Origin of the sequence: Arthrobacter sp. Soil736 (assembly GCF_001428005.1) — a bacterium.
Taxonomy (GTDB): Bacteria; Actinomycetota; Actinomycetes; order Actinomycetales; family Micrococcaceae; genus Arthrobacter.
Genome location: NZ_LMSB01000020.1, coordinates 1 through 57671 on the forward strand (window position 1 = coordinate 1; position 57671 = coordinate 57671).

Consider the following 57671-nt stretch of genomic DNA (forward strand, 5'->3'; position numbering starts at 1 on the left):
GTGAACATGAAAACCGTCGCAACACTTCATGATCTAGGAAAGGCAAGCATGGATCAGCTCACTGGATTATGCCGACCTCACCAGCGCCAAACCCATGCCCTGCAAAGGATCCCGCGGCCACATCGGCATAATCCGAAGGTCGGCATAATGCACGATGCAGGTCTGAACGACGGTCTGCGGCCACACCGCCGCGACCGCGTCCGGCAGCCCCTTCAGTCCGTCGCAGACCACGATGCAGCAGTTGGCCACGCCGCGGTTCTTGATCTCGGTCAGCACCCGCAGCCAGTACTTCGCGCCCTCGCCGTCGCCATGCTCGCCGGCCCACAGCCCGAGGATCTCCCGGGTCCCGTCGACGGTCACCGCCAGGGCGACGTAGATCGGGCGGTTCGCGACCTGGCCGTCGCGGATCTTCATGTTCACACAGTCGATGAAGATCACCGGGTATACCGGATCCAGCGGCCGGTTCTGCCACTCTCCCATCCCCTCCAGCACCCGGTCGGTGATCGTGGAGATGGTCTGCTTGGACACCTCGGCCCCGTACACCTCGGCCAGGTGCGCGGCGATCTCGCCATGGGTCAGGCCCTTGGCCGAGAGCGAGATGACCAGGTCATCCACCCCGGTCAGTCGCCGCTGCCGCTTGGCCACGATCCGCGGCTCGAACGATCCGTCCCGGTCGCGGGGCACCGAGATCTCCACCGGCCCGGTCTCGGTCAGCACCGTCTTGGACCGCCGGCCGTTGCGCGAGTTACCTCCGTTGCGCCCGGCCGGATCGTGCTTGTCATAGCCGAGATGATCATCCAGTTCGCCATCGAGCGCGGACTCCATCACCAGCTTGGTCAGCTTCTGCAGCAGCCCGCCCTCCCCGGCCAGCTGCAGCCCCTCGGCCCGAGCACGCTCGGTCAGCTGCCGAACCAGTTCCTCGTCCACCGCACCCATCGCAGCGGCTGTCACATCTGTCACAGGTGTCTCCTCTCCATCAGGAGTTACACCAGAAAACTTACAGTCCCCCGGGGGGTGCCTCTATGGTTTTGGTCAAGTCGCTGAGGGCGTTCGTGGTTCGTAGAACGTACCGTCTCGGAGCATGGCGAAGAGCGTGTCGCAGCTGCGGCGGGCGAGGGCGATGAGGGCCTGGTTGTGGCGTTTGCCTTCGGCTCGTTTCCGGTCGTAGTAGGCCCTCGATGGCGGGACCTTCAGCGCGGCGAAGGAGGAGAGGAACAGGACTCTTTTGAGGATCTTGTTTCCTTTTCGGGATGGGTGGTCGCCGCGGATGGATGTCCCGGATCGCCAGGTCAAGGGGGCGAGGCCTGCGTAGGAGGCCATGTGCCCTGCGGAGGCGAAGTCTTTGCCGACGATCTCGGTGAGGATCCGTGCTGCGGTCCTGACGCCGACCGCCGGGAGTGACGTCAGGACTGGGTGAAGAGGGTGGGCTTCCACGAGGGCTTCGACCTGCGTGAAGACGGTGTCCCGTGATTCGCGGATGTCGGCGAGCATCCGGGCGAGCTGGGGCAGCACGATCGTGGCCGCGTTCGTCCCGATGACTGTGACCGTTTGCTGGTCCAGGGCGGCGATGATCTCGTCGGCGAGGCGTTCGCCCATCCGGGGTGCGAGCTTCTTGAGCCTGTTCCCGATCCGGCTCCGGCCGGCATGGCGGAGGGCTTCAGGGGTCGGCCAGGTTCGCAGCAGATCCACACGGCCGGGTGGTCCAGATGCGGCCAAGGACACGTTCCAGGGCCGGGTGGATCTGGGTGAGCAGGCCGCGGATCCTGTTCGAGGTTGCCGTGGCCTGTTTGGCCAGGTCGTCATCGAAGCCGCAGAGCATGGCCAGTTCCGCGAGCTGTTCGTCGGCGACCTGGATGGAGCGCAGTGTGTGGGGCATGGTCCGGGCCGCTTCGGCGATCATGAACGCGTCCCTTGCGTCGGTTTTCGCCTCGCCTGGGTGCAGGTCCGCGATCCGGCGCATCGCCAGTCCGGGCAGGTACCCGACGGTGACACCGTCGGCCTGCGCAACCGCGACCGGTAACGCACCGATCGTCGCGGGCTGGTCAACCACGAGTGGCGGGCAAGCCGCGCCCCAGCCGATTCCGGTGAGAGCGGTTTGCGTCCGCCCGAAGGGCCCCGCAGCCCGGTGATATCCGGGACATAGCCGCCGGGAATGGGAGCAAGGGCAACCAGCATCCGCACCTCTTCGACGGGCCCCCGGTTCTTGCGGCCGGCGGCAGGGGGGCTCCGGCGGGCTCATTCCATGCCGCCGGGAAGAACCGTGCCGATGACCGCCCCCGACCGAAGGCGTTGCAGAATGTCCGGCTCGTCACGATCCGTTGACAGGGCCAGGTCCACAATGGCGGCGGCATTCTCTGGAGAGAGAACAAGGACACCATTGTCATCGGCCATCACTACGTCGCCAGGGTTCACCGTTACCCCGCCGCACAGCACAGGAACATTCACAGCACTGTTAGCATCGAACGTCCGCTTAGCCGTAAGGACACTGGTTCCGCGAGCGAAAACCGGAAGCCCCGCGCTCCGGAGCTCCACGATGTCGGTCACGACTCCGTCCACGACAATCCCTGCGGCTCCGGCGCATTGGGCTGCACACGCCGTGACAGCACCCACAGGCGCATGAGCGGTGTCATGCCCGGTTTCGATGACAAGAACGTCGCCAGGTTCCAGAAGCGCCAGCGCCCGGTTCGTGGCGAAGGCATCTGCAGAGGCAACGCGAGCGGTCACCGCGCGGCCAACAATGTGAACGTTCGGGAGCATCGACCGGACGCCCGAGTCGAGGAAACCCTCCTCCAGGAAATGCCCGATGGTGGGAAAGCTCACGGCCTGAAGCCGGCTAACCAGATCAGGATCCAGTGCCTGGGTCAAACGAACTGTGCCGGTCATGAGCTGCTGCCCTCCTTCACGACAGCTATGCACTGAATCTCGAAGGAGAAATCCCAGATCCCTACGCAGATACCCATTTGACGTTATTCGGGTCGCCGTCCACGGCCAGCGGGAAAAGATCCGGGCATTCCCAGAGTCCGCCCGTGGCGTTGGCCGGGCCGAATTCGCTGAGGGCGGTCCAGTCCTTGAGGTTGGTGGATTTGTAGATCAGCACCTTGTGGTCGGTGGCTTCGACGGCGGCCATCACCCAGTAGCCGCCGCCTGCCGGCGAGCTGTACCAGAAGACCTTGGGGTCACGGAAGTTGGCGGAATTGCGGTTCAGGACGGGATTGCCGCTGTACTTAGTCCAGGTCTGGCCGTCGTCGAGGCTATACGCGAGCGACTGCGCTTGCAATCCGCGGTGCGGCGAGGCGTCCTTGTAGGCGCTGGTGTAGATGGCCACCATCGGTGGGTTCTCCGCCGTGCCGAAGCCTGAGGAATTGTCTTTGTCCACCACAACGCTTCCCGAGAAGACGTCCTCCTCCTCGTCCGTCGAGATGGCCAGCGGCTGCTCCTTCCATTGGACCAGGTCCGGGGACGTGGCGTGCCCCCAGGACATGTTCCCCCACGTGTTTCCCGTGGGGTTGTGCTGGTAGTACAGGTGGTAAACGCCCTTGTGGTAGACCATGCCGTTGGGGTCGTTCATCCAGTTCTTCGCGGGCGAGAAATGGATCGCCGGACGGTACTGTTCGGCACCGGGTGCGGTGTCTGCTCCCGCCGGCGCGGCTCCGGCCCAGGCGCCGGCGAGCGTGAGCCCGGCCAGCATCAGGACGGAAATCGCCCGCCGCCGGGTGTTACCTCTCGTATTCATGTGGTGTCGCCCTTCATCGCGCGTGCCTATTCTCTGCATAGACAACGTTGTCAACGACGGGAACGTTAAGTTATGTCCAGCGGACAAGTCAACGGTCTCACCCCTGCTCAAAGTCAACTACCGCGAAGCCCGCAGCCCTGCCGCTGAAGTCGTTGACAGCTGCGAGGTAACGCGGGTAACCTAGCTCACAGTGTTATCAGGTAACCCGCGTTACTTGATAACGAAAACGCGGAACACACTCAAAACAGAACCCTGGCACCACGCACAGCATCAACGAAGACCACCGGAGTATTCAATGGCGAAAAGCACGACCCCCACCAAAGCCGCGGCTGTGCGGCAGCGGGGTGTCACCATGAGTGATGTCGCCAAGTACGCCGGTGTCTCCCGGACAGCGGTCTCGTTCGTGCTGAGCAACCGCGAAAACGCCAGCATTTCCGAGGAAACGCGCACCCGCATCAACGACGCCGTGCAGGCATTGGGTTACCGCCCGAATGCCGGAGCACGCGCACTGGCTTCCCAGCGCAGTGATTGGTACGGAATCGTCACCGAGATCGTGACGGCCCCGTTCGCGGTGGACATCATCAAGGGTGCCCAGGACCAAGCCTGGCTTGACCGCCGGTTCCTGCTCATCGCGCCTTCCGACCAGGCCGATGCCGTAGGACCCAACCAAGGCCTGGAAGATGCAGCCATTGAAAAGCTTCTGGAACAACGAGTGGAAGGACTTCTCTACGCGGCCACGTACCACCGCGCCGTGCATGTTCCGGAAAGCGCCCACGAGGTGCCCACGGTCCTCATCAACTGTTTCGACGCGGACGGGAAGCTGCCCTCGATCGTCCCGGACGAGCGCGCCGGCGGCCGGATCGCCGTCGAGCGTTTGCTCCAAGCCGGCCACAGCAGGATCGGAGTCATCAACCTGGACCCGCACATTCCCGCGGCCGTCGGGCGTTTGAAGGGTGCACGCGAAGCACTCGCCGGCGCCGGGCTGGAACTGGATCCGGAGCTGGTAGTGTCCGGGCATGCGACGGCGGACGGCGGCTACGAGGCGGCGTGCGAAATCCTGGACCGTTACCCCAAGCAGGACAGGCCAACCGCACTGTTCTGCCTCAACGACCGCATGGCGATGGGCGCTTACGACGCCATCAAGGAACGGGGACTGACCATCCCCGGAGACATCGCCGTGATCGGCTTCGACAACCAGGAACTGATTGCGGCCTACCTCAGGCCAAAGCTGACCACGGTTGCGTTGCCATTCGAAAAAATGGGCGCTCTGGGAGTCCAGACGCTCGCCGCTCTTACAGCAGGACAGCCGATCACTGCCGACCAGCAATTGGTCGACTGTCCGCTGCTAGAACGCTCTTCGGTCTGACCGCGAAATCAATTTCGAAGAGCTAACCCCTTACCCACCCCTTCACCTTGCTGATGAAGATAGGAAAGAGATAACCATCATGACACAACCCCGATACTTGAGGTCTGCCCGCATTGCAGCGGCCGGACTGGCGGTAGGCGCAATGCTGCTGACTGGCTGCGCTGCCACCGTCAACAAGTCCGCCGGCACCGACGCCGGAGCGAACGCGAGCGCCTTCCTGACCATCCCGCGTGAGGACATGGGTACGTTCGTGCAGAACTTCAACCCGTTCGCGCCCACCGTGAACCCGATGGTCCAGCAGTCGATCTACGAATCCTTGCTGATCTTCAACCCGGCCAAGGGAAATACGACGCCGTGGCTCGCCACAGAGTGGAAGGCCGCCGAAGACGGCAAGTCCATCACCTTCACCTTGCGTGACGGTGTGAAGTGGTCCGACGGTCAGCCCCTGGTGGCCGACGACGTCGCCTACACCTTCGAACTCCAGAAGAAGATTAAGGGCGGCTTCGACTACCTGGAGACGGTGACCGCTGAAGGCACAAACAAGGTCACGTTAAACTTCAACAAGCCGTGGTCGCCGGCCCTTTACGAGGTCGGCCAGCTCAGCATCCTGCCGAAGCACATTTGGTCAGCGCCGGCCGACCCGGAGAAGGACGCCAACGCCACGCCGGTCGGCACCGGCCCGTACACCGAGGTGGACAGCTTCCAGGCCCAGTCCTTCGTGCTGAAGAAGAACCCCAACTACTGGCAGCCGGAAAAGCAGAGGATCGCCGGTATCAAGATGCTCGCCTTTGCGGGGAACGACGGCGCCAACCTCGCCGCTGCTAACGGCGACGTCGACTGGGCTCCGCAGTACATCCCGAACATTGAAAAGACGTTCGTCTCCAAGGACAAGGAACACCGCCAGTACTGGTTCCCTCCCACGGGTGCCATGATCAACTGGCAGCTCAACACCACCAAGGCGCCGTTCAACGATGTTGACGTCCGCAAGGCGCTCAGCATGGCTGTTGACCGCGATCAGGTGACCAAAATCGGCATGAGCGGCTACGCCCAGCCCGCCGACTGCACGGGACTCTCCGGCAACTACGAAACCTGGAAGAACAACGAGGTCAAGGACAACTGCACCTGGACCAAGCTTGATGTGCAGGCAGCCAACGACCTCCTGGACAAGGCCGGCTACCCCAAGGGTGCGGACGGCAAGCGCACGCTCAAGGATGGCAAGCCGTTTGAGTTCAAGATCTCAGTGGGTGCGACGTCGTCTGACTGGCTGTCCGTGGCCAACGTGATCTCACAGAACCTCGCCGAGGTTGGCGTGACGGTCAAGGTGGACTCGCCGGACTGGGCCGCCGTGGTGGCTGGCTACGAGACCGGCGATTTTGACTCCGGCATTGTGTGGAGTGCCAACGACCCCAGCCCGTACAAGTACTTCGCAGGCATGATGGGCACGTCCACGGTCAAGCCGGTAGGCGCCAAGACGTTCGACAACTACCACCGCTTCGGCGACACCAAGGCTGATGCCCTGCTGGCCGAGTTCGCGGCCGAGTCCGACGAGTCCAAGCAGAAGGACATCGCCAACAGGCTGCAGGAAGAGTACAGCGACGCCGCTCCGCTGGTCCCGCTCTTCTCCGGCCCCGAATGGGGTGCCTTCAACGACACCCGCTTCACCGGCTGGCCCACGGAAGAGAACCCCTACGCCACCCTCTCAGTGAAGGCTCCCACCACTGTCCTGGTGCTGACCTCGCTGGAACCGCGCAAGTAGTCGCACCCAGTGCGCTGGTCGCCGGCATCCCCGGCGACCGGCCCTGAACTGCATGCCCGGCGGGCGAACAACCCCGCCGGGCGTGCCCCCAAACTTTCCGCAATTCCCGAAATGGAGGGAAACCGTGCGCTTCATCCTGCGCCGCCTGGGTTTCTACCTGATCGCCTTCTGGGCATCCATCACCCTGAATTTCCTGCTGCCGCGCTTCATGCCCGGCGATCCCGTCTCCCGCATGTTCGCCCGCTCCCAGGACAGAATGCAGCCCGAACAGATCGAGGCCCTGCGCAAGCTGCTCGGCGTGGATGATCGGCCCCTGTGGGAGCAGTACATCGGCTATCTGCACAACGTCTTCACCGGGCAGATGGGAGTCTCGATTTCCCGTTTCCCCACACCGGTCACGGAGGTCATTTCGTCCCAGATCGGTTGGACCCTCCTGCTCGGCGGGACCTCATTGGTGATTGCCGCCGTCGTGGGCAACCTGCTCGGCATCCTCGCCGCCTGGCGACGCGGCGGAGCGATCGATTCGGCGCTGCCGCCGGTGCTGGTGTTCATCGGTTCGTTCCCGTACTTCTGGCTCGCGATGGGTGCACTGTACCTGTTCGGCGTGGTGCTGGGCTGGTTCCCGATCCGCCACGCGTTCACTGACGGACTGGAGCCCGGGTTCACGTGGGAGTTCATCGGCGACGTCGGTGCGCACCTTGTGCTGCCAGCGCTCACGATCGTGCTGGTCTCCATCGGCGGCTGGATGCTGGGCATGCGCAATACCATGATCGCCACCAACTCCGAGGACTACATCACCATGGCTGAAGCCAAGGGACTCCGCCCGGGCCGCATCATGCTCCGCTACGCAGCCCGGAACGCCATGCTCCCGTCGGTCACGAGCTTCGGCATGGGCCTGGGCTTCGTGGTGGGTGGCGCACTCCTCACCGAAGTGGTGTTCGCGTACCCCGGCGTCGGCTACCAGCTCCTCAACGCCGTCCAAGGCCTCGACTACCCGCTCATGCAAGGCCTGTTCCTGACCATCACCGCCGCCGTGCTGCTGGCGAACTTCCTGGTGGACATCCTCTACGTCCGCCTCGACCCGCGCGTGCGCAGCAACTGAGGGACCCATCATGACAACCGCAATTCTGAAGCAGCCCACTGAGCCCACTGAGCCCACAGCTGCCCGCAAGCCCAACCGCAGTTTCGTCCACGGACTTATCACCAACAAGAAGGCCCTGGTGGGCATGATCGTGATGCTCGTGTTCATCGCGCTTGCGTTGCTGGCCCCCGTGCTGTTCCCCGGAGACCCGTCGCGGATCACCGCGATGGCCTCGCTTGAACCGGACGCCGAACACTGGCTGGGCACCACGGCCAAAGGTCAGGACGTGCTTGCCCTGACTGTCCACGGCTCCCGCAGTTCCCTGTTCGTCGGGTTGACTGTGGGCTTCGCATCCACCTTCATCGGCATTTTGGTGGGCCTGGCCTCGGCGTACTTTGGCAAGTTCATTGACGAAGCACTGTCCCTGGTGACCAACGTCTTCCTGCTCCTTCCCGGCCTGCCGCTCCTTGTCATCCTGGCAGCGTTCCTGCCGCCGGGTTTGGGAACCGTGATCCTGGTCCTCGTGGTCACCGGCTGGGCTGGGTCGGCTCGTGTATTGCGCTCTCAGGCGCAGTCCATCCGTTCCAAAGATTTTGTGGCCGCGGCCGTGGTGTCCGGCGAACGGGCGGGCCGGATCATGTTCCGCGAGATCCTGCCTAACATGGCCTCGATCGTCATGGGGACCCTGCTGGCCTGCGTGATCTACGGCATCGGCGCCCAGGCCGGCCTGGAGTTCCTTGGACTGGGCGACGTCAGCACCGTCTCCTGGGGCAACAACCTCTTCTGGGCCGGCAACGAGGGCGCCCTACTGACCGGCAGCTGGTGGGTCTTTGTTCCCTCGGGTGTCTGCATCGCGCTGGTCGCGTTCGCACTGGCGCTCATCAACTACGCCGTGGACGAGGTCACGAATCCACGGCTGCGGAAGATCAAAACCCCAAAAATTACCGAAAGGGGCGCCGCCAAGTGACAGTCTCCCAAGTTTCCTTCGGCTCCCACGAGCCCGTCCTGGACGTCAAGAACCTCACCGTCAAGTACATCGGCGACACCCGCTCCACCACCGCCGTCGACAACGTTTCCTTCAGCATCGGCACCGGTGAGGTGTTCGGGCTGGCGGGCGAGTCCGGCTGCGGGAAGTCCACCATCGCCAACTCGATCATGCGGCTCCTGAAGGATCCCGCGAAGATCGCCGGCGGCAGCATCTCCTTCGGCGGCAAGGACGTCCTGGCCATGAGCCCGGAGGAGCTGCGGCGCTTCCGCTGGCAGGACGTGGCCATGGTGTTCCAGTCGGCCATGAACTCGCTCAACCCGGTGCTGACCATCGGCGAGCAGATCGTGGACATCTTCACCACTCATGCGGGCTACTCGCGCAAGGAATCGCTGCGGCGTGCCGGTGAGTTGCTTGAATTGGTGAGGATCGACCCCGCACGCCTCAAGTCCTACCCGCACCAGCTCTCGGGCGGCATGCGCCAGCGCGCCGTGATCGCGATGGCCGTGGCGCTCAAGCCGTCCCTGTTGATCCTCGACGAACCCACCACCGCGCTGGACGTGGTGGTGCAGCAGGAAATCATGGCCCAAATCAAGGAACTCCAACGCGAACTGGGCTTCTCCGTCCTCTTCATCACCCACGACATGTCCCTCATGGTGGAACTCTCGCACCGCATGGCCGTAATGTACGGAGGCCGGATCGTGGAGACCGCAACAGCCCAGGACGTCTACGCCAACCCCCGCCACCCCTACACTCAGGCGCTGATGGGCGCGTTCCCGCCGCTCACCGGTCCGCGGGTTCCGCTGACGGGACTGCCCGACGGCGTGAAGTTCCGGAACATCCCGGACCTCACCGAGGTGGCACCCGGCCACCTTGTGGCACCGTTTGGCGCTGACGCTGAAGCAGCCGTCCTTGAAGCAGCCGTCCTTGAAGCAGCCGTCCTTGAAGGAGCCGCACGATGAGCCACTCAGTACAGTCTTCATCACGTCCAGCCGTTTCCACTCAGACCCCCGCCCTCGAGGTCCGCGGACTGGGTAAATCGTTCCCCATCGGCGGCCTTTTCTCCCGTCAGTCGGTTCGCGCTCTGCACGGCGTCGACCTGACCATTGGCCGCGGCGAAATCGTGGCCCTCGTGGGAGAGTCTGGGTCGGGTAAGAGCACCCTGGCCCGTTGTGTTGCCCGGCTGGAAAAGCCGAGCTCCGGCGAGATCCTGATCGACGGCGTCGACGTCCTCAAGCGCGACCGCTTCCAAGCATCGCGGGCCTTCCGCTCCCAACTGCAGATGGTCTTCCAGGATCCCTTCGGCTCGCTGAATCCTGCCCACAGAGTGGAGCACTTCCTGCGGCGGTCCCTGGCGATCCACCGGAAGGGCGGCAGCTCCGAGACAGAGACGCAGCAGCGACTCGAGGAGCTCATGACCACCGTGGGCCTGCAGGCCGACATGCTGAACTCCTACCCGCACGAGCTCTCCGGCGGGCAGCGCCAGCGAGTCGCGATTGCCCGGGCCCTTGCCGTGGAACCACAGGTCATCCTCGCCGACGAGCCCACGTCCATGCTGGATGTTTCGGTCCGGATCGGCGTGCTGAACCTGATGCGGAAGCTCCGCGATGAACAGGGAATCTCCATGCTCTACATCACACACGACCTCGCCTCAGCCCGATACCTGGCGGACCGGACGGCGGTCATGTTCGCGGGGGAGCTCGTTGAAGAGGGCGAGTCCTTGGACCTCCTGGCCAACCCGGCCCACCCGTACACGCAGCTGCTGGTCTCGGCCGTCCCGGATCCGGCCCGGGCGGGCTCCTACGATCCCGTCCGCCGTGCCGAGCTGCGGCAGGCTGTGATGGCGTCGACCACCTGCGCTTTCGACGGCGACCTAAACCAGACCTGCTCGGCCGAGGAACCCGTTCGCCACCGCGTGGGCGACCCCGAAAACCGCCACTGGGTGCGCTGCCACCGCTACCGCCCGCAGGCTGGAGCAGGCGGCCACGCCCTGGCAACTGAACCTACGGACAAGAAGGCCTCCGCATGACTGAATCGACGCACCCGCTCGCCACCGTTCCCGAGGACGAACTGATTGCCCGCGCCGATGCGGACTCCCTCCGGCCGCGCTTCCACTTCGTTTCCCCGGCCGGTTGGCTCAACGATCCCAACGGCGTGAGCCAATGGAACGGCACCTATCACCTCTTCTACCAGTACAACCCCGAGGGCGCGTTCCACCACCGCATCCAGTGGGGCCACGCCACCAGCGCTGACCTCGTCACGTGGACGGACCAGCCCATTGCGTTGGAACCGTCGGCGGGCCCGGACGCCGACGGCTGCTGGTCCGGCGTGTTGGTGAACGACGGTGGCACGCCCACCTTGGTGTACTCGGGACGGCTCGACGGACGCGAGTTGCCGTGCGTCGCCGTCGGATCTCCGGATCTTCTGGACTGGACCAAAGTGGCCGAGAACCCGGTCATCGCAGCCCCGCCAGCCGGGGTGGACATCACCGCCTACCGGGACCACTGCGTGTGGCGTGAGGGCACTATGTGGCGGCAGCTGGTGGGCTCGGGCATTCGTGGGCGCGGTGGCACGGCGTTCCTGTACGAGTCGGAGGATCTGCGCTCCTGGGAATACGTCGGCCCGCTGTTCATCGGCGACGCCTCACAGGGCGATCCTGCCGATACCGACTGGACCGGGACCATGTGGGAATGCGTGGACCTGTTCCGGGCAGGCGGGGGCTCGTTGGGTACGGTTCCTTCTTCTGGTGACGCGCCCGACGTGCTGGTCTTTTCCGCATGGGACGACGGCGACACCCGGCACCCGCTGTACTGGACCGGCCGCTACTCGGGAGACTCTTTCGAGCCCGCCGGGCTGCATCGGCTCGACTACGGTGGGCGGTTCTTCTACGCGCCGCAGTCGTTCCTGGATGAGTCCGGCCGGCGCATCATGTTTGGTTGGCTTCAGGAGGGCCGCAGCGACGCCGCAATGGTGGAGGCAGGGTGGTCGGGCGTCATGAGTTTGCCGCGCGTCACCACCCTGGCCGATGACGGAACCCTCCGTTTCGCACCCGTGCCCGAAATCGAGAAGCTGCGCCGGGACCACGTGGGCCTGCCGGGACGGGAGTTGGTGGGTGCCGGGGCACCTGTGGCTACGGGGGTGTCCGGCAGCCAACTGGACCTCGAACTGGATGTGCAGCTCGAGCCGGGTGCTGTGCTGCGACTGGGTTTGCTGGGATCGGCTGACGGTGGTGTCTCCGGCAAATCCAAGGAGGAAACAGTGATCGAGGTGTGCCGGGCCGCTGAAGGCGGCGGCCAAGGCACACTCCGCCTCGACCGTACTCGGAGCAGTCTTGATCCAACCGTTGATGTGGAGGACAAGTCCGGACCGCTCCCGATGTCCGACGGCCGGGTGCACCTGCGTGTCCTGGTGGACCGATCCGCCGTCGAAATTTTCGCCAACGGTAAGCCGCTCACGGCCCGCGTTTACCCGACCTTGGGCGGTGAGCACGTGAGCCTGGCCGCCGAGGGTACCGTGAGGCTGCACTCCTTCGATGCCTGGACCATGGCTGGGATCTTTGGAGGTGCCCGGACCCTCTTCCCCTAACTCAGGATCCGACCATCTCTCTGAAAGTTAACTTCATGCAATACCGCAAACTCGGCAACAGCGGCATGTACGTCAGCGCGATTGCCTTGGGCAATTGGGCCACCCACGGCGAAACCGTGGATCAGGATGTAGCCACCTCATGCGTCCGCAAGGCCTTGGACCTTGGCATTACCACCTTCGACACCGCCGACGCCTATGCAGGGACCAAGGCCGAAACCATGCTCGGCGAAGCCCTCAAGGGTGTGCGCCGCGAGGGCATCGAGGTCATGACCAAGGCGTACTTCCCGACCGGCGCGGGCAGGAACGACCGTGGCCTGTCCCGCAAGCACGTCATGGAATCTATCAACGGCTCGTTGCGCCGTCTCCAGACGGACTACGTGGACGTCTACCAGGCGCACCGCTATGACTACGAAACCCCGCTGGAGGAAACCATGGGCGCCTTCGCCGACATTGTCCGTGCCGGCAAGGCCCACTACATCGGCGTCTCGGAGTGGACGGTGGCGGAGATTCGCGCCGGCGCCGCTTTGGCGGCCGAACTGGGCATCCAGTTCGTGTCGAGCCAGCCACAGTACAACATGCTGTGGCGCGTCATCGAACCCGAAGTCGTGCCGGTCTGCGAAGAGCTCGGGATCACCCAGGTGTGCTGGTCGCCGCTGGCACAGGGAGTGCTGAGCGGCAAATACGGTGCTTCCACCATTCCTGCCGGCAGTCGGTTCAGCACCGATGACGGCAGGCTGAAGACTGAGCACAAGTTCATGCAGCCTGAAGTCCTGGAGCGTGTGGAGAGGCTCAAGGCGATCGCCGACGACCTCGGCATGCCGTTGGCCACCATGGCGGTGGCCTGGGTGCTGGCGAATCCCAACGTATCGGCAGCGATCGTCGGGGCCAGCCGGCCCGAACAGCTCGAAGACACGGTCAAAGCTGCCGACCTCGTCCTCGGGCATGAAACGCTGCAGCTGATCGACGATGCCCTAGGCGACGTCGTAGAGCGCGACCCGGCCAAGGTGGAATCTTTCCCCCAGCGCGTGTAAGTCGGGACCGCCAAAACAGGGCCAGTGCCCGCATCGACGCTATTGAGGTTCCGGTAGATTTGCCGGGTGATGTAGTGCTTGAGGCTGCGGATGATCTCTTTCTTGTGCGTCCTTGGTTCGTGCGTCTGGCTACGTAGTCTCTGGTGGCCTGATCGCGGTTCTTCTTACGCCGAGTTCCTTATCCCGTTCCCGCCAGCCGGCGACGGTCTTGATCTGCACTGCGAGCTAAGGACCACTGGAACAAGGCCGACCGTCTCGGTCCGGAAGACTCGTGCAAACGACGGTGCTTCCGCGCTTTCGGCCGGCGGGCGCGGCAACCTCTTAGCTCGCTGGAATATTGGCAAAAAGGAAGTGTTGACAGTAATGATGGAATTGGCCTCGGACTGGGTCGTACTGGTGCCGGACTGGGCCGGATTGGCTATGTTTTCTGGACTTCCCAGTGTTTGCAGGGCTGGAATGCGGTTCGAGTCCCACCTCGGGCACGTGTTTTCCCTGTTCAGAGGCTTTTTAGCCTCTGAGTGTGCACATTTTGTGTTGTGAGGGGCCCCTTCGGGGGCCTTTTTCATTGGTGGCCGGTGCTGTGGCCGGTTGCCTCCTTGCCTACCTGGAGCGACGGTTTGTCGTTCGATACCAGTTCATGGGCGTTTCTGGATCGGCCCACATGACTTGAGAAAATTTGGTGCGGGTTTCTTCGTTGCTTCGTTGCTTCGTTGGGTGCTCACCAGGTTCCTCCTGCTCGGCCTATAGGTGGCTGATCTGCTTATCCATGGTGGTTCCGGGGGAGGACGACGTGATTTGTGCACCACCGGTGGGGAACTTGGCCGCCGGACGTCCACAGACCGTCGGATACTTCCCGAAGGTGAGCCAACGTTGCCGTGGGAGAACTTGTCGCCTGGCTGTCCGGCACAGGAGCCCGACACATCACCGGAACCGCCCTCACAATCGACGGCGGGCAAGCATCAGTAATCTAAGAGCAAGGCGGCCGGTCGGGGAAGGTTTATGCGTCGGCGTCGGACATGAGTGCGGGCGCCATAATGCCTGAGGTGAAGCGGTTGCAGCGCCGGCATAACCAGCAAGGAAGTTGAAGCAGCCCGATCCAGCGGGATCACTGCACCGCGGAAAACGTACCCGTGAGGAACTTCAGCACCGGCGCCCGGTGGCCGTCGTCGGGCGAAACAGGAAGAACAACAGCAGGCCATGGACGAGCCAGCAGAAGCGGGAACATTAGCGGCTGGGAATGTACGAATGTGCGGGCGGTAGCTTCCACTGAAGCTCTATTCCTGACCGGGGAGCGGTGCAGCTAGAGGCCTGGAGAGGACGGTCCCATCGCAGGGTCTCCGTAGACCACGAGCGAGGGTGCACTGACACGTCGAGCAGCGACGCAGAGAGCGCCGACGGGTCGGGCCGGATCGTCCAGGTATTCGAGCATGCGCCCGTCAAGGCCGCCGGGGCCTTAGGATTCTTCCCGCGGCGAGCCGGGTCAGGGTGAGTGCCGCCAGGTGTTACGCGTCGCAGTGTTTGGCGGCGGGAGCGTCTTTGCCGGTGACGATGCAGGTTTTTCCCGTTGGTGTCTTGATTTAGTGCCGTCGGCGGCGTCAGGCTGACGATGACCGGATAAGACGAACGGCCCGGCGTGAGATTTCGAAGGTCCACGCCGGGCCGCTCTGACGCGTAAAGGCCGCGCCGATGCTCACGGTAAATCATGAGGCTTTCTCTGTCGAGTCGGACCTGGCGGGCGGGCGCCTGGCGTGCCCGGGGTGCAGGGGCAGGCTGCGTCCGTGGGGCTGGGCGCGGGAACGGCTGATCCGCCACGGTACCGGGGCAGGCCGGTTCGTGATGCGTCATCGTCCGCGACGCGGACGATGCACTGGTTGCGCGGCCACGCACGTGCTGCTCGAAGCCGCCCTGGCTGCGCGGCGGGCCGATGCGGCCGCGGTGATCGCCGCCGCCGTTGAAGCAAAAACCGCCGCAGCCTACGGGCACCGGAGGATCGCGGCCCGGCTGGGCCGGCCTGCCTCCACGGTGCGCGGCTGGCTGCGCGCGTTCGCCGCTTCCGCCGGCCCGATCGCCGAAGAATTCACTGCCCTGGCCCACCGTGACGGCGCGGACGCGGCCGGGCTCTGGCCTGCGGCGGCGCCGACACCGGCCGGCCGGGCGCTGGCCGCGGTGGCGGCGTACGCGGGTGTGCTTGCGGCCCGGTTCGGCATCGCCACTCTGGCGTGGCAGAGCGCCGGGCTCACCCGCGTGCGGGCCGTGGTTTTTCAGCAGGGCGTGGTGGCATGGCCGGGCGCAACACGGGCTGGCCCTTACGCCCGGCACGCCGGGCGGCAAGGGTAGGACCAGCACCGGCTGATCCCTGCCGGGGCCATCGTTTCCTGACGTTTGGAAGGACCCTGACCCATGACAGAATCCGAGCCGCAGCGCGGGCCCCTGGCCCGCAAGGACCGGGCGGAAAAAATCGCGTTGTTCCGCTACCAGCTCATCCGCGGCGCCGCGGACACGTCCCTGAGCACCCGCCAGCGCGGACCCCTGGTCCGCGCCCTGGCCGCTGCATCACATACCGGCCCGTCCGGCGAGACGGTGCATTACTCGCGCGAGACCCTGGACCGGTGGATCCGGGCCTGGCAGCGGGAGGGATTCGACGGACTCAAACCGCGGGAAAGGGCCGCCGGCCCGGTGACCCCGGAGACCGTGCTGTCCCTTGGCAGCGACGCTGAAGCTGGAGCGTCCGCACCGCACCGCGGCCCAGGTGCGGCGGATCATGGCCGAGACCCTCGGCGACGCCCCGTCCGAGTCGACACTGCTGCGCCACTTCCGCACCCTGGACATCCCCACCGGCACGCAGGCGCAGGCCACCGGCCGGTTCGAAGCGGCCCGGCCGAACGAAATCTGGGTCGGTGACGGGCTCCACGGGCCCCGGATCGGCGGCCGGAAAACCTACCTGTTCGCGTTCCTGGACGATCATTCGCGCCTGGTCACCGCCGCGCGCTGGGCCTTCGCCGAAGACGCCGTCAGGCTTTCGGCCGCGCTGCGCCCGGCCCTGCAGACCCACGGAATCCCCGACGCGGCCTACGTCGACAACGGCTCGGCGTTTGTCGACGCGTCACTGGCCAGGATCTGCGCCCGGCTGGGCATCAAACTGATCCATTCCAGGCCCTACCGGCCCCAGGGCAGGGGCAAGATCGAGCGCTTCTTCAACACCTGACGTCCCAGTTCCTCTCCGAGATCACCGTGCTTGACGCCCCGGTCCAGACGACCGTCCCGGGCACCGGGGAGGATCCTGCCGGGACCGCGGTCGCCAGTCTGGCGGAGCTGAACGCCCTGTTCACGTCCTGGGTGCAGATGATCTACCACCGCGCCGTGCACACCACCACCGGGATGACGCCGCTGGCCCGCTGGGACGCGGGCTGGGAAAACCGGCGCCCGGACCGCCGGGATCCGGACGTGATCGCCGAAGCGTTCCGCTGGTCCGTGACCCGCAAGGTCACCAAGACCGCGACGGTGTCCCTGCAGGGCAGCACCTACCAGGTCGACCCAATGCTGGCCGGCACCCGCATCGAGCTGGTCTATGACCCGTTCGATCTCACCGGCCCGGTCGCCGTGACCGCCGCCGGCGGCATCCCGGCCGGGGAAGCGGTCCTGCTCGAGATCCGCCGCCATGTCCACCCCAAGGCCGTCAACGCCGCCAAAGACGCCGACGCGGGGGCGAAGAACGCGGCGTCCGGGATCGATTACCTGCGCCTGGTCGAAACCCGCCACAAAACCACCCTGACCGGCGCCCCGATCAGCTTCGAGAAAATGGCCGCCGGCGCGACCGGAACCAATGGAGGACCCCGATGAGCATCTCAAACCTGCAATCCCACTACGGCTTCACAGCCATGCCCTTCGGCCGCTCCATCCCGGTCCAGGCCCTGCACCCGCACCCCGGGCACCGCGAGGCGGTCGCCCGGATCCAATGGTGCGTCGCCCAGCGCCAGATGGGCGTGGTCACCGGCGAGGTCGGCGCCGGCAAGACCGTCGCCGTCAGAGCAGCCCTGGCACAACTCGAAGCCTCCCGCCACCAGGTCATCTACATCGCGGACCCCACGATCGGCATGCGCGGCATCCAGTCCCAGATCATCACCGCCCTGGGCGGGCAGCCAGCGTTCTACTCCGGAGTCCTGGCCCACCAGACCGCGTCCCTGCTCGCCGGGGAACTGGACGAACGCGCCCGCCTGCCCGTGGTCGTGATCGACGAGGCGCACCTGCTCGGCAACACCGAGCTGGAGTCCCTGCGGATGCTCACGAATACCGGGATGGACACCGGCTCGCACTTCGCGCTGCTGCTGGTCGGCCAGCCCACCCTGCGCCGCCGGCTCAAACTCGCCGTCCTGGCCGCCCTGGACCAGCGGATCTCCACCAGGTTCGCGATCACCGGCATGGACCTGGCCGAGACCGCGGACTACATCCGCCACCACCTCAAATTCGCCGGCAGATCCGACACCCTGTTCTCCGACGACGCCGTAGCCGCGATCCACCAGGCATCACGGGGCTACCCGCGGGCGGTGAACAACCTCGCCGTTTCCGCCCTGATCGCGACCTACGCCGGCAACAAGGCCATCGTGGACCTCCCGGCGGCCCAGTCTGCGATCACCGAGAACAGCGAGTAGGGAAAACCGCCGTCACGAATGACGGCCACCACGTCAGGCCGACGACGAACGCCCCGCCGGAAACAGCCCGCGGGGCGTCTTCGTGCCCGGCCCGTCGTCACAGAAACCGACGCCGCCATCGTCAAATAACGCGGCGCCTAACACCAGGTCCGGATTGTCGTAGATGAGTGCCGTGGGCTTCTTGAGAAGGTCGACGGGGCGGGCTTCGGCACGTTCTCTGACCACCCAGACCGTGAAGTAGTTGCGCGGGATCTTCCGCTCCAGCGCATGCTGGAAAGGATCAGGACCGTCGGGTGGAGCTGTCCGCCGGGGAACAACTGGGATCCCGGGCAGAACGTGCCCTCGCCAATGAAGACCCTGAACGCGATTCAGCGCCGTGAAATCGGGACGTTCGAGTGGTTGGTCGAGGGAAACGAAACAGGGCTGCGCCTACGAACGTACCTCGTCGGGGTAGATACTTCGGGCGTTCCGAGACGACCCTAGTTCAGAACCCACATCCCTGTGAACCCCACCTGAGGGGAGGTAGAAGGGCCTGGATGCGCCAGTATTCGAAGCTCACCGGGTCGCCATTGCCCCCGGCCGCCGTGCGCTGAGCGTCCCACCGGGCCTCCCTGGCGAACCACTGCACCGGATCGGCTGCCATGGCCCAGATGCGGCTTGAATGCCGGACGGCCAGGGGAGCGCTGACCGGGGTGAACCGGACGTCTACGGCTGTTTTGTTCGCTATTACTGTCACGGTTTTTTGCGCGTTCTCCCAAGTTGCGACCCGCTCGCACCGTCCGCGCCCCGCGAACCCCGACTATCGGTTACCCGCGGGGGTCTGTGGCGCGATGTCCGTCTGGCGCCGTTCGTCCTGCGCGAAGCGCTGAACGTCGCGCTTGAGGACAACCGGAGCCGGGCTGTCACGACTTTGCCAGCTTCCGGTGCGCTGCCCACCTTCCGACGTCATATTCCTTTGGTCGAGATGATCCGCGCGTGGGCCACGTTTCCTGGCCGCGACCGCTTTGCGCTGACAATCCACATGGTTGACCAAGTAGCAGCTTATGATCTGACTTCGGGTCGCATCGACGTCCCGCGGCTGTTCTTCACCGAGCCATCGAATGGATTAAAGTGAACCAGGCTGACCTCAACACTATCCAAAGTAGGTAAAGAACCCCCTCAGGCAACCACGGCCGCGAAGCCATCAAGTTCTGGCTTCAGATTGCAGAGTGCGACGGAAACATCACCAGGCTGCTGACACTCAAGGACCCCGCGTTTTCGCTCCGTCAGTTCCTCGACCTGCAAGGGATCGCAGGTAACACACGTGGAAGGCGGACGTCGAGCCGCGGCCCTGCCTTGGTGGGGCGCCATGGACTCTCGAGGATGTTGATGTCTGGGAGCACGCCGTCGGAGTCCAGCTCTTACTCGAACGCATCGGAATGCTGCGTGGGTCGACACTGCGCTTTGTTGAATGCTCCACCCCGCCAGTTACCGGAGGTGGAAATGATGCAACGCACCGCGCCCCCATTATGGACTGAAAAGACGGTACGCCCCCGTTGGAGGACGACTCTTCGGATTCGAGATCCTAGGACACATCGATGATCACACTTTGGCGTTCGGGTACTCCTGCCTGACTAGTGCTGCCCAAGGCTCGGCTACCGTCTTTACCAAGTCGCTTCGGTGCTTCTGATCAAGATAGTGCGCCGTCTGCCTTAGATGCCAGCAGAACTGCTCGGCATGCGGCTGCGAAGGCTGATTCGCATTCGTTGTCTTCTGGGCCTTGGTGTAGGCGATCCACATTTGGGAGAGGTGGTAAGACAGCTCCGGTTCCAGACTGAGCACGAAATCGGTGTTGTCAACGGGGTGTCCGAGGATTTCTTCATGGAGGAACCGTCGAGCGAGGTGGGTATGCCATGGTCCGTCAAAATCGCCCGCATATGGTGCTGCCTCTGCAAGCTCTCGGCTGATGAGGTCCTCGAAGTTACTTCGCCTTCGTCGTGCAGCCATCGCCGGCCACAGGAGAGCCAGCATGGCAGCCGAAAGTGGCACAAACAGCACTTCGAGAAGGTCCTTGGCAGTTGTAAAACCGAGTTCCATTGAAATTATCCTCCAACGTGGTTATGACAAGGAGTTCGTGCACCGGAGTAGAAGCTGGCTGCCCAATTTGTCATATTGTCCGTTTCGGAAAAAAACCAGGGAAGTTTCAAGAGCTCCTGTGCAATGAACGTTTGGCTTATTACTGCCTCCGGGCTGTCGACATCCGTCTGTGATTTTCCTGGTTTTCACGCCTTCGTGTAGAACACTTGCGTCCGGTGTCACAAACCTCTTCCGAGGATAAGGCGGATTCAGATGGCGACCTGTGGATCAGGTTGGCGTGCCACATAGACATGTGAGGGTTGGTGATCTCCGCGCTCGCTGGCCACTTTCGGATAGATTAGCTGTGCCAGCGCATTTGTAGGTTCGACCCCCAGTTCGCTGCGGGTCAATCTCCGGTAGGCGGTGAAGACCCGGTGGGCCTCGACCCAATTGCCCTCGGCGAGGTGGACCTCAATGAGGGCCCGCTGGGCGCTTTCACGCAGCGGTTCAATGTCCACGGCATAGAGCGCGGCTTCCACGGCATCGGCCAGTGCCCCCATGTGGACCAGTCTGTGGCTAAGGGCTTCCAACGCGTGCAGCACTCGTTGGCGCAGTCTCTCACGCTCCAGAATGATCCAGTCGTCGTACCAGCCGGGCAGCAGATTCAGCGCCTCGACGCCGCGCCGGATGAACTTGAAATCATCGGGTCCTGGGTCCTCCAGTAGCAGCCGGTCCGCCCACGCGCTGACTTCCTGGACGTCGACGCGGATGCCTTCGTACAACGTCAGCGCCCATTTGTCGGTGGTGAAGAGGTCGATTCCGGCCTTCTTCAGTCTCCAGAGCGCCGAACGGAGGTTGCCCTGCGCGCGGCACTCGTCACAGTAGGGCCAAAGGGTTCCGGCGATATGCCGTCGTTCAACGCGGCCGTGCTGGAGGGCTACGAAGGCGATGAGCCGTTTACTGCCTTCCGGAATTTCCAGCCTTTGGCCGCCGAGCTCGACATAGGGGCCGGCGAAGAGCCGGATGGTGGTTCCGCAGTTGGCCGGCGTTACGCTGTGCGTACTCATTTCCGCCCTCCCCGGCCTAAGTGCTCCCAGGTGTACGACCCTAAATGGCGCAGCGTCACTGAGGCGTTACCGGGCCCGGCATCCGGGTTGATGACAGGACTTTCCCTTTGATCGGCGTGGCCCCAGGGGTACTGGCGCAGGAATTCATCCACCGTCTGCAGCGCGTCCTCTATCCGCAGGCAGGTTTGGATGCGGGGGACTTCGTCGGAGCGCAAGTGGCGGTCCAGGTGGGATTGCATGGTGACGGTGACAACAGTGTGCTCGCGAAAGGGCTGCACGCGGATGATGCAGACACCGACGCCAAGTGCCTCGCCGGACATTCTCGGTGCTCCTTCGTCCGTCACGGGGTGGAGTCTTTGATCAGAATGGCCAGGGCTGGATCCCCGGCAGCAGCTGACAGTTTGGCTATGGCCGGAAGTTTCGGCAGGAGTGAGGCGGCCCGCGCCTTCATCACGTCGACGTCGTTCGGATCCGCTGTGAGACCAATGACGGCAACAGGTGTCTTCCCTTCGAGTAGGGACATGACCTCCTCGGTGGCCTGGTCAGGTCCGAAGCCGGTAAGCACGTCGGACCGGTCATAGTAGGTGAAGGCAGCCTTCTCGGTCCACATATGCGACCATTCCTTTGCCAGCTTGGTGGCCGTTGCTTCAAGATCGCCCTCAAACCTGTTTTCGGACTTTACGAAATAGACGCCCACCTTCTGTTCGGAATCTCCGGTGGAGGCGCCGTCGTCACGCTCCGGGGCTTCGGTTCTGGTCCGGCGGCGGCGTACAAAGGCGAGCCAGCCGTATGTTTCTGTCCTGACCGCGTCCAGATCTGCCTCGGCGGAGGGGATGTAGACGTCGATCAGCGCCTGATTTTCTGTTCGGGGGTTCAGCGGAATCCGGTCCAGATGCTGGGCCTCAGCCACTGCTGCCAGGGCGGCATCGGCACTCGAATGGATCAGTCTCAGTACGACATTGCCGCCGAAGAAGGCGGTTAGCGACTGCAGTGACCGTCCTTCCTCGCCCGGGTCCGCGATGAATCCAGCGGGGGGCAGCTCCGTGAAACCTGCTTGGTTCAGCGTCGAGCCCAGGCCCGCACTGAGCCCTGCCAGATACCCCGAGAGAAGATGCTCCGCCCGCTCTTCGCCGAGCCCCCGGATGGTTTCGCCGACTTCCTCGAACAGCCGCTTGATGGAGTCCTTGTCTGCGCGGCGGGATTCCAGGGAGGTCTCGGCCAACTGTGCCTGGAACTGGAGGATCTGGGCCATGAAGATGTTCCACTGCCGCATTCCCAGACGTGAGAGCAGCGCCCGGGGCGACACCGCGCCATCGATATCCCGCCGCGCGGCCCAGACATCAAGTACCCACTCGTTGCCCACCTTCATTAGCAGCGCCAATGGAACGCCTTTGGCCTCCGGTTTGGCCGGTGGGCCCTGTGCCCACGGCCGGGTCAACACCGGCGAAACCCTTCCGCTGTTGTCCCCGGGGGTCAGCCATGGCTCCAACATCCTGCGTTCGCGTTCGAAATAGTAGGAGGCGAGCCGGCTGCGGGCCGAAGCCGTGTCAAGGTCGTTCAAACCCGGGAAAGTCTCCGCACGCAGCCGGAAAAGTACTGTGTCCTGCTGCCAGGGCTGGATGGTGGCGCCGGGGCAGGAATCCTGGCAGATATTGCCGTAGCTGGGTTCACTTCCTTCGTAGAGCTGCGCCCCGGGCTCGGCCTCGAGTATCCAGTAGGAAGTGCCATCGCTGCTCAACAGCTCCAGGTCAAGAGTTGCCGCCTCGATGGACTGCAACGCGAAGCCCTGGGGATGGATGGCCAGGCCCGGCCCCACTTCGAGGGAGTCCGGCAACAGCCGGAGCGGAAAACCCCAGACGACGCCGGTCCCCGCCGACATTCCCGCGGACAGCGCGAGGGACCGGGCGTACTGCTGGATGGCTTCAAGGTGTGCGGCGCGGAGGAACAACCCGTCCGCAGCATGGAGGCCCCGGGCTGCTGCCCTGACGGTGCGGTGGGGCATGGCTTCCGCGTCCTTGCTGGCGGGGACACTACCTGCGGCCATCTTGGCGTTCATGACGCCGCCTCCTTCAGTCGAAGCTGATCAAGATTTGGAAAAGTCAGGACGGCGTCGCGGCCATCGTCCGACGGGCCGGCCCGGCGGCCGGAGACGCCGGCCAACGGCACCGCAGGGTCGGAACCGTAGACGGGCGTAGGTCCTGTTCCTTTGATGACAAGGCGGATGATGGCGTCGTCTGGGAGGGACCGGACGAGTTCCGCAATGATGGCCGGGCCTTCGGCGTCGTCGTATATGACGTTGGCGGTGTCCTCTTCCACCCACCCGTGCTCACCCAGCGTGCTGACCAGGACCGCGCGCGGCTGCACGGATCTGCGATGCAGAGGTTTCGTCACAGGGATGGTGAGGGTCCGTCCGTCCGGGCTGGCGGTTACCTTGTCGCCGATGACCTGCGGTGCTTCGCCCGTAACCGCGCCGGGCAGGTGCAAAAGCGCCGGGGCTTCGCCGCAGGTCAGCTCCTGGATGACCGACGACGGGACAAGAGTGTTCCGGTGTCCGTACAAGATCCGCAGGTTGAGAATCTCCGTTTGGACCCCGCTGTCCCGGACCTCGATCTCTATGCCAGCCAAAACGACTGCGTTGTCGTCGGAAACAGGGAAGAGCCTGAAGTGGTCCATGCACTTTCCGCAGTGCTGCCCTGTCGTGCAGTCAGGACCGGTCCCGCAGTCATGGCCCGGGCTCAAGGTGTCGAGTGCGGCCATTTCACGGAACTGGTCGCGCAGAGCGCGGGCCCGATTTGCCGGCTCCGCGGCGGCAACCTCCCGCCTGGCGTGCCACGCGTCCCTGGCTGCCTCCGCGATCGCGGAGTCACCTTCGGCAAGGGGGAGCAATCCCAGCAGCATCCGGACTCGAGGGAACTGCAGCGTTGGGGCAGGGCACGGACCGGGCCTGAGCTCAATACGGCAACTCTCCAGGATCCTGGAGTACTCATCATGACGTCGGGTCACATCGCAAGGGTCCACGAGAGTCGGAACAGGATCCGTCATGCAGGCCTCGAAACAGGCGTAAACACCTGCGTGAACGGTCCGGGTTTCACTCGTCACGCTGCTTCCGCTGTGATCGTCCAGCAAGTCCTCAAGATCCAGGCAATGGCTGTATTTCAGCAGAAGCTCATGGCCGCGCCCGTCGATGGCCAGTCCAGGGTCGACTTGCAACTTCCGGCCCGGGGCCTGGCGCATCCGGAATCCCCGCAGGACGCCCGTGCCGTGTAGGCGGGCGTTGTGCAGCATCATCTTGCCCCGGGGATTGCCGCCCATCACCTGGAAGTCCTTGGCGGTCAGCAGCATTCCGTAGGCCGCGTTGAGGGCGGTAAACGGATCGGCGGGAATGTTCCCTTGATCGTCGTCCGACGGAAGGTCCGGGCAGTGATTCATGGCGGACGGTTCATTCGTAATGGTCATGGTCTCTCCTCGGAGGTGATCCCGGGAATGGAAGGGCTGCCTTGGAATACTCGCGTCGGACGGCATCGAGCACGTGCTGCTGCTGAACTGCCGAGCCGCGGCCTGCCGCCACAAAAGACGCAGCAATCGCGGCATTGCGGATCCACCCACCAGGGACGGGGTAGAGCCGTGCCAGGGCATCGATATCGACGTCAGGCGCAAGGTGCCCGGCGGGCAGGTGGATGCTCCACAGGTCCTCCCTGCCACGCAAATCCGGGAGCGGAAAGTCCACGACGAAGTCCATCCGGCGAACAAAGGCGGCATCGATGTTGTGCCGCAGATTCGTTGCCAGGATGACGAGTCCATCGAACTGGTCCAGCCTCTGCAACAGGTAGGACGTTTCGAGATTCGCGTGCCGGTCGTGCGCATCCGAAACGTCGGTCCGTTTCGCGAACAGCGCGTCCGCCTCGTCCAGCAGCAGGACCGCCTGCGTCCGTTCGCCGACATCGAAAGCCGCCGCCAGGTTTTTCTCGGTTTCGCCGATCCATTTGGACACCACCTGGGAGACATCGACCAGGAGCAAATCAGTGCCGGCCGCCGTCGCCATCGCCTCCGCGGCCAGGGTTTTGCCGGTCCCCGGCGGGCCGGTGAACAGCAGTCGGGTGCCTCGGGCCGCTCGTGCGCTGTCCCGCATTCCCCAGTCGTCCAGGACCATGGACTGCAACTCCAGCCGGGCAACCGCGTCCCGTAACTGCCAGGCAGCCTCGGCGGGGACCACCAGGCGGGTCCACGGCACATTGGGTTCCGTGAGCCGGATTCCCGCCGGCAGCGTGACGCCGGACCGGGCCCGGATCAGATGGGGCACCGCCCCGGACTCGACGTCGGCGCCTTCCAATATCGCTTGGTCCCGTGCGTCCACGCCGATTTGCGCGGCCAGGGACGGGTCGACCGGATGGCGGGCGGCAAGCTGGGCGGCGTCGGCAGCCAGGTGGGGGAAAGCCGCGCTCCACGCCCGGCGGCGGTCCGCCTTCCCGACGCCGGTGGACGGCACGGGGAGGATGGGCCGCCGGGGATCGGCCACCAGTCCATTGCCCGCCGGGCAGAGAATGACCGGACCGGAGTAACCGGCCAGGGTGAGATTGAATTGAGGAGCGTCGGCCTGCGCGCCGTTCGGCAAGCTCTGCGCGGGCAACAGGATCGGCACGGCGCCCCGCAGAGCGCAATGGGCCAGAATCGGCCGAAGCGCGGCCGGGTCGGAGGGGTTGCAGCGCGCCGCAACAACGCGCACACCCGCGCGGCCAGCCAGCGCACACGCACGCCAGAGCGCGGCCTCGGTATCCCTTTCCTGGACCACCAGAGAACGCGGCGCCGGGTTCGACAGGGCCATGACGCAACGACGGACGCCGGGCAGCTCCAGCCAGCCTGACAGTCCGGCGAGAATGCCGGCCGTGTCGGGGAGGGGCACTCGTTCGATAGCGCCGGGCCACGCGTCAGTACCGTGCAGGGCCTCCCACAGCGACTCGCCGAGTCTGACCGGCCGCTCGAAAAAGGCATCGTCGCCCTGACAGGTCAAGATTCCTGAACTGGCAGCATTGCCGCTGCTCAGGACACACCGGATGAGGTTCCGGTCGCCGCCGGCGACGGCGAGGGCCGCCATCCCTGCTGTGGGCCACGGCGAATCGTGGGCACTCAGGTTTCGGAACGTCCTGGCCAGGCCCTCGTGCTCGTGGGGGAGACCCGCGAGGAGGACCAGTTCGACTTCCAGTTCCGTGAGGGCGAAGGCGCTGGCCAGCCGCTCCAGCGCCGGCACAGGCTGTGGCGTTCCAGCAGCCTCCGGTGAGGCGCAGGTATATTCGGCCCAGACGCGGAAGAACTGGCCCGGCCGCGTGGTCTCGCCGGTTTTGACTGAGATGTCGTCGAGCATGCCCGCCAGCGCCAGGGCAGTGCGTCCGGCGCGGGCCGAAAGCCCGTCATCGGCGGCGTCTGTGTTCCGTCCGGAGTTCCGCGTGCTATTCATAGTGGTACCTCACAACGCGTCCGAGCCAGGGAACCCAGCCGGGATCGAGGTCCAACCCGGCACGCCGGATGGCGGTGTCCACGGCCGCCATCGGAAAGGTGACCTCAATCCACCCGGATTCGGCGGCAATGTCTGCCCGACGCCGGGCGATCCCCTGCACCAACTGCCGTGCACGGGCAGGATCGAGGTTGGGCGACCCCATGGCGGCGGCTGTGGCAGCGTTCAGGCGCCGGGCATACGCGGACAGCAGCCCTGCCTCGGCGTGGCTGGCCGGGTCGTCGTGCGTTTCAGCGCCGCAGAGCGTTTGAACGGCGGAATCAGTGCCAGGCACTCCGCACGAACTCACCAGAATCCCTCGCAGTATCCAGCCGAACTGCCGCCCGGTGAGCAGCGGCTCGTCACAAAGGGGCGCGGGGATGCCGGCCATGGTGGCGGTGGTGATCAGGAAGAACAGTCCGCCCCACTCAGTGCGCAGGGCTGTCCCGGGGACTGGTCCGTTGCCGGCTGGGGGGCCGCTGTTCCGCTCCGGGTGGAGCCCTTCCTTCCCTGCAGCAGGGGGCTGAGCCGGAGGGTCGACGTCGGTCCGTCGGGCTGCAGCGGGTCCGGCGGCCGGCCGTGTGAAGTGACCTGTGGCTGGTTCGGACAGCGCGAGCGCCGCGGCCGACAGCGTCGGTAGCAGCGCGGCGGAGGAGAACGACGACGGCGACTGCTCGGCAAAGCACAGGACTGCCCACGCTGCCGCCGCGGGACCGGGGCGAACTCCAGCGTCCAGGAATGACCGGGCCAGCGATGACCTGCTGATGACCGTCGCCGCGTGCCGCCGGGCGGCTTCTGCTGGTGACGTTGCGGCGATGGAGGTTGAGTCGGAGCTCCTTGCTGGCCTCGGGATCCCGGGCGCTGCCTCGGTATTGCCGGTGAGGCCGGCGGCTGAGTGCGGGTCCGGTCCGCTGTGGGTCATCAGGCCGGTGCCGGGGTCGGATATCCAGCCGGCGAGCGCGTCGCTCCCGCCGGCGTCGAACCTGCGGAGAACGGCGGAGCCTAGTTCCTGCCATCCGCGCGTACCCAGGAGCCGGTGCACGGCGGCTGCCCCGACCAGCCGGACCGCCGTGGCAACCACCTCGACGAGGCATTCCGGCCGGGCAGTGAGGGCGGCCGCTGCTGCCGCGCCCGCTCGCCCTGCCTCGGAGTCCGGCCCGAAGAGGCCAAGTTGCCGCCAGGCCCACGACCGGTCGGAGTTGCCCCGGGCAAGCGAGGACAGCAAGTCCGTCAGCGCGTCGGCGGGTCCGCGGTAGTGGACGGCATCACCGGAGCCGACGGCGGCCGCCGCAGCGAATGCCACGGCGGCGGCCCAGTCGCTCTCCAGGGCGGAATCGGGCCGATCCGGATCCAACGTCAGCTTGAGATCCAGCCGGCGCAGGCACCAGTCGCCGGGCGGCAAGTCGAGTGCGTCCACGGCCGCTTCCAGCCTGACGGAGGTGGCGCCGGCGACAAGCCGGTCCAGGCGCCCTGCCAGCCGGTCGGCGTCTGCGGCGGACACTCGGGCGGTGGCGATCAGCCGGCCGATAGTTAGCAGCGTCATCTCAACCGCCACCTCCGGCCGCAGCATCCGCGGCGGACGGCGCGTCGGGCGCGGGGACAGTGATGGAGCCGTAGCCGATGACGGCATCGTCTCCGAGGCGGATATGGCTGACGGTCGCCGGACCCAGTACCGGGTGCTGTGCAGGATAGGAGGTCAGGCCAACCCGGAAGCCGCCCACTCGCATTCCCTCGTGGGTCTCGCACAGGGTGTAAAGCGTGTGGGCGGGCCGCTGGCTGTCCAGGATGAGTGCCGCCACTGCCCGCTGTTCTGTGCTAAGGGTGCCGGGAACAATGACGGTAAAGCGGTGGGCCGCGGCAGCAAAACTGGACTGGCCGCCGCGCCGCCCGCCCACCGAGAACCGGCCAAGGGCGCCGGTGCTCCGGCCGAGGGCTCCCACACCGGGGGACTCCGGACCGGCCGGATCCAGCCCGAGCACTGTGCCGCCGAGTCCGCGGGTTTGCCAGTTCTCGACGATGCTGGGCCGGTTGCCGAGGTAGAGCTCCAGGATCCGGGCCACGACGGCCAGCGTGCCGCGGTACCGGTACAGCTTGAACGTTTCCGCGATGAGCTGCCGGCGTGCTGCTTCAGGCCACCGGCGGTCCAATGCTAGGCCGGTGAAACTTGCCAGCCATGCCAGCGCCTCCTGGGGGACCGCGGCCGGGTCCACGAGCACATGCCTGTTGGCTGCCCGTTCATCGAGCTCGTGCAGCAGACCCTCGGCCGGTGCCAGCAGCCGCTGCAGGAAGTCTGCCTGGGCGGGATTGCGGGAGAACTGGCGCGGGAGGGCAGCGAGCAGATCGTGCCCGGGAACTTCTACCCTGATGGACTCAATTGCAGGAGCCACCCTGCCGGTGCCAGTGAGGGTCGCCTCGATCCACAGGTACCTCCCAGCGGGTGCCGTAACGGGCTGTTCGAAGGTCTCCGTTGGATCGTCGGCGGACCGCTGGTGCCAGGGCTGTTCGGAACCGTTGCGGCGCCGGTGCAGCGGGAAAGCCGGGGCAGCTGCGTACAACAAATCCCGTGGCGGGAATGGCGGGGTCAGGTCCGGGCGCGGCACGACGGCGTCGGCTGACACGCCGCGGACTGTGTTGCTGGCCGGTGCAGCGTCCAGGGGGCCGGCCAATTCGTCGTCGTCGGTGGTGAGGAACCGGAGGGCAACGCCGGTCTGGGCGGGGATGACGGCATCGAGGAAGAGCCGACCCCAGCGGGTCCCGTAGGCGCCCGAATCGAGCCGATAGCTCAGAACACGGCCTTCGCGGACAAACCGCGCCGCGCTGCCCGCCGTCCATCGTGTGGCCGCGGCGGAGCTGTAGGCAATCCGCCCCGAGGGCGAGACCGCAATGGCGCCGCCGTCGAAGCCGGGGGCGGTCAGCGGCTCCAGCTCAAGCCAGCCGCCGTCGCGCTCCAGAAATCGCAGGAACGGCCGGCCCGGTCCCCGGGCGACCAAAAGGCCGTGGCGGCCCGAGTTGTCGGTCCAGGCAACGATGTCAGTGGCACCATCGACCTCCAGCTCCCCGCCGCCGCCCGCCGGACGATCATGGCGGGCGATGTACCCGCGCCCGTCCGGCCGCCGCCACAGGATGTACTCTCCTGCCACCCGGACCGGACGCGCTTCCCGGGCGCAGCAGGGGACAAGCTCCTGATGGCGGGCCGGGCCGCAGCCAGCGTCCAGCACCACCAGCCGGTCAGGCCCGTGCAGCAGCACCAAAACCCCCTCGTTGCCCAGGGTGGCGTCGGCCGGGGTACCTGGTCCGGGGGAAACTGAATGCAGCGCCGTCCCTGAAACAAGATCGATCAGATGGACACGTGAGGCGCCCGGGTCGAGAACATAAAGCACCTGATCCTCGTCGATGACTACGGCGGTGGGACCCGTGTATTCGATGTCCAGGAAGGATGGCCGGACGGTGCCGGTTCCGGCGGCGCCGGGCCCCACCTTCCCCACGCTCACCCGGTTGCTGGTCGTGTCGGTGCGGTACAGGCGGCCCCAGCGGTCAAATGCCAGCCCAACTGCGGTGCTGCCGGCGGAGCTTCCGTCCCCGACCGGTGGGGCTGCCCGGAGGTCGGTCCACGCCAGGCCGACACCGCCGCCAGGCAACAGTGCCGTGCCCTGGTGGGCACAGCGCGCCCATTGATCAGCGTCGGCCAGGACCTTCACAGGCCTGGTGCGCATCATGGGCGGGACATCCCGTCCGAGGTTGGAATTCTCATCTGCCGCATGAGTCGATGGTGCCTGTGGCGCCGTCACCGCGCCGTCGCCGTGTGACCGTAGAGGGCAGTCAGCACACTTCCGGCGGCAGCGGAACCGGGAAACTTTCCGGGGGATCGGGTTCGTAGGTGCCGCCGGGAGGAAGCGGCTCGCCAGCAACTACAGTCAGGGAGACGATTTCCGGGACTTCCCACTTTTCCAGCTCCAACAGGTCTACCGGGACGGCGGATCCGGTGTCATCGACGGCGGCAAAGCGGAAGCCGGAGAGATACTCAACGCCTTCCACCTGCACCGCGACGGCCTCCAGCTCTGCAGCGCGCACCGCGCGTCCCATCGCCCATCCGCCGCCGTCTGGACCGTAGGGAGGAACCGGTGCAAGGTACTGCCGCACAATCAGCTCCACCCAGCGTCTGACGGCGTCCACCTGGAAGCCGGGTTTGACCGCAAGGCCAACGGAGATGGCAACTTTCCGGTAAGTGGGGGGAATGACATACAGCTCCGTGGTCAGAAGACGGCGCGGATTCAGATAGGCCGCCACCTGCCTGAGCAACCCAAGGTCCGGCATCGGTGCCGCCGGAGTGGACGTATCCGAGGCCGGAAAGACCACCAGACTGACCACACCCGCCGCCTCGACGGCTGGGGTGTCGGGCTGCATCAAGGGGATAGGCTCTGCCCTGACGACCCCGGGCACTTCCAGCGCCAGGGCGCGGAAATCATCGGCTGTGACGGCACGGTCCCGCCGGTGCACGCTGATCGGAACGGCGTCAAGCGCTTCGGCGAGGCTGGCCGGGTCCGCACCGCCAGTGGCGGGCAGCGGGTTGGTGACTTTGGCTGCTCCACCGCCGGCAAGAGTGGTGATGGCTCCGGCCGCGACGTTTCCGGTCGTTCCGCCGCCATGGACGTAGGACTGCACCCGGATGCGCTCTCCGATTTGTGGCACACGAGGGCCTCCGAACTCCACTAGGGCCTCAGCGTAGTCGAGCACGAAGTGCCGGTCGTCGTGGGTTCCCGCCACCGCGCGGTCCGTCTCCGTCCAGTCCCGCCACACGGATTGTTCCTCCACCTGGAGCTTCACCGTTCCCGGCAGTACGGGCCCCTGGCTGAGGGGAAAGTGCTGGTTCGGATCGCCGGTGCCGGTACCGAGAAATTCAGGTGCAGCGGTCCGGCTGTGGCTCACCTCGGCGGCGTTGAGGCCAAGCCAGCGGATACGGCCGATGGAGTCGTTCCGGCGGGCGGTGCGGGGGCGGGTCACCCGGATCCAGGCGATAACTTCTGCGGCCATGGCGTCGTCGTTGAGTGGCGGCGGGCTGTCTTCTCCGCCGTCGGCCCATTCCGCCGGGGTCGGGACAATGAGTTTTTCCGGTAGCTGCAGTTCGATGACACCGGTCGTGGTCAGGCCGCGGGTAGTGTCGGATCCAACCATGAGTGGCGTGAATGCCGATTTGGAGTCCCGGGCACGCGGCGGCAGCCAAAGACTCCAGAGCATGGGCGGCGGATCGGCGGCCAGCGCGTGCGAGCGGAAAACTTCGGCGTGTCCGGCGTCGATGTCCTGCAAGGCGAAGGGGGTATCGATCTTCTCGTCGAACGCGATCCCGATGAAAACGCTCCGGCCGGAGAGGGCCGTCAGACTGGTTCTGGGCTTGCGGAGTACCCCGATCCATACGGCCCGGTCCGCGGTCGCCGCCGGGTCAAGGGGAACGGCGCTCGCCGCGGACTCGGCACTGAGCACACGAGAGGTGTAAAACGATGCCGCGTCGACGTCCAGCCCCAAGCGGGCAAGCGCGTCCTGCCGGCGCTCCCGTTCAGCCTTCGAAGCCGCTTCCCTTGACGCCAGTTCCTTCCCAACGGCCACGACATCAAGCGGCCAGACATGCAAATCGGACTGGGTCTCAAAGACGATCTTCCCGGCGCTGGCCTGGGAATGACGCGGTATGGTGACGCCGTCCGGACGGTCGGTGGAAGCGGTGACGAGTGTCCGGGCACACGTGGCCGGCCGCGGCTCGAGCCCCAGCAGCCGCAGGAAATGGACCTTCGTGCTTTCCGGTATCTGGTTGAACCGGTACAGCGTGGACTCACCGAGGTAGGCGAACAGTTCCAGCAGTGCAATGCCCGGATCGCTCTCATTGTGGTTGGTCCATTCGGGGGTGTAGCTGGCAATCCGCTGGACCAGCTCATCCCGGAGCTGCTGGTAGCTACGGTCGTCCAGAATGGGAGAAATCAGTGCCATGGGCCAGCTACTTCAGATAGAACGGATAGACCAGATTGTCCGGGCGCAGGTCGCCCAGCCGCTGATAGGCGATTTCGATCCATACCAACGAGGGTTCCTCACCGGCCGTCACGGCAACGTTCGTTAGCCGGATCCGGGGCTCCCAGGTGGAAAGCGCCGCCGCGATCTCCTCACGCATGGCTGTCCGCGTGGCGAGCGTGTTGGGCTCCATGATGTAGCGGCGCAGGCCGCAGCCGAAACCCGGCAGCATGATGCGCTCGCCGGGGTCCGTGTCCAGGATGGTGGCAATGGACTGACGGACAAGTTCCATGCCGCCGACTGTGGGCAGCTTGCCCATCAGGGTTTCCGGCCGCAGCGGGAAGCCGAAGCCTGTACCGAGCCATTGATCAACGATTGTCGCCATACGTAAATCTTCGACGGCGCTGCGTCACCGGGGCGTTTGTGGTGGGGTCCCCGTCACTCGAATTTCCGTGCCAGCCGCTTCAGCTCGGGGCGTTTCAAAACGTAATCAATGAGCTGGCTGCGCTGGCTGGCGGCAGCGTTGGTGATTACTCCAGGGTCCGGTTTTTGGCTTGGGAGCTCCTTCTTGCGGCGTTCTCCGTTCTCTGTGTGGTCGTTTGCCACCGCATTGATGGTCCGCTGTATTGAATCGCCCGATAGCAGGGAGAACTGAGCGACGGTCTTTTCAACCTTTTCCCTTTGGCTGGTATCTTCTTGGTTGAGTTCCCGGACAAATCGTTTGAATTGCCAAATCTGGCTGAAGTCGCCTCGGATCTTTCCCTCGGCGGTAATAACGGACTTGTTCTTCTTGTCGGCGGCCTTGTTGAAAATCATCACCGTTGTCATTTGATCGTAGAAGGCCTCGGTGATCCATCTCCCGCCGTCGGGGTGGGGGGTAATGGCACTAAGCGCAGACTCCATAAAGCTTCTGGGAATAACGTGCTCTGATGTGAGTATGTAGTAAGGGATGTTGCCCTTTGTCATCGTTCTGTCGCCCGGTCCCTTCTGCTGGCCGTGCGGCTTGGTGGTGCCGAGGTACTTGACGGCTTCTTTCAGAACGGCGTCCTCGGCCGGGTTTCCGGCCGCCTTATGCGCCCCGGGGATCGTCTTACCGGGACTTGCGGTGTAGTCGTAGTCCCAGCGGTCCGCACCGTCGACGACGGTAAATGTCTTGAAAACAGGATGGGCCTTCTTCACCGCTGCGGCCACGGCCTGGGCATGGTCATAGGTAATGTCGGAACCGTCCAGTTGGGCAGCCTGGATGGCAGGCAGCGAGGCAAGCCCGGCCTGGACTGCGGCGTCGTGCTCCGGGGTTCCCGCGGCGGGTTTGTCCTGCCCGATGCCCAGCGCATTCAGCGCCGCCTGGCCGAGTCGGATGGCCTGGTCAAACAGCCAGTCGAGGGCCCTGTCCACCAGCGCGCGCAGGCTTTCGATGATCTCCTTGACCTTTTCGGGGACATTGCCGAGCCCCACCTGGTTGGCCAGGAAGCCGATGGCCACGGGGACTGCGTTGGCGAGTCCGCGTTCGACCATCGCGGCTCCCGGTGCCACGTCGCCGCGGGCCACGGCGGCAATGGTGGAGACATATTGGTCCAGGATCTCCAAAAGGTCGCGCAGGTACTCGATGGCGGACTGGACGGCATTGAAGAAAGCGATGCACCCGTTGATCACGGCCATGATGCCGGTTGGGTCCAGCATGGAGATGAGCTTGGCCACTACGCGGTTGACCACCTGCTCCATGATCCAGTTCTGGGCGGTCGTGATGATGGTGTCCCAGAGGCTGCTCAGCTGTCCGGCGAGGAACTCCCAAACCGCGGTGATGCCGCGCTCCTGGACGTCCTTGATGAAGGACCAGGCGCCGGAAAGCTTGTCGATGGCGCCGCGGATCTTCGCCACCTTCTCCTCGCCTATCCGTTCGGCCAGCTTCTTCCACAGCGTTTCCATCGTGACGCCGAGGACTTGGATGACCAGGGTGATGATGGACTCCAATGTGATGGCGGTCGGCGGTTCGATGCCGAGCCCACGCAGTCCACGGAACAGCCAGCCGGCCAGCCCCTGCAGCAGGTAGGTCCCTATTTTGTCCAGGAAACCCAGGAAGCCGCCCTTGAGGGCCGCGACAATATTCTTGAGGAAGCCGATCGGATCCCTCCGGATGTCGTCGATGGCGGCCAGCACGTTGGCAATGATGTTGTTCAGCAGTTTCGTAGGAAAATTCATGAGGGCAAGGATCAACAAGATGACTTCACGGATCACAACTGCGACGAAGCTGATGATCCGTCCCAGGGGTTCGCCGAAGGCTGCCAGAATTTTGTCGAAAGTCTCCAGTGGTGAGAGCAGGCTCTGAAGCGTCACCAGGTCCCAGATGCCTCGGAAGGTGTTGGTCACCAACTCCCAGGAGATGCCCAGTTCCGCCATCGCTGCTTCGATATTGGCCGCCGCCTGCCCGATGACGCCGGACTCCGCGAGTTCCTTGTACGTTTGCTCGCCGTTGGGCAGCAGTGTGACGAAGCCCTTGATGATGTTTTCGGCGCTGCGCTCCACCGGCGTCCCGGTGAAGGGGTTCCGGCCGAGGATGACTGTGAGCAGGGGGAATCCCCGGACTCCGTCGGCGTGCTGGCCGAGCCAGCCGAGCAGGGATTTCTTGATGAGTGCCAGAACCTCGGCACCGACGTCCGCCGCGAACTCCCCGATTTTTCGGAGCAGCGCAAGGGCGCGGTCCGCCAGTCCGGAGATCGTGGCAGGCAACTCCGCAAGGTTTTGCGGCGAGATGGCGTTCCAGGCGTCCGTGAAGAGGGCCACGGCCTGGCCTTTCAGTTCAAGGAAACGCCCGATCTGCTTGTCGATCCAGTCAGCTGTTTGCTGAAGGGTGCCGCGTTCGGTCATCTGGGCAAGGGCCTCGTCCTTGCCGATCAGGTGCAGGAAATCACCCAGGATTTCGACTGTCGGGGCGGTGACGTCAACGCCGCGGAGTGGATCGTAGCGGAGAACCTTGACGGCAAGTCTCCAGTACGGCCCGATCGGGTCCGCCGTCAGGTAAGGCTCGGCGAGGCCGACGACGGCGGTCCGGACCTTAGCGAGCACGCTGTCCACCAGCGAGCTGACAAAGGCCCTGACATCGGCGAAAAAGCGCTCGATCAGCCGGCCGATGACGCCTACGTTGTAGTCGACGCCTTCGATGAGGCTGATTTCATCCCACGCGGTTTCCAGGTCGGCGAAGATGCGCCGCAGGGTGAGGTTGTGCCGCTGCAAGCCGTCGACAACGAGGCTGACGATGTCCTGCAGGACGTTCAGCGTGCCGAGCACCGGTCCGACCGCGGCCGCGAAGGGGCCTTGGGTCAGGAGTTGCTGTACGTAGTCCTGTGGTTCGGTCGTCGACGGTGAACCCGTGAGCAGATCCTGGCCGAGCACTACGGACATCAGCCCGTAGCCTGGAAGCGCGCGGACCGCGGCAAGCACGGCATCCGGGGCAGCCCCCACAATGATCGACCGGATGTCCCTCATGGCCGTATCGCGGTAGATTCCGACACTGCGTTGCTGGATCACGTGCGTGACCTCATGGGCCATAAGCTCTAGATCCGCCGGGGATTCGCCCGCTCCCAGAAAGACATGGGAACCCACTGTGAAGGCGCGCGCGTTCAGCCGGGCGGCCGCGGCCCCAGCCTCGCGGCCCCGGTGAAGCCGTACGTCGTCCAGGGGGAGCTGGAAGACCTGTTCGACCCGGTCGAGGATTTCAGGGTCAAGCGGCTCGCCCGGCCCCGGATCGCGGATCAGCGCCGCAGGCGAGAGCGATGACTCAGGCACTGGCGACGCTGGTCCCTCTCCCGGAGATGCCGGCCCTCCGGGTGCCCTGGCCGCCGTTGTTTTGCCGTCGAAGCCTTCCGGGTGCTCCGGCAACAGGGACCCGCCCGCCACACGCGCAGCCACCGCCGTGGCCTGCCGTTCGGCAGGCTCTTCCGGTGTGCTGACCTGCAGCATCGATTTTTGGGCCGGCCCGAATTCTGTGGGGCTCCGTCCGCCCTTACCCAGCTGAGTTGCCAGCCGAAGGGCCAGTGGCGGTTGAGTGGGCGTGGGGGCGCGGGCCCTCGCTCCCGCCGGGGCGGGGTGGTGCGGGACCGACTTCTCCGCGGTGGTTGCCGGCCGCGGGCCGGCATGTGTCGGGCTCATGGGAGCCGCACCGGCAGGCCCGGCGCGGGAACGTTTTGTCCTCTGCTAAGCAGCCGGAGGTCGGCCGCATCGATTTCGCACAAGGGATCCGGCGGTGAGGATTCATAGACCGGTTTGTCCGGCGCCGGCTCTGCTGCCGGCCGGGCCGCGTTGACTAGCGCCTCCGTGAACGCTCTATCGTTCGCGACGTCCGGGGGGAATTTCGTGTTCCAGCCCTTGCTGGCCTCTGCCGGATCGAGGCCGCCGAGGTCGGTGCCCAGACTCGCGTTTAGTGTCGCAGCCAAGGCCGGAGTGAAATCGGCATGAGTAATCGGTTTGGTCTCCAGAAATGTCTTCAGCGCGTCAAAGGCAATGGCCGGCGGGAAGCAGAACCGCAGGGCCAGCATCCACCACAGCTGGAAGGCCAGCACGACGATGGGAAGAAACAACGAGAACAGGAAGAACGCCACAATGAACAGCAGTTCGATGGCGAAGGTGCAGACGCCGCCGCCGGCACCGATGCTCCCCTTTCCGGGCTTAGGCGGACCGTCGAACGGACTAAAGACGAGCTGCGACCTTGGCGGCGTGACAACGCGCAGGCCGCCTGGCCGGGCCGGACTGCCAAGGCTGGCGACCACGCGGCGAAAATCCGGGAGAACGACCGTCGTCGTGCGGTTTTCTGTGCCCTCCGGGTCCATCATGGATGCCAGCCGGAAGGTTTCCGACGGAGCGCTCCAGAATTCGGGACGCGGACAATGCTCCCGACCGCCCACGGGTTTCTGCCGGACGCAGCAGGCAAGCTGGTAAAGGCCATGGTCGTCAAGTTTCGGTTCGGTCACCGTGGCCTCCTTCCGGGACCCGCTGGGAATTGTCCGAGTCCAATGGTCCGAGGAAAAAGTGGGTACGACACCGAACCACAAAGACCGGGAGGCCACGGCAGCACAGTCTCCTTCACGCGGCGGTATCCGCCACATGGGATATTCCTGTTCCGTTTCGTCGGGACGGGGATCCCGGGCCGCCTCCTCGTCGTCCGCCCACCTGGGCCCGTCTTTGCTTTGCAGCCACTTCTCGATCAGGATCTTGAAGTCGATGGCGCCGAATAGATGCGTGTTCCGCGCAATGAAATCGTTCCGCGCGGAATCATCGGCCCACAGGAAGTCGGCCACATCGCAGTCACCGGCCAGCGCCTCCGGTTTCAGCCCTTCCACTTCCGCTTTCTCGACAATCAGGTTCCGGGCAAGGGTGCGCAACTGCGGCCGTCGGCCGGCGACGCTCACGCTGCGGCGTCGTAGTACAAAGCTGACTTCCAGATCGTCGTGGCCGCCCGCACGGGGCAGCCCGGGCCGGTCGCAGAAAACCTCGACGACGACCAGATAGAAGCGATTGTGGGCGGGCTGGTACAACTTGCGCAGTTTCGTGCGCACCAGCCTGCTGGTGGCCAGTCGATTGCGCCCCTTGGCGCTCTCACCCGGTTTGGCGGGCACCGGGTAGCTCCAGACGTCCTTCTGCCCGAACTTCAGCGAGACGCCGGGGTCCGTCAGCAGGTCCTCGACGAAATCCGGATCCGAGTACATCTGGAGGGACGGCTGGAAAGCTGCCGCATCGGACATGCTCAGCTGGTCGCGCTCCCTGACGTACCAGGGGGCGCGCAGCTGGAAGGCCGCTTGCCCGCTCACCAGAGGTTCCCGACGCCGGGCGTGTAGGCGGGGGAGATGACGGAGGCCTCGGCGATAAGAGTCGTGCACTTGACGACCCCGGTAAATGTCGACATCGGCGAGGTCACCTTGACCATGGGGGCCGTCACATCGACGGAAACGTTGGCTTGGATCTCGATTCCCCCGGCGGCATTGAACCGGATCACGCTGCCGCCGGCGTGCCGGATTGTGATCTCCTGTCGACCGGAATCCATGATGATCTCGTGGCCGGAGCGCATGGTGATGCTGACCTTTTCAGCGCCGGCGCCGTCGTCGAATTCCAGCCGGCTATCCGCCCGGCTGCGCAGCTGGCGGATATTGTTGGACCGCTCCGGCTGGTGCGGCAGCCGGGCTGCGCCATGCCAAGCGGAGCCGAGCACATAGGGGCGCCGTAGGTCGCCGGCCTCGAAGGCAACGACCACTTGGCTGTCCACCTCCGGCAGAATCTGCAGGCCCTGGTCCTTGTCGGCATATGGGCTGCACAGCGTCGCGAAGGCGCGCACGTCCTGGTCACCACTTTGACCGAGCCAAGGGAATCGGACCTCGACGCGGCCCAGGTTGTCCGAGTCGATGATGTCGGTGACTATGGCCGGATAGACGCCGAAGTAGCCGGGGGCGCCGCCGTCGCTGTAGCTGGGCAGGTGCATCAGGCCGCCTCATTCACGGTGGCGCGTTCTGCCTCGAAGTCCGTGCGGAGGCCGTGGGCGAGATCGAAGGTGTGCCGGACATGGGTGACGTAGTAGCCGCTGCCCTCGAATGGTCCGCCGACACAAGAGAGCGTCAGCCGTGAACCGACCACCATATCCGGTGAGCCGCGGGTGCTCCCGGCCACGGTAACGAATGCCCGGGCACGCCGGAGCATTTCCGCGCGGGCCCAGGCGCCGGCTTCCTGTCCGGTCAGGGCGACGTCACGGACCCGGAAGGAGGCAGCGGCCCCGAGGGCCTGCTGGAGGATCCGCGCACCGGTCCGGCCGCCGGAGATTTCCGCGTCCACTACGTCCGCCCCGGCACGTTCCTCAATACCTTCGGCCCGTCCGGCGTCGTATCCGGTGACGACGACTTCGCTGCGTTGATGGGCCAGATCGGCACTCAGCCGGACGGACAAGAGTTGGTTGCCTTGGACGAGCGTCAGTTCCGTGCCGTCCCGCCGTGCCCGGGCACTCATATGCAGGGTGCTTCCCGTGCACCAAAGTTCGGCCTGCAGCCCCCGGGCACGGTCGCGCAGGAAGGCCAGGTCGCTTTGGTTGAACTGCTGCACGACGTCGTAGCGCGGACCGTCCAGGTCCACTTCGACCTGCAGGCCGTGCTCCTCGGCGAGGGACGTGGCGATCTGCGCGTCCGTGACATCGCGGTAGGTGCGCATCCGCCTGGTCATCCGCATCCGCATCAAGGCATCCTCCGCGCTGAGGACGATGTACGGGGGCTGGCCATCGCTGAACACTGCTTCGAGGGCCGAAACGACCCCTTCGAAGGCAACTCGTTGGGCTTGGGCGGGCCCGATGGCGACCTGCAGCGCCGAGCCGAAGTCCACGGTCCGGCCGTCGAGGTACATCATTGGGGCGGGCGGGCCGGTGGCTCCCGCGCCGACGGCGACCAGTTGGGCGCGAAGCGTCTTCAGTCCGTCAATGCCCTGGTCAATTTGCAGCCCGACGCAATCCCGGCCCATACTGGCTGCAGCCCGTCCGCCGACAGTAAAAACCGGTGCGGAGATGCCGAACAGTTGATCAGTCATCGTAGCCCCTGGCCGAAACACGCAAACCGAGCCGATCAGCCCGGGCAAGGACCTCCAGACAGCGCTGTTCGACGCTTTGCCTGAGTGCGTCACCTGACCCGGCGTCTTGCCGCTCTGTAATCGGAATGATTTCGGCGCGGACTTCCTCGATGTGTACAGCCACTTCCGGTCACCTCCTGGATCTGAACCTCAGTGTGCTTTCTCCTGCGTCACGGGCGCGTTGCTGTTGATCGGCGGCGGTCCGTCCGGTTCCGTCCACGGGAAGGGAGCGCCACGGTGCGTGCGAAGGGGACTCTGCCAGCCCGATTTCGCCGGCCCGGGCACGCGGGGAGAGGTTGATGGTCCCTTCCGCTGCGGCTCGCCGGAGACTGTCCGGGTTGGCCCTCGCCCGCAGCGGAACGTTTTTTCCGTAGCTTCTGGACCGCTGGTCCGCAGCGGCGTCAGGCGCCGGGGAGGACTGGGAAGATGGAGGCGGCACCGCGAATCCACTCCGGGCTGCAGCGGTGGCCTGCGCTGCGGCCCGGGTCTGGATGGCCGCGCTGGCTGCGGCAATCCCGCCGTTGGCCGAGAGGATAAACCCCGCCTCGCGCCGGGCGGCGGCAGTACCGGCAGCGGAACCCGGCGTTGCAGGTGCTCCGCTACGGGTGGCCCCGAGTGCCTGTTCCAGGGAAGCGTCCCCGCCGGTTGCGGCGAAACCGGCTGATGACCCAACCCCGGTCCCTGCGCCTGTCGCGGCCAGCTGGACTTCGGCGCCGGCACTGAGTCCCAGTGGACTGTCGAGGCCGGTCATGGCGGACCGCCATGCGGCGGGGTCCAGCCCGCTGCGCCGCAACAGTTGCTGGACGCTTTCGTTGGCCTGTGCGAGGTCGGTGCGGTCCGGGCGGCGGCTCGGCGGGGATCCCGGGCCGACGGCGATTGGCGAGCCTCCGGGTTCTGTCGCATTCGTGGCCGTCCGGGCGCCGTTGCCGCTTTGGTTCCGTTCGAACTTTGGGTCCTGCTCGGTGACGGACAGATTCAGTTTCGCCCGAAGCGCGGTCCCGTCCGCGTCGAAGTAGTCCAGCTCCTCGCTGACCTTCGTGACAATGCCGTCGAACTGGAAGTTTCCCCAGATGAACCGCATCCGCGGTGGCGGGGAGGAAGCATCGTCGGCCCGGGGTTCAACAAACTGCCGGATTTGCTGGGTCTTGTCACGCACATCCTGCGGATTGCCGTCGCCGTCGCCTTCGGCTGTGTCGAACTGAAGGTCGAGGCTCAGGGTGGCTGGACTGGAGGAGGAGTGCTGGCGGGCCTGGGACTGCGTGGTTGCGCTGCCCTGATTATTGTTCTGCCGTTCAATCCTGAGCGTGGCCGGGTTGAACTGCACGAGAATAGGCTCGCCGACCGGACTCACCGTGGGCGGGGAATCGGCCGAGCCGGAAGGTGTTTCCTTCAGGACGAAGATCCGGGCCTTTTCCAGTTTGCCGCTCACAGGTCCACCACCATCCGCAGTCCCTCATGGAGGATCTGGAGTTCCTCGATCGCGACTTCCCCGGTCTTTGCATTCAGGACCGGGCCCGACACCTTGCCCGGGAGGCCACGTTCAAAGCTCCACTGTGCGAGGACCCGTTGCATTCCCGGATCATGGACCTGGACCAGTCCGTCATAGCGGGGAATCGGCAGACGTCCCGTGACCACGGCGGAGATCCAGTCCCACAACGCCGAGTCCACGATGCCGCCGTCCGCGGCCACGACCATGCCCCGCTTGAGCACTAGCGGCGTGCTCTTGGACCGGCCAACCATGCGGATCATGCCAAAGTTCCGCCCGCCTTCTGCGTATTCCTTAATATCGGCCTCCAGATCGAGACCGGTGCATTCGGCGAACGCGCCGGTGCCCAGCAGCGCGGGCCCCCCCGCTCCGCCTCCGGGACTTCGGGTCAATGTCACGGTGAAGCGGAAGGTCGCAAGCAATTCCTTTGTCTCAGCCACGCTTTTCCTCCACCTCCAGCAGGCCGCCGGAGTCTTGGGCAACGCGCAGGACCAGATACTCAAGCGGAGCGGCCGGTGCGACACCCACCTCGGCGAGCAGGAACCCACCGGCCAGGGATGACGTGGAGTTGAGCACCTCGTCGCAATGGACGAAGAATGAGTCCCGTTCGCTGGCTCCGGCGAAGGCACCCTGGCGGAACAGACCGGTGAGGAAATTCGTAAGGTTGTTGTGCAGCGCCAGCCGAAGGGTGATGTTGTTGGATTCAAACACAACCCAGCTGCACTCGCGTTCGATCGAAAGGGCCAACATGGTCATGAACCGCCGGATGCTCAGCTGCCGATACGCGGGATCGGCCGACAGGGTCCGCGCTCCCGTAAGCCGGAGCCCGTCCCGCTCGGGCACGAAAGTGTTGATGGCGCTAAGGTGCAGCCGGTCGGCGTTGGCGGCGGCCGAGGGATCGCTGCTTGTCACGGCCCCGGCCGCAAGCTCGTTGGCAGGGCCCCAGATCAGGCCGCGGCGGCGCTCCCTGGTGGCTAGTATGCCGGCGGCGAAGGCGGACGGCGGCACCAGTACGGTCTGGCCCCGGTCCGCCGGTGAGGAGACGCGCAGCCACGGGTGATACGCGGCCGCAAAGCTCGAATCGAATTCGGCCCGCCAGCTCAAGAGCCCAGCTATGCCGAGGCCCAGTGGGGCGTCGAGTCCCACCACAAACCGTTTCCTGACTTCGGCAATGGCCACCAGCCGCTGCTGGCGGCGCGCCAGCTCGGCCAGCTGGCCAGGCTCGCGCGGATCGAGGTGGGCCGCTGGCGGCGGCACTGGCTCAGCGGGAGGGGCCGTTCCCGGGGCGCAGGACTGGACGGCCCGCGGCAACCATCGCCGCGGCGGGGGCCCCGGGGGAGGCGCGTCGACGGCCCACGACCAGGTTATGTCGGGCACCGCCAGGATTCCGACGTCGTCCGCCCTGGACAGCGCGTTGACGCCCCGGTGGCAGTGCTGATCCAGCGGGTCCGAGTCGACGGACGGGTCGTCAAAGAAGCTCCGGATCGTAATGGCCTCCCAGCGGTCCATCCCGCCCGTCGGGGCGCCGCGGGAGCTGAGGCCGGCCAGCCGCCCGTCGGGCGGAAGGACCGGTCCCGGCAGGGGAGCATGGAGCCGAACCAGCTCCGACTCCCGTTGCAGCACGGTCGCGATCCAGCGTGGATGGGCCGGGTGCAAGCCAAGCCGGGGGAGCCTCTCTTCGCGGCCGAACGCAGGGTCGTGGTCCAGGACGGTAAGCGTTGCCGTGATCTCCGTGGCCGCCAACCGGCTGCCCGCGGGCAGGTCCGTCAGGGGAGTCGCCAGGATGGCGGCGGCGATACCAATACCGGTCTTGTCGTCAATCACCGTGTCAGGCTCTGCCCAGTGGAGCGCCCCTACGTTTGCCCCGCCCGGGACGCGGACCGACAGCAGGGTCCCGGACGCCAGCGCAACGCCGGCGGGAATCACCAGCAACTGCTGCTCGCCACGACCGGTCACCAACCGGCAGTCGAAGGACTGCCCGGCGTCAAAACTGAGCCGGACCTCCAGCTGGTTTCCCCAGCTCCCCTCATTAGCCGCCGTCAGCGTCAGCACAGGTGTCGTGCTGTCGGGCGGGGACAGGTGGCAGAACGCCGTACCGGGCGGAACAGTGGATTCCACCTGGGCGGGCTGTGCCGGCACGGTTGGCTCCGGGGGGTCCGGATCCACAGGCGCGACCCGGACGACGACCGCCTCGGATCCGCCCTGGGCAAAAAATGACTGAACGGCCCGGGGCAGGAACCCGGGACAGGCACCCTGAGCACTTGCCAGGGAGCCGAAGATCCGCTGAAAATCAGACCAGCTCGGCACCGTCGTCGGGATGTTCACCGGGCCCCGGAAACATACGCCGGCAAAGCCAGCGATGTCCAGCCGCACCGGCGCCAAGGGTGCGGGGATGTCCCCCCGCGGAGCGGAGTACACCCCCGGCGCGCCCAGCCGCAGGTCCTCGGCCATCAGCTGGCGACAAAGTCGATACGCTCGGCCACGAGCTGGAGTTCCTCGACGGCAACTTCACCGCCGCCCTTGGCGGCGAGCGTTGGCCCGACCCACTTTTTGGGTTGGGCCCGCTGCAGCACCCACTTGCAGACGGCGTGGCGGCCCTCGTCCAGCAGCGTAATGGTGACTGTCTGCGGCTGGGCGTCACCTTCACGGGTGTTCTTGAGCCAGGTGAACAGCCTCAGGTCCCCGATCACACCCCGTTTTAGGCTCACGTCGTCCACAGTGTTGATGTTGGGGACCTTTCGGACATGATTTTCCATGTCATTGCCGTTCCGGTATTCGGAGTACTTAATTTCGTTGCCCAGGCCGCTGACATCGCTAAATCCACCGACGATTTGGTTCTCGACCCCCGAGTCACCCAGGTTGACCATGAAGTTGAAGGCGCCGTAGGGGTTGTCTCGTTCAGCCACTGTTTCTCATCTCCTCTGTCGGTATTAGCTCTGCGGCGAGTCGGCGGTCCATTGGCCGATTCGGAAAATGACGAACTCCGCGGGGTAGGTCGGGGCAACACCTATCAGGCAGATCAGCCGCCCATTGTCCAGATCGTTTTGCGTCATCGTCGTCCGGTCACAACGGACGAAGAAGGCCTGTTCGGGTTTTGTGCCCATGAGTGCCCCGGTGCGCCAGGTCACCAGCAGGAAGTCTTCGATGCCTTGCCGGATGTTGCCCCAAAGCCGCTCATTGTTCGGTTCGAAGACGGCCCACTGTGTCGACTTCTCGATGGAATGCTCCAGATAGATGAAGAGCCGGCGAACGTTGACGTATTTCCACTCGGGGTCAGAGGTCATCGTCCGGGCACCCCAGATCCGGTTGCTCCTGCCGGGGAAGAAACGGAGCGCGTTGACCCCCTCGGGGTTCAGCACGGCCTGCCGGTCGTAGGTGATGTTCTCCTTGAACTTGCTGATCCCAAGCACTACCTCGTTGGCAGGCGCCTTGTGCACGCCTCGCCGGACATCGGTCCTGGCATAAATGCCGGCAGCATATCCGGACGGCGGGACGTCCAACAGGGACGTCGGGGAGCCGGGGTCCAGTTTTGCGCTCGGATCGACAGTCTGGATCCAGGGGTAGTAGATCGCCGCATAATTTGAATCGAACTGGGATCTGAACGTCCGCACTCCGGTGATGGAGCTGTCCTTCGGCGGATCGACGACGGCGATACGGTATCGGAGGGACTCGCAGTGTCCAATCAGATGGTCGACTGCCACCTTCTGCGCGTCCGGTTGGTCGAATCGAACCGTGTCCGGCATGGCCACGATGGCGATGTCGTCAACTTCTGCAAGCGCTCCGAGGCCCTTGGCAGCCTTCTTCGGGTCGTCCGGGCTCGAAGGTTCGCCTTTCAAGAGACCCGGTGTCAGAGCGTTCCCCTCGGTCCCGCCGGTGAGAAACCGGAAGCCTGCCGTCCGCAGCACAGCGGCCAGCACCTCAGCGTCCGTCGGCAGAGGCGTCCCGGCGGGCGCTCCCGCCGGCAGGCTGCGGTCAAGCCAGACCAGACTGAATTCGTCCACCGGGTCGGCAGCTCGAAGCACGGTCGTGATCGAACGCGGATGCTGGCTCCCCAGTTCCAGACCGCTGTAGGTATCCACGCGGTCCGCGCCGAAACGGACGTCGATATCCAGGGTGATATGGAACGCCGCGGTAACGGCCCCCACCGCGGCGAAGGCGCCGGCGTTGTCGAACCCAAGTTCACCGGCGGCATTGGCCATCACAATCCGGATGTTTCCGGTAACCGGCAACACATCGTCAGCGGGAGCTGCAGCTATCACCTCGACGGCGGCTCCTGGTGCCAGCCCGGTGATGACGTTGATGCCGCCCCGTTGGACGATGACGTTCTTGCTGCGCCGGAACCGGGACCGGATGCTGACGGCATTCCCGGCCCTTCCGGGCCAGCGCGCCCACCAAGTTGGCGTTGCAGCCGGCGGCGCGGCAAGGGGCAGAGCCGCAAAATTCGCCGCGACGTCGATGTTATTGTTGGCGTCGTTCACGAAGTCGAACACCCGCTGGACGTAGAGCCGGCGACCCCCGTTTTCGAAGAAGGCCCGGGCCGCGAGTGCAACATAATTGTGTTTGTCGGGGCCGTCGCCGACGGGCGACAGTCCGCCGAAGGCCCGTTCAAATTCGGTGTAACTGGTCACCAGGGGCGGCCGGGGCACCATGATGACCTCGGGGGACTCCAACTGGTAGGGAACGGGCCCATAGGCCGTCAGCCCCGTAATGCCGAGGGTGCTGGTGGGCACGCCCTCGATGGAACGCGATCGGAAGCTTGTCTCCTCTACGTACACACCTGGAGTCAGGTACTCGGGCATGAATGCCTCCCTTACTAGCTGTTACGGAAAAACGACGCGTGTGGACAGGGAAAACTGAGATCCGATCGGGACGGTGTAGGGGCCAAGCGGAATCGAACCCGTATAGCCCGGGGGTGTAGTCCGGCCCCTGATCGTGTCGTTGAGTAGGTCTCCTGGATCGGGCGGCGCCGCCGGCATGATCAGTCGTTCGATGGGCAGGTCCCCGAGATTGTCAGCGGCCGCGGCCGCCTGGGGGCCGGCGTGGATCTCGAGGGTGATGTCCAGTTCGCTCGGGGCGGGCGGCGGCAGGGTGCCTGTTGACGAAATTACCAGCAGGAATTCGCCACGGTCGTCGGCGTGGGCACGGCCGACGACCATGCCGCCGGGACCCCTGGCAGTAATCCTGGCCCACCGTAACGCGGATCCGCCTCGCACTAGCGTTCCGCGCACGGAAGTGGCGCCTGGTGGAAGAAGATAGGCAGAGCCGGGCAGGAGCCAAGGCCGCGCCGACCGGGATGCGGCAGGAACGGCGGCAAGGGCTGCGTTGGCCCCATCGGGGGCGGGCCAAAGCGGTATGCTCAGCCGGCGCGGAACAGCGTGCCGTGTGGGGTCGGCAATGCGGATCGTCACGACGTCCGGCAGCGGCTGCCCGAAGGTCAGCACGCCCCGGCCGACGCCTTTGTCCAGCAGATCTACGCAGGGCCAGCCAGCATCTTGTTCACGCCCGATTTGAGGTCCACGTACCTCACGACCGATCCGCACGCCAGAGCGGACCGGTCGCTCCGTGACGGAATCGATGCATTCGAGTGCGAGCGCAAGCCGGTGCATCAGGAGTGCAGGTCCGATGCCAGTCTCGAGGATGATCATGGCGTGGCGTCCGTGCGGACGGCTACCGTGCTGACTCGGGCGGCATCATCGGCCTTCCGGCCCGTGATACAGATAACCCTGGCAACGTAGGGCAGCGAAAGCCGGTATTCCGTCGTGAGTGCTTGAAACGCGTCGCTCATGGAGTCCTGTGACAGATCATCGAGTACCACCTGCACCACTTCACCGGCCTCCCAGTCGCCGCTGGGATGCAGCAATGGCCCACTGAGAATGCCTTCGCTTTCGAGGATCTGTGCGGCCATCCCGAGCCATTCCAGTTCGCTCTCCACCACCGTGTCCCAGGCAGCGATCAGCATGTGCAGGCGAAGCGGGATCCGCGGGACGCCGTCTCCGAATGCGACGGCGGACCACCCTGGCCGGGTTTGCGGGTCCACGGTGACACGGTAGCAATAGATGGTGATGACGCCCGGCGGATAGCTGATCGTCGCCACCGGGCTACCGTTGGCCTCTTCGAAGTCGGCGGTGCCGGCCAGGACGGCCCTGGGCCGCGGGGCGGGCAGCATTTCGGCCAACCTGCGATTCAGCAGGTCAACAATGCTGCGCCCGACGGCAGCCAACGCTCGGTTTCCGGCCATGCAATCGATACTCCCCGCCGCGCGTCACGGGAGCGTCGCGCGGGGCGGCCGGTGGTATTTCAGTCGCAAATGAAACGGTGTGGTGACACAGCGGGGCGGAAACTCTTGTTGAAACGGCGAGGACACTGAACAGGAGCGATACATGTCTGACGATCAGAGCCGGGAACAGCACGAGGGCCAGACGAATTTCGGTCATGGCCGCGATGGCCATAACCACAATGGTCATGGCCGCGAATGTCACGACGATCCTGACGTGCGAGATCCCGACGATCCTGACGTGCGAGATCCCGACGACCAGCACGCGCGCGAGCAAGAAGACAAGGCCCCGGAACCGAATCAGAAGGACTGTCGGTGTGACTCAAGTACTATCGACACCCACTTGTGCAAGAGTGAAGGCCTTGCCCGTGAAGCGGACTTCGCATCGAAACAGAAAACGGACATAGATTCGACGATACAGTCCTACACAAAAGTCAGAAAAGAGTATCCGAACCTGCGAAAAGAATTGCTTCCGCAAGTCAACGAAATAACGGAGCAACTGGAACGAGTCCAGGAACGAATTCGGTGCGCCATGCCAAAGAATACAACGGCAAAACGACTCGACGAAGCGTTTGAGGCCATCCTCCGAACTGTGGAGAAATGTGCCGGGTCACTGCCGACTTGCGTCGTGGAACCATGCGATTTTGACTTGGACGTAAGGGGACTTGAGCTGGTCGGTGCGCGACGAAAACTGGCCGAGTACGAAGGGAAGATGGCAACTTACCGCAAATGCATGCTTGAGCTGCTTGAAGAGCCGACCAATCTCAGTGCTCGACTTGCAGCCTCAGTTGCCGCTGTCAAGACTCTGGCCGAAGCTCTGGCCGCGGATCCGGATGCCGACAAGCTGAAGCAACTCTATGTGGAAGCACGAGTCGCGGAACGTGACGTGAAGCTAATTTGGAGTGGCTACAACTCCGCTTCGGAGTATGTCGACAGACTGTGCCTCACACTGGACTGCTGGCTCGCGGCCGTCGACATGGCCACTATTCTCACGGGGCGTCTGGGCGTGCTTGAATGCCGGGAACGTTCAGCGGCGAAGCGCTGCAAGGAGATGGCAGACAACATAGTCGGGGAGACCGTAATGCGCTACGAAAGAGATCGTGCCGCAGGTGTTCGGCCGGCTGAAAGCGATGGTACGCAATCGGAGCCTGATTTTGCGGATGACGTTGCAATACGGTGATTATGTCGGCGCGAACTCGTCGGTTCCCCTTCAGCAGTCCAGGGTCTCTTCGACTGCTTCAGTACTTTCAGACTCGGCTCACCTGGGAGTTTTTGGGCCCACCCAAGGGGGCGGATCCACTACCACCGCTACGCGACCTCAGATCCGCCGAGGTTCAACTGGCGAGCATGTCACCTATTTCCAGCAGCGGCTCTTTGCCCTAGGCTGCAGGCTGACCATCGACGGCATCTTTGGCCCGGGCACTGAATCCGCCGCACGTTCCTTCCAGCGCGCCAACGGCCTGACCGCAGACGGGATAGTCGGGGCGATGACATGGGCCGCCCTCGGGTAGCTGCTGCCGAAAGCAGGGAGTGCTCTGGAAGGCTCCGCGGTCGGCCTTCGTCCCGCGGTTGAGGCCCTGCGGCAGCTCAACTGCTCACGGACCGAAGAATGCTATAACCCTGCGGATCGAACTATCGCTGCCTAGCATACGTGGTTCAGCGGTTCCGGGCGGCCCAAGCACGACGACGTTGGAGGGTCGGTGAGGAACGAGCCGTTGGCCGGAGGGGACGGTGTCGCGTTTGATGTCGGTGCGGTCAACCGTTCGAGAATGGAACGCAGAAATCGTCCTCCCGCCTGGGCCCATCGAGGCGCAAAATTTCCAATAGTCCGCGCTACTCACGATCATTCTTGTGTGGATACGTGCGCGCCGGTCGGAGGGCCGAACGTCGGTGGGCAATCTGTTTCTGGTGAGCGGCCCAGTGGGCTACAGGAATTGCTAACCGCTGGTTCCCGACGAGCCGGCAGACCAAGTCTAGACCGTTAGTTCAGCAGTGGGGTCGACAATTGTTGGGGATTCCCCAATGACGCCAAACGGGCCCTTCGCAGATGAGCATGGTTAGGGCTGGCTGAGACTACCGCCGTGCGGCGTTCGACGTTTTCGGTGCGGCGTGGTGCGGTGGGAAAGAGGTCAGGGCCTCTTTGAATTGGTTGCGACCAAGCAAACCAATACCCAAAAGAGACCCTGACATGAATAACTCTATGTCTTGTTCCGGTGGCCGCTGGTGCACGCGAGCGGATGCTCTGCTCGGTGTCGAGGGCATCCACATCAGCTCCGTCACGGCGACCGCGAACGGCCTGATTCTGCGCGTCGAAACCGGTGAAACCCTCAGCGGCTGCCCGGACTGCGGCGTCATCGCGATCGGCCACGGACGCCGTCAGGTCCGGCTTCATGACATTCCCTGTTTCGGCAGGCCGGTGCGGCTGCTGTGGGCCAAGCGCGTCTGGCGCTGCCCGGACCCGGGCTGTCCGGGGAACACTTTCACCGAGGAACACCCGCTGGCAGGGCCGCGGGCGAAACTCACGGCCCGGGCAGTGGCATGGGCGACCGACACGCTGCAGCGTTTCGACACCTCGGTCTCAGCCCTGGCCCACCAGCTCGGCGTCTCCTGGCACACCGTCTGGGACGCCATCAAGGCAGAGGCCACCAGGCGCATCGGCATCACGGACCGGCTGGCCGGCGTGAACGCGCTCGGCGTCGACGAGCATGTCTGGTCACACACGGGCCCACCGGGATCCGGCATGGTCACCGGGATCGTGGACCACACCCGTGACGCCCACGGGATGGTGCATGCCCGGTTGCTGGACCTGGTTCCGGGACGGTCCGGGAAGGCCTACGCCGACTGGCTCAAAGACCGCGGCGCCGGCTTCACTGCCGGAATCAAGACAGCGGCCCTGGATCCGTTCCGCGGCTACGCCAACGCGATCCGCGACGAACTGCCCGAAGCCATCACGGTGCTGGACGCGTTCCACGTCGTGAAGCTCGGCTCAGCCATGATCGATGAAGTCCGCCGCAGGGTCCAGCAGGACACTCTGGGCCACCGGGGCCGTAAGGGCGATCCGCTCTACGGGATCCGCAGAACCCTGCAGATCGGCGCTGAACACCTCACCGACAAACAGACCGCCCGGCTCGATGCGAAACTCGCCGCCGGGGACCCCGACCACGAAGTCACACTGGTCTGGCAGTGCTACCAAAAGCTCCGGGCGATCTATCACGCCAAACCGGAACGGGGCAGGGAACTCGTCAACGAGGTCATCACATCATTCCCGACCTGCCCGATCCCTGAAGTCGCCCGCCTCGGCCGGACCCTCAAACAATGGAAGACCGCGATCCTCGCCTACTTCGACACCAACGGCGCCTCCAATGGTCCCACCGAAGCAATCAACGGCGTCATCGAAACCACCCGAAGAATCGCCCGCGGCTTCCGCGGCTTCCGCAACTTCACCAACTACAGAATCAGGTGCCTACTCGCAGCCGGCGGCCACCGCCCCTACCGGATCAAATCGACCAACCATGCCTAAATGCGAAGGGCCGCCAAACGGCACACTCTATTGCTCCGAGAAACTGCCAGATTACGTTGATCATTGACATCCTTCGCGAAACTCCGGATCCTCGTTCGTAGATCTATCCCAGATCTCTAGAGCAACTGGATTTGGGGGTAACCATGGGCAATGGTGACTATGGTGATTTTCAGTTAAGTCTGTTTCAGTCATGGCAACTTCTTTGGGGCGCCAATATCGTACACGTCGCAGCGCGCCAACAGCGGCTGATTACGGCGCTGGCGATAAATGGTCCGCGCCCCCGGAGCTATTTGGTAGGGCTACTGTGGCCGGAGCATTCCGAGCCGCGAGCCATGGAAAGCCTGCGTGTGAGCGTGCACCTCATCACTAAGCAGGTGCCGGGCCTTTTGATCAATGGCGGAGCCGTGCTTTCACTCAGCGAGCTGGCGGACGTCGACCTTCACCGTATCCGGTCGCAAATTCAGCATCTGCGCCAAGTCGGGCTCAACGGAAATGCTGCTTCATGCCTTCACGAGCTACGTCATGCGGAACTGCTCCCCGGCTGGTACGAGGACTGGGTCATTTTTGAGCAGACCCGGCTTAGGCAGGATCGTCTTCACGCTCTTCTCCTCATCGCCCGGGAATCGCTGGCACGCTTCGACTGCGAGGTTGCAGTGGAAGCCTCCGAGTCAGCATTGGAACTTGAACCGCTCTACGAGAGGGCGGTTAGTCTCCTAATTCAGGCTGAGCGGCGGCAGGGTAACAACGCCTCAGCGCTTCGTGCCTTCGAGAAGTATCAAGCGCAACTGGAGGCGGATATGGGGATTGCGCCATCGGAAGCAATTCGAAGGCTTGTTATGGGCGTTCGGTGACAGTGCAAATCCGCGCAGTGAAGGCACGTTTCCAGGGCCGCCCGAGTCGTAGATGCGCACCGGGTTGAGGTCCTAGCCAAAAGCTATAACGCTTAGGGAGTTCCGTGGCATGGTCCCGGCAATCTTGCTGCTAGGCGCCGGATGCTCATGTCTCTAGACGTCTCCCGGGGAGCCGGATTGGGCAAAGAGCCACTGACGCACGATACGCAAGGCCTCGTCGCGATCGGCAGTGGAGACCGTGTTGGGTTCACCTTGCGGATCCCGGCTATAAGTTAGCCTGGCGCGGAAACCGGGCACCTGACCCGGCTCATACCAGGTCCGGATGACTAGCGTGCCCATAGACGGAATTGTCGAGCCTGTTCCGTCTTGATCGGAGATTGCTGACGGACGATCATCGCTTTTCATGGCATTTCACCTTACTCGCAGTCTGCGGCCACCCACATGCTGGAAGACCGCGGACTCTCTTATGCTCGGGTCCGCCTCGGCTGTCCGAACGGCGACTTGGGGCGTTCTGCCAGGGGGCCCGAGAACCAGCAACCGCCGGTCACCTTGATCCTGCTGCACAGGAATCAGGAATTGGCCCACGTTTGCCAAAGGTTTGCTCAAGATTGCCCCGCCTCCAAATGATCTGCCGTGGATACGAATTGAGCGTTGTCTCGTCGGTTCGCTAGTCCCGTTCCGCTTCGGCAATGACGCTGCTGCAGAAGGTGTCCGTCGTTGCCGGCAGGCGTCGGGCAATGCGTCGCTCATCAAACGACTGACCCTAGGGGATTAGCGGGGGCGCTAAGTGTATGGCAGCACCTGCCGCGAGGCGTCGGCATAAGGCCGAGCCCGACTAACTTGGAAGGTACTCCAAAAAGCAGTGTTTCCGTGGATTCCTGCGGGAGATGTTGTGGCTGACTCCCGAGGATATTCACTCTGGAGGGGCTCGCCACAGATATCACGATTCCCCCTATTCGCCGGTGTGACAAATCTAGTCATATATCCATCCAATACGCAAACCGACTCGACACCCGCTTGGCTGTGTGCATTTCGATCCAGACTTGACGCCGCGAGGCCTTTATCTAATCTCACCGGTCAGTCGTCCGCTCCGGGGCCCGCGTACTGCACCTGCGAATGCCTCAATCCGGGCCTTGTCGAGAACGGCCCCGATGGCGCTACCACCGAGCTCAGCGGGGGAGAATTCTTTCAGGACCTAGCAGGCGTTCCATGGCCCTCGGAGCACTCGATCCTGTCGGCTCCGCAAGCTTGGCTAACTGGCCAGGACCAGGGGAAGCTCTGGGATCTTCTCCGCGTCGCGTTGGACGATGACAGGCTCGTGCTCGTCGTCGTCGGCCGCGATGAGTGGGTCAGCCCAGCAGCTGCCGAACACGCCGCAGCGCGCCTCAAAGAGTTCCTCGCGAGTCCCGAGCGTTGGCCCCTTTTTGGCCACTCGCCCTATGCTCCCCGCATGCTACCGCGCCCCACGGACTGGCGTCGGGCCGCCGCGACAAACGCAAGAACCGGCGGTGCAGCCCCGCGCCGGGGCGAACTCGTTGGGCCCGATGACCTCGGCCGTGGCAGTCCGATCGAAGAAGGCCGGTGGGGCTTTGCCTAATGGGATGGAGGATGGTCCCTGCGGGTCACGCGCCGTCGGTACCTCGATAGCCGGCGCGCTTGCCTCTCCCAGACCTTGAGATCGTTCTCGGCCTCGGTCTCTGCCCCTTATGCCTAGTGTGCGGATATCGGTAACGCCCCTGTAACGCGGTGGTTGGTAGGTTGCGAGCACAGCTGGGCGCGTTACGAGTTTCAGTATTCAAATGCCAAGCCGCGGAGGTGTCAATGTTCGACGGACAAAAGCCGGAGCGGGTACAGCCAGAGGACATCAAGGTGGTTGAGTGGTCGGTCGATCCTACTGATCAAGCGCTCATCGTCAGCCAGACCCGAGACCATAACCGTGCCGCGTCACCCGAACCTTTTTGCGGCGAGCTCGGCCGGCGCTTGCTTCTGGCCGAACTGCAGTTTAGCCGTTGGGTAGTCCGGCGGGTGGAGAAGCTTAGTTTCGATCAAGACCGTAATGTAACTCGCCGGCTCACGGTTGACTTCAATATTCGGGAGGACGCGCCGCTCGTCGTCGACAAGATCGGTGACCGGTTCTGGATCGTGCCCATATCGCTCATGCGACGGCGCACTTTGGTCAATATGCGTATCACGGATGAGGTTGGCAATGTCCTTCCGACGCCGGGAATCCGTCTCACGCAGCAACTTGACGAGTCGATCCTGCTGGCCGCAGCCGGGACCGTCTCACCTGAGCTTGCTGCGCAAGAGGACGTCCGCGTCTTCATCCGTCAGTTGGTCTCGGGGTCGCGTAGGGAGACGAATGACGCGCTGGCGCTTTTCGAGGGTTCGAGCGGTCCGGTGCCATACCACCTAAGTCCCCTCACCGAGAGTTCTATTGTCCGCGCTGTGGTCTACCTTCTCCGCCGAAACTTTTCCTTGTACGTTTTCCTTCCCGCAGGGGCCGAAAAGATGCAGGCCAAACGGCACCGGTTACTCAATCTCGAGTTCAGCGAACCTACGGGGTGGTCACGGATGACGCCCCGCTTTACGGACACTGATGAAGCGACGCTGTACGAGCATGACGACAGGCCGGCTATAGGGGTGCCCTTTCGTCAGAGGTCTGGCTGGTGGTTTCGTCAAGCAGGGCGGAAGCTTTGGACGGGATTTCCGTCAGCTCTGGGGCTGCGACCGACAAGCATTCGTGTTCAGGTGCCTGGCGCCGAGAAGGCGTCCAGCTGTCACCTTGAGTTGACGGCCCCTGAGGGGGTTGAAGTCGTTCGTGCTCAGCTGCTCGCGGGTCGCCCGAACGAGAACGGCGGTCCCTACACCCACGACCACGTGGTGGGGCATACAGCCACCGTGGGCCTCCACGGAGTCGAGGTGCCGAACGGCTCGCTCTGCCAGGCGCAAGTAGATTTTAGAGTCACTTCGCGAGGCTGGCTCACGAACGCCACCTTCTCGTGTGCATTAGTTGCGCTGGTGCTGATTTCGCTTTTACTTCAGGCATCGGCGCACACTATGCAGTGGCCAACGGGGCAAGTAACGAACATTATCGCGCTCCTAATCACGACGGCGGCGGCAGTTGGCGCGATGATCGCCCACTCATCCTTCACCGGGGTCGCTGCTCGTATGGTGGCCCGGCTACGCGGTCTGGCGGCTGTGGCGGTCGCTCAGCCGATCGTGGCCGCAGGAGCATTGGCGTTTGCGCAAGAGGCCGATAGTTCTACCCCCACTGTTCTGCTTGACATTGGCACGTTCACTGTCTTGTGGCTGGCTACGGGTATTGCGCTCGGCGTATTCGTACTGATCGGGGCGGCCTTGGTATTGAGTCTCCTCTGCGAGCGGACAGGCTACAAGGTGGCGTCACCTTGGGACATGACGGCGGACGATGACAGCGGGGATGAGCCGCTGGCCAACTACGCCGATGCACTCAAAACGTTCGGGTTCACACGGTCTGCCATCGGGATACTCTCCGCTGAGGGGTGGCACGGGCGGTACGGATGGAGCAACGACAAGCAAGACGCTGCGGTACAGGCACTCGAGAGGTTGGCTCCGAAGTCGGCTCAGGCCCCGTTGACCTGCAAATGGGACTGGCCACACACAGTCTGCGGCATCAGGGATTTGTGTCCCTACCGCGAGAGATTTCGCCGTCATGGCGAGTGGACATGAGCCCACGGTGGTAGGGAGCTGAATTCAGGGGATCACAGTCGAGTCAGGAGCGACTTGCTGTGCACCTGATTTTTGGTTGACCGGGAGTTCCAGCGGTTGCGAAGCAGGGACGCCATGCTGCAGTTTAGGTAGGACCGGAGACTATGTTGTCGAATGAGTTGATCACGGCCATCGCTGCGCCCATTGCCACCGTACTGGTGGCAATGCTCGCTCTGGTTTCTGCGCTGCTAGGCGCAGCTATCGCATCTCGCGCAAAAATCGACGATGCTCTCCGCGCACGCAGGCTGGAGACATATCCAAAGCTATGGGCTCACACGGCAACCGCATCCCGGTGGCCGCAGAATAACCTGAGTGTCTTACAGATTTCGGCTTTCCACCGGGCTCTCCGGGAGTGGTATTACGCTGATGGCGGGATGTATCTTTCCCACCGCGCTCGTCAACGCTACGGCGACATGCAGGAAGTCAATGCGGCCCTGCTCCGCGGCCGTGACAACCACAGCACCCAGGGCCTGTGCGAGGCTGAATATCAGGCACTTATGACAGTCTGCAGCTCGATGCGAACTGCGATGACATTCGACCTTAATACGAGAAAAACACAGCCGCTTCTTCGTATTGGGCAGTGGGGAACGCAAACGGTCTCATATACCAAAACCTGGTTTAGTAACCGCAAGCCCAGGAAACTAGCTGAAGCCCTCGCGGATGCGCGCATTCAAGAATCAGTCGCGCCCGAACATGGCGCCGCGACATAGCATGTATCTGGCATGCCCTGTAGCGGGCCGCGGGATCCCTCGATAGCCGACCGGGGTCAGCAGTAGTCTTCGAATAGATTCTGTCGCAGAAATCCCCGTTCCGGGCACCAACCGTGTTTGATACTTTTCGAACGCCCCTGAGCGACATCGTCACCGTTCATCGGTTGCGTCTGTCAAAGGCCAGTTGGTTCTGCCCATCGGCGGCCAGCAAATCTTCACCTTCTCGGCGCGCACGTTGCAGACGTCGTGCGGCCGGGCGCACAAGGAAGAGCGGTGCTCCACGTCGCTGCCAGGAAGGTGAATCACCTCGCCCCATTGGCATGCCGGCTGGCCCTTTCGAGGCACGGTCGGATCACGATTATCGCATGGCCAGTCCATCAAAATCTCCGGGCTGCGCTGCCCCACGAATCGCGGTGCCTCCTTGGGGTCGACCACTGAGGCCTCAGCTGGTGGAGTGCCTGAGGCGGGTGGCGCCTGATGCTGCCTTGGGCGTTGGCATTCTCTTTGCTGGCTTTCTTGACCCCTCGTAGCTGCCATCGCCCCGGCCGTCTGGCTGCCCGGCGTGCGGTCATACAAGTTCCCACGCCTCAGCCCATGAAAGGTCTGAAGGGAGAATCGCATGAGGGAGTTCGAGTCCGCACAAGTGCTGCGAACTAAGGCGGCCAGAACCGGCTGTCCGGAAATCCATTCCGGACAGCATCAG

Annotated in this window: 42 protein-coding genes and 3 pseudogenes; 19 read left to right on the forward strand and 26 right to left on the reverse strand. The window is 64.5% G+C overall.

What is annotated here, in order from left to right:
• Nucleotides 1-147 precede the first annotated feature (147 nt).
• The 4 genes and pseudogenes from ASG92_RS12710 to ASG92_RS12725 all read right to left on the reverse strand — a co-directional run.
• Nucleotides 148-936: pseudogene (locus ASG92_RS12710) on the reverse strand (IS256 family transposase); the annotation flags it as partial.
• Between the two features lie 96 nt (nt 937-1032).
• Nucleotides 1033-2053 (reverse strand): annotated as a pseudogene (locus ASG92_RS12715) (IS110 family transposase); the annotation flags it as partial.
• Nucleotides 2054-2235: 182 nt separating this feature from the next.
• Entirely contained in the window at nt 2236-2883 is a 648-nt protein-coding gene (locus tag ASG92_RS12720; protein WP_056628803.1) for a dimethylmenaquinone methyltransferase, read from the reverse strand.
• 70 nt (nt 2884-2953) lie between these two features.
• Nucleotides 2954-3688, reverse strand: a pseudogene (locus ASG92_RS12725) (glycoside hydrolase family 32 protein); the annotation flags it as partial.
• A 340-nt stretch (nt 3689-4028) separates the two neighbouring features.
• Here ASG92_RS12725 and ASG92_RS12730 point away from each other — a divergent pair.
• From ASG92_RS12730 to ASG92_RS28330, 13 genes are all read left to right on the forward strand, one after another.
• Nucleotides 4029-5099: a LacI family DNA-binding transcriptional regulator gene (locus ASG92_RS12730; RefSeq protein ID WP_056628809.1), complete on the forward strand. Its 1071-nt coding sequence runs from the start codon at nt 4029-4031 to the stop codon at nt 5097-5099.
• A 79-nt stretch (nt 5100-5178) separates the two neighbouring features.
• Nucleotides 5179-6855 (forward strand): ABC transporter substrate-binding protein, encoded by a 1677-nt coding sequence (locus ASG92_RS12735; protein WP_056628811.1) that lies wholly within the window; start codon nt 5179-5181, stop codon nt 6853-6855.
• Between the two features lie 124 nt (nt 6856-6979).
• On the forward strand, nt 6980-7957 hold the full coding sequence (locus ASG92_RS12740; RefSeq protein ID WP_056628814.1) for an ABC transporter permease: 978 nt from the start codon (nt 6980-6982) through the stop codon (nt 7955-7957).
• A gap of 10 nt (nt 7958-7967) precedes the next feature.
• Nucleotides 7968-8903, forward strand: a complete 936-nt coding sequence (locus ASG92_RS12745) for an ABC transporter permease (RefSeq protein ID WP_056628817.1) — start codon at nt 7968-7970, stop codon at nt 8901-8903.
• A complete protein-coding gene (locus ASG92_RS12750) occupies nt 8900-9883 on the forward strand; it encodes an ABC transporter ATP-binding protein (RefSeq protein ID WP_056628821.1) in 984 nt (327 codons plus the stop codon). Before ASG92_RS12745 ends, ASG92_RS12750 begins: the two co-directional genes overlap by 4 nt.
• Nucleotides 9880-10950 (forward strand): ATP-binding cassette domain-containing protein, encoded by a 1071-nt coding sequence (locus ASG92_RS12755; protein WP_056628824.1) that lies wholly within the window; start codon nt 9880-9882, stop codon nt 10948-10950. The genes ASG92_RS12750 and ASG92_RS12755 overlap by 4 nt, the downstream gene beginning before the upstream one ends.
• Nucleotides 10947-12506, forward strand: a complete 1560-nt coding sequence (locus ASG92_RS12760) for a glycoside hydrolase family 32 protein (RefSeq protein WP_056628827.1) — start codon at nt 10947-10949, stop codon at nt 12504-12506. The genes ASG92_RS12755 and ASG92_RS12760 overlap by 4 nt, the downstream gene beginning before the upstream one ends.
• Nucleotides 12507-12541: 35 nt before the next feature.
• The gene (locus ASG92_RS12765; protein ID WP_056628829.1) at nt 12542-13537 is read left to right on the forward strand and encodes an aldo/keto reductase family protein; all 996 of its coding nucleotides are present in this window, start codon (nt 12542-12544) and stop codon (nt 13535-13537) included.
• Between the two features lie 1686 nt (nt 13538-15223).
• Nucleotides 15224-15874: a helix-turn-helix domain-containing protein gene (locus ASG92_RS12770; RefSeq protein ID WP_157372209.1), complete on the forward strand. Its 651-nt coding sequence runs from the start codon at nt 15224-15226 to the stop codon at nt 15872-15874.
• Nucleotides 15875-16238: 364 nt separating this feature from the next.
• The gene (locus tag ASG92_RS28985; RefSeq protein ID WP_162256318.1) at nt 16239-16742 is read left to right on the forward strand and encodes a DDE-type integrase/transposase/recombinase; all 504 of its coding nucleotides are present in this window, start codon (nt 16239-16241) and stop codon (nt 16740-16742) included.
• Between the two features lie 26 nt (nt 16743-16768).
• The gene (locus ASG92_RS28325) at nt 16769-17377 is read left to right on the forward strand and encodes a Mu transposase C-terminal domain-containing protein (RefSeq protein ID WP_162256319.1); all 609 of its coding nucleotides are present in this window, start codon (nt 16769-16771) and stop codon (nt 17375-17377) included.
• Nucleotides 17374-18186: an AAA family ATPase gene (locus tag ASG92_RS12780; protein ID WP_056628836.1), complete on the forward strand. Its 813-nt coding sequence runs from the start codon at nt 17374-17376 to the stop codon at nt 18184-18186. The genes ASG92_RS28325 and ASG92_RS12780 overlap by 4 nt, the downstream gene beginning before the upstream one ends.
• Before the next feature lie 661 nt (nt 18187-18847).
• Complete coding sequence (locus ASG92_RS28330) at nt 18848-19300, forward strand: hypothetical protein (protein WP_157372210.1); 453 nt, start codon at nt 18848-18850, stop codon at nt 19298-19300.
• A gap of 467 nt (nt 19301-19767) precedes the next feature.
• Here the strand turns inward: ASG92_RS28330 and ASG92_RS12790 are convergent, their stop codons facing one another.
• The 21 genes from ASG92_RS12790 to ASG92_RS12890 form a co-directional block, all read right to left on the reverse strand.
• Nucleotides 19768-20262 carry a hypothetical protein gene (locus tag ASG92_RS12790; RefSeq protein ID WP_056628838.1) on the reverse strand — a complete coding sequence of 165 codons (495 nt, stop codon included), beginning with the start codon at nt 20260-20262 and terminating at the stop codon, nt 19768-19770.
• A 248-nt stretch (nt 20263-20510) separates the two neighbouring features.
• Nucleotides 20511-21308 carry a BTAD domain-containing putative transcriptional regulator gene (locus tag ASG92_RS12795; protein ID WP_056628841.1) on the reverse strand — a complete coding sequence of 266 codons (798 nt, stop codon included), beginning with the start codon at nt 21306-21308 and terminating at the stop codon, nt 20511-20513.
• A complete protein-coding gene (locus ASG92_RS12800; protein WP_157372211.1) occupies nt 21305-21652 on the reverse strand; it encodes a hypothetical protein in 348 nt (115 codons plus the stop codon). Before ASG92_RS12800 ends, ASG92_RS12795 begins: the two co-directional genes overlap by 4 nt.
• Nucleotides 21649-23364 (reverse strand): hypothetical protein, encoded by a 1716-nt coding sequence (locus tag ASG92_RS12805; RefSeq protein WP_056628846.1) that lies wholly within the window; start codon nt 23362-23364, stop codon nt 21649-21651. The genes ASG92_RS12800 and ASG92_RS12805 overlap by 4 nt, the downstream gene beginning before the upstream one ends.
• Nucleotides 23361-24764 (reverse strand): hypothetical protein, encoded by a 1404-nt coding sequence (locus ASG92_RS12810; RefSeq protein WP_157372212.1) that lies wholly within the window; start codon nt 24762-24764, stop codon nt 23361-23363. The genes ASG92_RS12805 and ASG92_RS12810 overlap by 4 nt, the downstream gene beginning before the upstream one ends.
• Nucleotides 24748-26760 (reverse strand): ATP-binding protein, encoded by a 2013-nt coding sequence (locus tag ASG92_RS12815; RefSeq protein ID WP_056628853.1) that lies wholly within the window; start codon nt 26758-26760, stop codon nt 24748-24750. The genes ASG92_RS12810 and ASG92_RS12815 overlap by 17 nt, the downstream gene beginning before the upstream one ends.
• Complete coding sequence (locus ASG92_RS12820) at nt 26753-28339, reverse strand: hypothetical protein (protein ID WP_056628857.1); 1587 nt, start codon at nt 28337-28339, stop codon at nt 26753-26755. The genes ASG92_RS12815 and ASG92_RS12820 overlap by 8 nt, the downstream gene beginning before the upstream one ends.
• A gap of 1 nt (nt 28340) precedes the next feature.
• A complete protein-coding gene (locus tag ASG92_RS12825) occupies nt 28341-30512 on the reverse strand; it encodes a phage tail protein (RefSeq protein WP_056628860.1) in 2172 nt (723 codons plus the stop codon).
• A gap of 103 nt (nt 30513-30615) precedes the next feature.
• Nucleotides 30616-32772, reverse strand: coding sequence for a putative baseplate assembly protein (locus ASG92_RS12830; protein ID WP_056628862.1), 2157 nt, complete (start codon nt 32770-32772; stop codon nt 30616-30618).
• Nucleotides 32773-32779: 7 nt separating this feature from the next.
• Complete coding sequence (locus ASG92_RS12835; RefSeq protein ID WP_056628864.1) at nt 32780-33175, reverse strand: GPW/gp25 family protein; 396 nt, start codon at nt 33173-33175, stop codon at nt 32780-32782.
• A 53-nt stretch (nt 33176-33228) separates the two neighbouring features.
• Complete coding sequence (locus ASG92_RS12840; RefSeq protein WP_082579485.1) at nt 33229-36936, reverse strand: DUF4157 domain-containing protein; 3708 nt, start codon at nt 36934-36936, stop codon at nt 33229-33231.
• Entirely contained in the window at nt 36933-38591 is a 1659-nt protein-coding gene (locus ASG92_RS12845) for a hypothetical protein (protein WP_056628868.1), read from the reverse strand. Before ASG92_RS12845 ends, ASG92_RS12840 begins: the two co-directional genes overlap by 4 nt.
• Entirely contained in the window at nt 38588-39256 is a 669-nt protein-coding gene (locus ASG92_RS12850) for a phage baseplate assembly protein V (RefSeq protein ID WP_056628872.1), read from the reverse strand. Before ASG92_RS12850 ends, ASG92_RS12845 begins: the two co-directional genes overlap by 4 nt.
• Complete coding sequence (locus ASG92_RS12855) at nt 39256-40341, reverse strand: contractile injection system protein, VgrG/Pvc8 family (protein ID WP_056628875.1); 1086 nt, start codon at nt 40339-40341, stop codon at nt 39256-39258. Before ASG92_RS12855 ends, ASG92_RS12850 begins: the two co-directional genes overlap by 1 nt.
• A 169-nt stretch (nt 40342-40510) precedes the next feature.
• Entirely contained in the window at nt 40511-41809 is a 1299-nt protein-coding gene (locus ASG92_RS12860) for a hypothetical protein (RefSeq protein ID WP_056628878.1), read from the reverse strand.
• Nucleotides 41806-42306, reverse strand: coding sequence for a phage tail protein (locus tag ASG92_RS12865; RefSeq protein ID WP_056628881.1), 501 nt, complete (start codon nt 42304-42306; stop codon nt 41806-41808). The genes ASG92_RS12860 and ASG92_RS12865 overlap by 4 nt, the downstream gene beginning before the upstream one ends.
• Entirely contained in the window at nt 42299-44317 is a 2019-nt protein-coding gene (locus ASG92_RS12870; protein ID WP_056628884.1) for a phage tail sheath C-terminal domain-containing protein, read from the reverse strand. The genes ASG92_RS12865 and ASG92_RS12870 overlap by 8 nt, the downstream gene beginning before the upstream one ends.
• A complete protein-coding gene (locus ASG92_RS12875; protein ID WP_056628886.1) occupies nt 44317-44772 on the reverse strand; it encodes a phage tail protein in 456 nt (151 codons plus the stop codon). The genes ASG92_RS12870 and ASG92_RS12875 overlap by 1 nt, the downstream gene beginning before the upstream one ends.
• A gap of 24 nt (nt 44773-44796) precedes the next feature.
• A complete protein-coding gene (locus ASG92_RS12880; protein WP_056628888.1) occupies nt 44797-46665 on the reverse strand; it encodes a phage tail sheath subtilisin-like domain-containing protein in 1869 nt (622 codons plus the stop codon).
• A 21-nt stretch (nt 46666-46686) separates the two neighbouring features.
• On the reverse strand, nt 46687-47511 hold the full coding sequence (locus tag ASG92_RS12885) for a hypothetical protein (RefSeq protein ID WP_056628890.1): 825 nt from the start codon (nt 47509-47511) through the stop codon (nt 46687-46689).
• Complete coding sequence (locus tag ASG92_RS12890) at nt 47508-48104, reverse strand: DUF4255 domain-containing protein (protein ID WP_082579486.1); 597 nt, start codon at nt 48102-48104, stop codon at nt 47508-47510. Before ASG92_RS12890 ends, ASG92_RS12885 begins: the two co-directional genes overlap by 4 nt.
• A 142-nt stretch (nt 48105-48246) precedes the next feature.
• Here ASG92_RS12890 and ASG92_RS12895 point away from each other — a divergent pair, with 142 nt between their 5' ends.
• The 4 genes from ASG92_RS12895 to ASG92_RS12905 all read left to right on the forward strand — a co-directional run bounded on the left by ASG92_RS12895 (nt 48247) and on the right by ASG92_RS12905 (nt 52511).
• A complete protein-coding gene (locus tag ASG92_RS12895; RefSeq protein WP_056628901.1) occupies nt 48247-49320 on the forward strand; it encodes a hypothetical protein in 1074 nt (357 codons plus the stop codon).
• The gene (locus tag ASG92_RS27355; RefSeq protein WP_240987122.1) at nt 49301-49651 is read left to right on the forward strand and encodes a peptidoglycan-binding domain-containing protein; all 351 of its coding nucleotides are present in this window, start codon (nt 49301-49303) and stop codon (nt 49649-49651) included. The genes ASG92_RS12895 and ASG92_RS27355 overlap by 20 nt, the downstream gene beginning before the upstream one ends.
• A 677-nt stretch (nt 49652-50328) precedes the next feature.
• A complete protein-coding gene (locus ASG92_RS12900) occupies nt 50329-51660 on the forward strand; it encodes an ISL3 family transposase (RefSeq protein WP_240987123.1) in 1332 nt (443 codons plus the stop codon).
• A 143-nt stretch (nt 51661-51803) separates the two neighbouring features.
• Nucleotides 51804-52511, forward strand: coding sequence for a bacterial transcriptional activator domain-containing protein (locus ASG92_RS12905; protein WP_082579488.1), 708 nt, complete (start codon nt 51804-51806; stop codon nt 52509-52511).
• Nucleotides 52512-53763: 1252 nt separating this feature from the next.
• Here ASG92_RS12905 and ASG92_RS12910 read toward each other — a convergent pair.
• Nucleotides 53764-53943: a hypothetical protein gene (locus ASG92_RS12910; protein WP_056628921.1), complete on the reverse strand. Its 180-nt coding sequence runs from the start codon at nt 53941-53943 to the stop codon at nt 53764-53766.
• A 389-nt stretch (nt 53944-54332) separates the two neighbouring features.
• On the opposite strand from ASG92_RS12910, the gene ASG92_RS12915 reads away from it, so the two are divergent.
• Nucleotides 54333-56219: a hypothetical protein gene (locus tag ASG92_RS12915; protein WP_056628928.1), complete on the forward strand. Its 1887-nt coding sequence runs from the start codon at nt 54333-54335 to the stop codon at nt 56217-56219.
• A 143-nt stretch (nt 56220-56362) separates the two neighbouring features.
• Nucleotides 56363-56968, forward strand: coding sequence for a hypothetical protein (locus ASG92_RS12920; protein ID WP_056628930.1), 606 nt, complete (start codon nt 56363-56365; stop codon nt 56966-56968).
• The last annotated feature ends 703 nt before the right edge of the window (nt 56969-57671 follow it).

Bases quoted from the DNA above. Each gene is read 5' to 3' on its own strand.
- ASG92_RS12765 (WP_056628829.1), top strand. From the start codon at position 12,542: ATGCAATACCGCAAACTCGGCAACAGCGGCATGTACGTCAGCGCGATT.
- ASG92_RS12820 (WP_056628857.1), bottom strand. From the start codon at position 28,339: ATGACGCTGCTAACTATCGGCCGGCTGATCGCCACCGCCCGAGTGTCC.
- ASG92_RS12795 (WP_056628841.1), bottom strand. From the start codon at position 21,308: ATGAGTACGCACAGCGTAACGCCGGCCAACTGCGGAACCACCATCCGG.
- ASG92_RS12880 (WP_056628888.1), bottom strand. From the start codon at position 46,665: ATGCCCGAGTACCTGACTCCAGGTGTGTACGTAGAGGAGACAAGCTTC.
- ASG92_RS12850 (WP_056628872.1), bottom strand. From the start codon at position 39,256: ATGCACCTGCCCAGCTACAGCGACGGCGGCGCCCCCGGCTACTTCGGC.
- ASG92_RS12790 (WP_056628838.1), bottom strand. From the start codon at position 20,262: ATGGAACTCGGTTTTACAACTGCCAAGGACCTTCTCGAAGTGCTGTTT.
- ASG92_RS12770 (WP_157372209.1), top strand. From the start codon at position 15,224: ATGCTCACGGTAAATCATGAGGCTTTCTCTGTCGAGTCGGACCTGGCG.
- ASG92_RS12835 (WP_056628864.1), bottom strand. From the start codon at position 33,175: ATGGCGACAATCGTTGATCAATGGCTCGGTACAGGCTTCGGCTTCCCG.
- ASG92_RS12855 (WP_056628875.1), bottom strand. From the start codon at position 40,341: ATGACTGATCAACTGTTCGGCATCTCCGCACCGGTTTTTACTGTCGGC.
- ASG92_RS12810 (WP_157372212.1), bottom strand. From the start codon at position 24,764: ATGACCATTACGAATGAACCGTCCGCCATGAATCACTGCCCGGACCTT.
- ASG92_RS12825 (WP_056628860.1), bottom strand. From the start codon at position 30,512: ATGATGCGCACCAGGCCTGTGAAGGTCCTGGCCGACGCTGATCAATGG.
- ASG92_RS12780 (WP_056628836.1), top strand. From the start codon at position 17,374: ATGAGCATCTCAAACCTGCAATCCCACTACGGCTTCACAGCCATGCCC.
- ASG92_RS12730 (WP_056628809.1), top strand. From the start codon at position 4,029: ATGGCGAAAAGCACGACCCCCACCAAAGCCGCGGCTGTGCGGCAGCGG.
- ASG92_RS12760 (WP_056628827.1), top strand. From the start codon at position 10,947: ATGACTGAATCGACGCACCCGCTCGCCACCGTTCCCGAGGACGAACTG.
- ASG92_RS12885 (WP_056628890.1), bottom strand. From the start codon at position 47,511: ATGATCATCCTCGAGACTGGCATCGGACCTGCACTCCTGATGCACCGG.
- ASG92_RS12920 (WP_056628930.1), top strand. From the start codon at position 56,363: ATGTTGTCGAATGAGTTGATCACGGCCATCGCTGCGCCCATTGCCACC.
- ASG92_RS27355 (WP_240987122.1), top strand. From the start codon at position 49,301: ATGACGTTGCAATACGGTGATTATGTCGGCGCGAACTCGTCGGTTCCC.
- ASG92_RS12915 (WP_056628928.1), top strand. From the start codon at position 54,333: ATGTTCGACGGACAAAAGCCGGAGCGGGTACAGCCAGAGGACATCAAG.
- ASG92_RS12900 (WP_240987123.1), top strand. From the start codon at position 50,329: ATGAATAACTCTATGTCTTGTTCCGGTGGCCGCTGGTGCACGCGAGCG.
- ASG92_RS12905 (WP_082579488.1), top strand. From the start codon at position 51,804: ATGGGCAATGGTGACTATGGTGATTTTCAGTTAAGTCTGTTTCAGTCA.
- ASG92_RS12745 (WP_056628817.1), top strand. From the start codon at position 7,968: ATGACAACCGCAATTCTGAAGCAGCCCACTGAGCCCACTGAGCCCACA.
- ASG92_RS12755 (WP_056628824.1), top strand. From the start codon at position 9,880: ATGAGCCACTCAGTACAGTCTTCATCACGTCCAGCCGTTTCCACTCAG.
- ASG92_RS12840 (WP_082579485.1), bottom strand. From the start codon at position 36,936: ATGAGCCCGACACATGCCGGCCCGCGGCCGGCAACCACCGCGGAGAAG.
- ASG92_RS12815 (WP_056628853.1), bottom strand. From the start codon at position 26,760: ATGAATAGCACGCGGAACTCCGGACGGAACACAGACGCCGCCGATGAC.
- ASG92_RS12735 (WP_056628811.1), top strand. From the start codon at position 5,179: ATGACACAACCCCGATACTTGAGGTCTGCCCGCATTGCAGCGGCCGGA.
- ASG92_RS12895 (WP_056628901.1), top strand. From the start codon at position 48,247: ATGTCTGACGATCAGAGCCGGGAACAGCACGAGGGCCAGACGAATTTC.
- ASG92_RS12805 (WP_056628846.1), bottom strand. From the start codon at position 23,364: ATGAACGCCAAGATGGCCGCAGGTAGTGTCCCCGCCAGCAAGGACGCG.
- ASG92_RS28330 (WP_157372210.1), top strand. From the start codon at position 18,848: ATGCCGGACGGCCAGGGGAGCGCTGACCGGGGTGAACCGGACGTCTAC.
- ASG92_RS12720 (WP_056628803.1), bottom strand. From the start codon at position 2,883: ATGACCGGCACAGTTCGTTTGACCCAGGCACTGGATCCTGATCTGGTT.
- ASG92_RS12830 (WP_056628862.1), bottom strand. From the start codon at position 32,772: ATGGCACTGATTTCTCCCATTCTGGACGACCGTAGCTACCAGCAGCTC.
- ASG92_RS12890 (WP_082579486.1), bottom strand. From the start codon at position 48,104: ATGGCCGGAAACCGAGCGTTGGCTGCCGTCGGGCGCAGCATTGTTGAC.
- ASG92_RS12870 (WP_056628884.1), bottom strand. From the start codon at position 44,317: ATGGCCGAGGACCTGCGGCTGGGCGCGCCGGGGGTGTACTCCGCTCCG.